General features: G+C 41.9%; 49 protein-coding genes, 2 tRNA genes, 1 rRNA gene and 1 riboswitch (1 of these 53 running past the window's edge). Of the genes, 4 read left to right on the plus strand and 48 right to left on the minus strand.

The annotated features are described in order from the left end of the window. The 9 genes from G587_RS0106270 to tsaE all read right to left on the minus strand — a co-directional run. Positions 1-174, minus strand: a 16S ribosomal RNA gene (locus tag G587_RS0106270); the annotation flags it as partial. Between the two features lie 184 nt (positions 175-358). After that, positions 359-447 (minus strand) — tRNA-Ser (locus tag G587_RS0106275). A gap of 38 nt (positions 448-485) precedes the next feature. Next, a tRNA-Ser gene (locus G587_RS0106280) sits at positions 486-571 on the minus strand. Positions 572-670: 99 nt separating this feature from the next. Then, on the minus strand, positions 671-1,381 hold the full coding sequence (gene ispD, locus G587_RS0106285) for a 2-C-methyl-D-erythritol 4-phosphate cytidylyltransferase (protein WP_026491528.1): 711 nt from the start codon (positions 1,379-1,381) through the stop codon (positions 671-673). A 1-nt stretch (position 1,382) separates the two neighbouring features. Beyond that, entirely contained in the window at positions 1,383-2,468 is a 1,086-nt protein-coding gene (tsaD, locus tag G587_RS0106290; RefSeq protein ID WP_051200854.1) for a tRNA (adenosine(37)-N6)-threonylcarbamoyltransferase complex transferase subunit TsaD, read from the minus strand. Between the two features lie 64 nt (positions 2,469-2,532). Further along, positions 2,533-3,123 (minus strand): DUF6715 family protein, encoded by a 591-nt coding sequence (locus tag G587_RS0106295; protein ID WP_026491530.1) that lies wholly within the window; start codon positions 3,121-3,123, stop codon positions 2,533-2,535. Between the two features lie 29 nt (positions 3,124-3,152). Continuing rightward, positions 3,153-4,079, minus strand: a complete 927-nt coding sequence (locus G587_RS0106300) for a ribonuclease Z (RefSeq protein ID WP_026491531.1) — start codon at positions 4,077-4,079, stop codon at positions 3,153-3,155. Further along, entirely contained in the window at positions 4,072-5,319 is a 1,248-nt protein-coding gene (tsaB, locus tag G587_RS25025; protein WP_026491532.1) for a tRNA (adenosine(37)-N6)-threonylcarbamoyltransferase complex dimerization subunit type 1 TsaB, read from the minus strand. The genes G587_RS0106300 and tsaB overlap by 8 nt, the downstream gene beginning before the upstream one ends. Positions 5,320-5,322: 3 nt before the next feature. Next, the gene (gene tsaE, locus G587_RS0106310) at positions 5,323-5,763 is read right to left on the minus strand and encodes a tRNA (adenosine(37)-N6)-threonylcarbamoyltransferase complex ATPase subunit type 1 TsaE (RefSeq protein ID WP_026491533.1); all 441 of its coding nucleotides are present in this window, start codon (positions 5,761-5,763) and stop codon (positions 5,323-5,325) included. A 93-nt stretch (positions 5,764-5,856) separates the two neighbouring features. Then, a riboswitch (FMN riboswitch) is annotated at positions 5,857-5,985 on the plus strand. Between the two features lie 109 nt (positions 5,986-6,094). Here tsaE and G587_RS21660 point away from each other — a divergent pair. Together G587_RS21660 and G587_RS0106320 are read left to right on the plus strand one after the other, a co-directional pair. Further along, positions 6,095-6,862 carry an ECF transporter S component gene (locus G587_RS21660; RefSeq protein ID WP_051200822.1) on the plus strand — a complete coding sequence of 256 codons (768 nt, stop codon included), beginning with the start codon at positions 6,095-6,097 and terminating at the stop codon, positions 6,860-6,862. Positions 6,863-6,998: 136 nt separating this feature from the next. Beyond that, a complete protein-coding gene (locus G587_RS0106320; protein WP_026491534.1) occupies positions 6,999-8,075 on the plus strand; it encodes an HD-GYP domain-containing protein in 1,077 nt (358 codons plus the stop codon). A 52-nt stretch (positions 8,076-8,127) separates the two neighbouring features. Here G587_RS0106320 and G587_RS0106325 read toward each other — a convergent pair whose 3' ends face one another. The 34 genes from G587_RS0106325 to G587_RS0106490 all read right to left on the minus strand — a co-directional run bounded on the left by G587_RS0106325 (position 8,128) and on the right by G587_RS0106490 (position 48,359). Beyond that, the gene (locus G587_RS0106325) at positions 8,128-9,420 is read right to left on the minus strand and encodes a UDP-N-acetylglucosamine 1-carboxyvinyltransferase (RefSeq protein ID WP_026491535.1); all 1,293 of its coding nucleotides are present in this window, start codon (positions 9,418-9,420) and stop codon (positions 8,128-8,130) included. Positions 9,421-9,533: 113 nt separating this feature from the next. Then, positions 9,534-11,072, minus strand: coding sequence for a peptidoglycan DD-metalloendopeptidase family protein (locus tag G587_RS0106330; protein ID WP_242830043.1), 1,539 nt, complete (start codon positions 11,070-11,072; stop codon positions 9,534-9,536). 38 nt (positions 11,073-11,110) lie between these two features. Further along, positions 11,111-11,686 carry a hypothetical protein gene (locus G587_RS0106335; RefSeq protein WP_026491537.1) on the minus strand — a complete coding sequence of 192 codons (576 nt, stop codon included), beginning with the start codon at positions 11,684-11,686 and terminating at the stop codon, positions 11,111-11,113. A 321-nt stretch (positions 11,687-12,007) separates the two neighbouring features. Continuing rightward, on the minus strand, positions 12,008-12,646 hold the full coding sequence (locus G587_RS0106340) for a GTP pyrophosphokinase (RefSeq protein ID WP_026491538.1): 639 nt from the start codon (positions 12,644-12,646) through the stop codon (positions 12,008-12,010). A 24-nt stretch (positions 12,647-12,670) separates the two neighbouring features. Then, complete coding sequence (locus G587_RS0106345) at positions 12,671-13,600, minus strand: glycosyltransferase family 2 protein (protein ID WP_026491539.1); 930 nt, start codon at positions 13,598-13,600, stop codon at positions 12,671-12,673. A gap of 89 nt (positions 13,601-13,689) precedes the next feature. After that, the gene (locus G587_RS21665) at positions 13,690-14,781 is read right to left on the minus strand and encodes an LCP family protein (protein WP_035786021.1); all 1,092 of its coding nucleotides are present in this window, start codon (positions 14,779-14,781) and stop codon (positions 13,690-13,692) included. Between the two features lie 78 nt (positions 14,782-14,859). After that, positions 14,860-16,263 carry an undecaprenyl-phosphate glucose phosphotransferase gene (locus tag G587_RS0106355; protein ID WP_026491540.1) on the minus strand — a complete coding sequence of 468 codons (1,404 nt, stop codon included), beginning with the start codon at positions 16,261-16,263 and terminating at the stop codon, positions 14,860-14,862. 27 nt (positions 16,264-16,290) lie between these two features. Next, positions 16,291-17,274, minus strand: a complete 984-nt coding sequence (locus tag G587_RS0106360) for a glycosyltransferase family 2 protein (protein WP_026491541.1) — start codon at positions 17,272-17,274, stop codon at positions 16,291-16,293. Between the two features lie 18 nt (positions 17,275-17,292). Continuing rightward, entirely contained in the window at positions 17,293-18,678 is a 1,386-nt protein-coding gene (locus tag G587_RS21670; protein WP_196812524.1) for a glycosyltransferase family 2 protein, read from the minus strand. 55 nt (positions 18,679-18,733) lie between these two features. After that, positions 18,734-20,476: a phospho-sugar mutase gene (locus G587_RS0106370; protein ID WP_035785989.1), complete on the minus strand. Its 1,743-nt coding sequence runs from the start codon at positions 20,474-20,476 to the stop codon at positions 18,734-18,736. A gap of 93 nt (positions 20,477-20,569) precedes the next feature. Continuing rightward, on the minus strand, positions 20,570-22,633 hold the full coding sequence (locus G587_RS0106375; protein ID WP_026491543.1) for a glycosyltransferase family 2 protein: 2,064 nt from the start codon (positions 22,631-22,633) through the stop codon (positions 20,570-20,572). Positions 22,634-22,637: 4 nt separating this feature from the next. After that, on the minus strand, positions 22,638-24,722 hold the full coding sequence (locus G587_RS0106380) for a glycosyltransferase family 2 protein (RefSeq protein WP_026491544.1): 2,085 nt from the start codon (positions 24,720-24,722) through the stop codon (positions 22,638-22,640). 12 nt (positions 24,723-24,734) lie between these two features. Beyond that, positions 24,735-26,861 (minus strand): class I SAM-dependent methyltransferase, encoded by a 2,127-nt coding sequence (locus G587_RS25030; RefSeq protein ID WP_081673338.1) that lies wholly within the window; start codon positions 26,859-26,861, stop codon positions 24,735-24,737. 3 nt (positions 26,862-26,864) lie between these two features. Continuing rightward, positions 26,865-28,199, minus strand: a complete 1,335-nt coding sequence (locus G587_RS0106390; RefSeq protein ID WP_026491545.1) for an ABC transporter ATP-binding protein — start codon at positions 28,197-28,199, stop codon at positions 26,865-26,867. Between the two features lie 27 nt (positions 28,200-28,226). After that, on the minus strand, positions 28,227-29,252 hold the full coding sequence (locus G587_RS0106395) for an ABC transporter permease (protein ID WP_026491546.1): 1,026 nt from the start codon (positions 29,250-29,252) through the stop codon (positions 28,227-28,229). Beyond that, positions 29,252-29,818, minus strand: coding sequence for a dTDP-4-dehydrorhamnose 3,5-epimerase (gene rfbC, locus G587_RS0106400; protein ID WP_026491547.1), 567 nt, complete (start codon positions 29,816-29,818; stop codon positions 29,252-29,254). Before rfbC ends, G587_RS0106395 begins: the two co-directional genes overlap by 1 nt. A gap of 20 nt (positions 29,819-29,838) precedes the next feature. Continuing rightward, complete coding sequence (locus tag G587_RS0106405; protein ID WP_026491548.1) at positions 29,839-30,258, minus strand: hypothetical protein; 420 nt, start codon at positions 30,256-30,258, stop codon at positions 29,839-29,841. Beyond that, a complete protein-coding gene (gene rfbA, locus G587_RS0106410) occupies positions 30,248-31,117 on the minus strand; it encodes a glucose-1-phosphate thymidylyltransferase RfbA (protein WP_026491549.1) in 870 nt (289 codons plus the stop codon). The genes G587_RS0106405 and rfbA overlap by 11 nt, the downstream gene beginning before the upstream one ends. Before the next feature lie 118 nt (positions 31,118-31,235). Then, a complete protein-coding gene (locus G587_RS0106415; RefSeq protein WP_026491550.1) occupies positions 31,236-32,162 on the minus strand; it encodes a glycosyltransferase family 2 protein in 927 nt (308 codons plus the stop codon). 112 nt (positions 32,163-32,274) lie between these two features. Then, positions 32,275-33,363, minus strand: coding sequence for a dTDP-glucose 4,6-dehydratase (gene rfbB, locus G587_RS0106420; RefSeq protein ID WP_026491551.1), 1,089 nt, complete (start codon positions 33,361-33,363; stop codon positions 32,275-32,277). A gap of 87 nt (positions 33,364-33,450) precedes the next feature. Further along, a complete protein-coding gene (locus G587_RS0106425) occupies positions 33,451-33,789 on the minus strand; it encodes a multidrug ABC transporter (RefSeq protein ID WP_026491552.1) in 339 nt (112 codons plus the stop codon). Then, positions 33,786-34,172: an EamA family transporter gene (locus G587_RS0106430; protein ID WP_026664294.1), complete on the minus strand. Its 387-nt coding sequence runs from the start codon at positions 34,170-34,172 to the stop codon at positions 33,786-33,788. The genes G587_RS0106425 and G587_RS0106430 overlap by 4 nt, the downstream gene beginning before the upstream one ends. A 2-nt stretch (positions 34,173-34,174) precedes the next feature. Beyond that, a complete protein-coding gene (locus G587_RS0106435; protein WP_026491554.1) occupies positions 34,175-35,152 on the minus strand; it encodes an SGNH/GDSL hydrolase family protein in 978 nt (325 codons plus the stop codon). Between the two features lie 12 nt (positions 35,153-35,164). Then, positions 35,165-36,250, minus strand: a complete 1,086-nt coding sequence (locus G587_RS0106440; RefSeq protein ID WP_035785999.1) for a hypothetical protein — start codon at positions 36,248-36,250, stop codon at positions 35,165-35,167. Between the two features lie 14 nt (positions 36,251-36,264). Next, positions 36,265-37,644 carry an MBOAT family O-acyltransferase gene (locus tag G587_RS21680; RefSeq protein ID WP_196812525.1) on the minus strand — a complete coding sequence of 460 codons (1,380 nt, stop codon included), beginning with the start codon at positions 37,642-37,644 and terminating at the stop codon, positions 36,265-36,267. A 133-nt stretch (positions 37,645-37,777) separates the two neighbouring features. After that, positions 37,778-38,539, minus strand: a complete 762-nt coding sequence (locus G587_RS0106450) for a hypothetical protein (RefSeq protein ID WP_026491557.1) — start codon at positions 38,537-38,539, stop codon at positions 37,778-37,780. A 22-nt stretch (positions 38,540-38,561) separates the two neighbouring features. Then, the gene (locus G587_RS0106455) at positions 38,562-39,740 is read right to left on the minus strand and encodes a DUF6077 domain-containing protein (protein WP_026491558.1); all 1,179 of its coding nucleotides are present in this window, start codon (positions 39,738-39,740) and stop codon (positions 38,562-38,564) included. 2 nt (positions 39,741-39,742) lie between these two features. Next, positions 39,743-40,369 (minus strand): uridine kinase, encoded by a 627-nt coding sequence (udk, locus tag G587_RS0106460; protein ID WP_026491559.1) that lies wholly within the window; start codon positions 40,367-40,369, stop codon positions 39,743-39,745. Positions 40,370-40,390: 21 nt separating this feature from the next. Continuing rightward, complete coding sequence (locus G587_RS0106465) at positions 40,391-41,896, minus strand: hypothetical protein (RefSeq protein ID WP_026491560.1); 1,506 nt, start codon at positions 41,894-41,896, stop codon at positions 40,391-40,393. A gap of 11 nt (positions 41,897-41,907) precedes the next feature. Next, positions 41,908-43,122, minus strand: coding sequence for an MBOAT family O-acyltransferase (locus G587_RS0106470; protein WP_196812526.1), 1,215 nt, complete (start codon positions 43,120-43,122; stop codon positions 41,908-41,910). 311 nt (positions 43,123-43,433) lie between these two features. Next, positions 43,434-44,606 (minus strand): SGNH/GDSL hydrolase family protein, encoded by a 1,173-nt coding sequence (locus G587_RS0106475; RefSeq protein ID WP_026491562.1) that lies wholly within the window; start codon positions 44,604-44,606, stop codon positions 43,434-43,436. Between the two features lie 28 nt (positions 44,607-44,634). After that, positions 44,635-45,570: a glycosyltransferase family 2 protein gene (locus tag G587_RS0106480; RefSeq protein WP_026491563.1), complete on the minus strand. Its 936-nt coding sequence runs from the start codon at positions 45,568-45,570 to the stop codon at positions 44,635-44,637. A 2-nt stretch (positions 45,571-45,572) separates the two neighbouring features. Beyond that, positions 45,573-47,345, minus strand: coding sequence for a DUF6044 family protein (locus G587_RS0106485; RefSeq protein WP_026491564.1), 1,773 nt, complete (start codon positions 47,343-47,345; stop codon positions 45,573-45,575). 18 nt (positions 47,346-47,363) lie between these two features. Next, on the minus strand, positions 47,364-48,359 hold the full coding sequence (locus G587_RS0106490) for a radical SAM/SPASM domain-containing protein (protein ID WP_026491565.1): 996 nt from the start codon (positions 48,357-48,359) through the stop codon (positions 47,364-47,366). Between the two features lie 147 nt (positions 48,360-48,506). Here G587_RS0106490 and G587_RS0106495 point away from each other — a divergent pair, with 147 nt between their 5' ends. Next, positions 48,507-50,414, plus strand: a complete 1,908-nt coding sequence (locus G587_RS0106495) for a hypothetical protein (RefSeq protein WP_026491566.1) — start codon at positions 48,507-48,509, stop codon at positions 50,412-50,414. Here G587_RS0106495 and G587_RS0106500 read toward each other — a convergent pair. From G587_RS0106500 to G587_RS0106520, 5 genes are read right to left on the minus strand one after another with little or no spacing between them, the layout of a single operon-like run. Then, positions 50,411-51,949 carry a glycosyltransferase family 39 protein gene (locus G587_RS0106500; RefSeq protein ID WP_026491567.1) on the minus strand — a complete coding sequence of 513 codons (1,539 nt, stop codon included), beginning with the start codon at positions 51,947-51,949 and terminating at the stop codon, positions 50,411-50,413. The genes G587_RS0106495 and G587_RS0106500 overlap by 4 nt on opposite strands. Beyond that, entirely contained in the window at positions 51,942-53,195 is a 1,254-nt protein-coding gene (locus G587_RS0106505; RefSeq protein WP_026491568.1) for a hypothetical protein, read from the minus strand. Before G587_RS0106505 ends, G587_RS0106500 begins: the two co-directional genes overlap by 8 nt. Before the next feature lie 21 nt (positions 53,196-53,216). Then, the gene (locus G587_RS0106510; protein ID WP_026491569.1) at positions 53,217-54,809 is read right to left on the minus strand and encodes a DUF6056 family protein; all 1,593 of its coding nucleotides are present in this window, start codon (positions 54,807-54,809) and stop codon (positions 53,217-53,219) included. Between the two features lie 18 nt (positions 54,810-54,827). Further along, positions 54,828-55,928, minus strand: coding sequence for a DegT/DnrJ/EryC1/StrS family aminotransferase (locus G587_RS0106515; protein WP_026491570.1), 1,101 nt, complete (start codon positions 55,926-55,928; stop codon positions 54,828-54,830). An 11-nt stretch (positions 55,929-55,939) separates the two neighbouring features. Continuing rightward, positions 55,940-56,995 (minus strand): NAD-dependent epimerase/dehydratase family protein, encoded by a 1,056-nt coding sequence (locus G587_RS0106520; RefSeq protein ID WP_026491571.1) that lies wholly within the window; start codon positions 56,993-56,995, stop codon positions 55,940-55,942. A gap of 65 nt (positions 56,996-57,060) precedes the next feature. Between G587_RS0106520 and G587_RS0106525 the strand changes: the two genes are divergently transcribed. Then, positions 57,061-57,671, plus strand: partial view of a lipopolysaccharide biosynthesis protein gene (locus tag G587_RS0106525; RefSeq protein WP_026491572.1) — the start only. Its footprint extends 925 nt past the window's final position; the window shows 611 of its 1,536 coding nt (coding positions 1-611); its start codon is at positions 57,061-57,063; its stop codon lies off the right edge, out of view.

Consider the following 57,671-nt stretch of genomic DNA (forward strand, 5'->3'; position numbering starts at 1 on the left):
TCCAACTGTTATCCCCCAGTACGAGGCAGGTTGCCCACGCGTTACTCACCCGTCCGCCACTAAGATTTAACAAGATTCCGCCGAAGCCTCATCAGCGTTAAATCTCCGTTCGACTTGCATGTGTTAGGCACGCCGCCAGCGTTCATCCTGAGCCAGGATCGAACTCTCACGTTTAAATGTATCTCATCACCGAAGTGACTTGATCGTTCGTCTGACCAGAACTTAAGCTTGGCTTTTGTTCTGTCCGTTTTACCTTTAGTTAGGTTGTTTTGTTCTCTGAAATTTCTTTTTGGAATTTTCAGGGTTGCATTACTATTTTATTGTCAAAGTGCATCTCATCGATGTTACTGATGAGGAACGCAGAAGGAGGGATTTGAACCCTCGCGCCGCTGTTAACGACCTGCACCCTTTCCAGGGGTGTCTCTTCAACCTCTTGAGTACTTCTGCAAAAGTGTTGACTTATCTCTTCACTCTTCAATTTCGAGCGGAGCGAGAGGGATTCGAACCCTCGTGGCGTTGCCGCCAAACGGTTTTCAAGACCGCCTCGTTATGACCGCTTCGATATCGCTCCATATTTCTTATTGTCGCTGCTGTGAGGTGTTTTCCTCAGCAGCGAAATTTATTATATCCATAGGAATATATAATGTCAATATTAATTTTATTATTTTTTTTATTTTTTTCTGAGCAGTATAGATTCAGCTAATGTAATGTCTTCCGGAGTGGTGATTTTGATATTGTCATAGGAGCCTTCAACGAGCTTAACTCTGCGCTTTCCGAGGGTTTCCATCACCATGGCATCGTCAGTAATATTTACATTATTATCGAGTAGCTCCTGCTCTTTTCTTGCAAGCTCTTCATACAGATCAAGAATTTCAGGATACAGGAACACCTGTGGAGTCTGTATGAGCCAGGTCTTATCTCTGTCAGGTGTCATCTTTGCAAAGCCATCTTCGTCGGATATTTTGATAGTGTCCTTTACAGGCATGCCAACCACGCATGCTCCATACTCCTTTACCGCGTCATATGCTCTTTTCAACATTGAGTCATCGACAAAGGGTCTGGCACCGTCGTGAATAAAAACAGCCTCCGTATCTGCGGAAGCTGCCTCAATGCCAAGTCTTACGCTGTGATATCTGGTACTGCCACCCGGTACGATAGCTTTTATCTTTTTATAATTCTCCGGATTGATGATGTTATCAGTTACATAATCTATATCTTCCGAAGGAAGTACAATTACTATATCGTCAATAAAGCTGTTTTCAAAAGCATCAATTGCATAGAGAAGAAGGGGACGTCCCTTTATCTCCATGTATTGCTTTTTTACGCTGCTCTGCATTCTGCTGCCGCTTCCGGCTGCCAATATTATCGCTGTTGTCTTCATATTATGATTTTCCATGGTATCTTCTTTCCCTGTTACCTAGTGGCAAATTGGGCACTGCATTCAAATCCATTCCGCTGCGGGAGCCCTTAAGATATTCATAATAGCCTGCAGCACCAATCATTGCTGCATTATCTGTGCATAATACAGGTGAAGGTCTGTAGAATGTATAGCCTCTATTGTTACATTCCTGCTCAAGCCTTTCCCTGAGCGCTGTGTTTGAAGCCACTCCGCCGGCTATAGCTATCTTCTTACATCCATATTCTGCTGCAGCCTCCATAGTATGCTCTGTAAGCACATCAACCACTGCTTTCTGGAAGGATGCCGCAACATCATTTTTATTCACTTCTTCGCCCTTCATCTCTGCCTGATTCAGATAGTTAAGAACTGCCGATTTCAAGCCACTAAAGCTAAAGTCATAGGATTTCTCCGTGGTCTTAGCCCTGGGAAAATGAATGGCATCAGGATTACCTTCTCTTGCGGCAGCGTCCACCTTGGGCCCGCCGGGATAACCAAGGCCTATAGCTCTTGCCACTTTATCAAAGGCTTCTCCCGCTGCATCGTCACGAGTCTGTCCGATAATATCGTATTCACCGTAATCCTTAACATATACAAGGTGAGAATGTCCTCCCGATGCGACAAGACACATGAAAGGCGGTTCAAGACTTTTATCTTCTATAAAATTCGCACAGATGTGACCTTCAATATGATGCACTCCAACCAGTGGTTTTCCTGTTACAAAGCTAAGAGCCTTCGCTTCGGAAACGCCGACAAGAAGTGCTCCCACCAGACCGGGGCCATAGGTTACAGCTATTGCATCTATGTCCTCAAGCTTTAGACCAGCTTCTGAAAGTGCAGCTCTGACGCACCCATTGATTTTTTCAACGTGCTTTCTTGATGCAATTTCAGGAACGACTCCTCCGTATATTGTGTGAAGCGCAATCTGAGAGGATATTATATTGGACAATACCTCTCTCCCGTTTCGCACAACTGCGGCAGCCGTCTCATCACAGCTGCTTTCTATTGCAAGGATTGTAATATCCTTGTCAGTAGAAACGCTTTCCTTCTCTTCTTCATTTTTAATCGACATAAAGATTACGCCGTCCTCTTCGGTACGGCGCTCAATCTTTTCAACATTCTTTTCATTCATAGTTTTATTCTTCCGTGCCTGTTGCTTCAGTTACTGTCCATCCCATTATTTTCCAAAGACCCTCTGCGTCTTTACGAAGTACAAATAAGTAATTATAAGATACGGTGTGTGTACCATGTCTTAAATTGATCTTGGCAACAACATTGGCTATTTCCTCGCCATTGTCGCGCTTCTCCTGAAGGTCTGAAGTAAGTACTTCGTATTTGGTAATGGAGTAATCTTCTTTCTTTTTCTGCTTAACCTCATCCTTAAGACCGGTGGGCCAGTTATTTTGTGCTGCAAGAAATTCCGAATCAAAAATACCCGCCAATACTTGCGCCATTTTATCGAATTCCTCATCAGTGTATTGCTGCTTGTACATAACCTTCATGGTACGAGCATAAAGATCCACCACTGTCGGAGGTGTCTTGGGGTAATTCTTTGTAAGGTCTATTGTGGTAATTTTCTGAACCTCTGTAAGCTCTGTTTCTTCTGTAGTTGTATTGGTATTACTGCCTCTCCTTGTAAATATCAAAAAGACGCCTAGTACAACAACTGCAGCCAGAACCATCAGTATGACAGATCTAATAATACCGCCCTTCGTAGACTCGTTCATTGTGCCTCCTCATAAAAAAGTACAATAATTTATGAATCTTCCTCAAACCTTAACGTCACAGCCTTGCCATCTTTTGCTGCAACTGTATTACTAAAAATCTTTTTTGCCTCAGGCAGATATTCCTTGGGATTAACAAGGGACGGGCTGTAATGTGTAAGCCACATTTCCTTTACCCCTGCTTTCTTCGCAAGTTCCGCTGCCTCATATATTGTCATATGCCTGTTTTCTTTAGCCTTCTGCAATTTTTCAGGCTCGCCGTACATTCCTTCACATATGAAAAGATCTGACCCTTCAGCATTTTTTATAATTCCGTCTGTAGGTCTTGAATCTGTAACATATGTAAGATGCAGTCCTTTTCTGGCTTCACCCAATACCATGTCAGGGGTGAAGGTTCTTCCGTCATCAGTATGGATGATCTCCCCCTTCTGGAGAGGATTCCAGTATTTCTGTTCTATTCCATTGGCTCTTGCAGCTTCAACATTGAATTTACCTGTTCTTGCAAGCTGCATTGAATAGCCGTAGCATGTGATATTGTGATTTACCTTAAAGGCTTTGATCTTAAATTCAGGCATTCCCGGCAGTGTGAGTTCATCCTCATCTCCGGAAATTTCGTGGAACTCGATCGGAAAAGGAAGCTCTGGCGCAATGGTCCGGAGTGCCTTCACTACCCTCTCAAGTCCTTTGGGGCCTACCATTAAAAGCGGCTCTGTTCTCTCAGCATTTCCCATGGTCAAAAGCATTCCGGGAAGTCCTGAAATGTGATCCGCATGGTAGTGGGTAAAGCATATCATGTCGATGGGCTTGGGACTCCATCCCCTTTTTTTCATGGCGATCTGCGTGCCCTCACCACAATCTATAAGCATGCTTTTACCGTTATAACGCACCATAAGTGCCGTAAGATATCTGTTCGGAAGCGGCATCATGCCACCCGTTCCAAGTAGACATACATCAATCATTCGTACTATTTCTCTTCCAATATATTATTGCATCTTCCTTTGGACCATCGTAAAATCCGGGTCTTGCACCCTCATTTACAAATCCAAGTTTCTCATATAATCCTCTTGCTGCAACATTTCCGGCTCTTACTTCGAGCGTGAAATCGCCGCATCCGATTGCCCTTCCTCTAAGAAGGAGCTTTTCAAGCATATCGTAGGCTATGCCTCTTCCTCTGCACTCTGAAGCTACGGATACATTGGTAATTTCGCCTTCTCCTGAAATATTGCGAACACCGCATAATCCTACTACATTTCCTGCTTTTTCCGCAACAAGATAAACAGTATCGTCAAGAACGCTGGCTTCAAGGAGCTGTTTCTCGCTCCAGGCCTCGCTTCCAAGACTGACTGCTTCAAGCTGTGCAGCTGCAGTTATATCCTCAGCCTTGAGGTCTCTTATATAAATAGAATCATTTCCTTTTTTATTTTTCTTATCTGTCTTATTCTCAGATGCCTTCTGCGCATCCCCGCCGGCCTTCTTCTCAGCGGCCTCTCGCTCTGCCTGTGATGCCCTTAAGTATTCGGGTGAAAAGCTGTCTGCATCCACAGTTTTTCCGTCACGTAAATATATCTGTGCAAGAGCAGCAAGTGCTGAAGCCCTTTGCCTGTTCATGTGAGCAGGCGCTACTATATAGTTCACCTTCAAAAGCTTCTCAAGCTTATCTCTGTATACCGGTATTCCATCGCCAAGAAGGACAACCGTTTTTCCTATATTATTGAGCTCCTCTGCAATATCCTCTACAGCCATCGCTGCCTGAGCCTTGATTGTCTTCATTGAAAAGTATGTTTCAAAATGTTTCTCATCTTCCTTTTCCGGAACAAAGGTGTAGATTCCTGTATAAACCTGGTTTCTTCTGGCGTCCATCATGGGGCATATCACATTTTCACTTCCATAAAACTGATACGCCATGGCATCAAGAGTCGGCACCGCTACAAGAGGCTTGTCCATTGCAAGACAGAGTCCCTTGGCAGTTGCACAGCCTATGCGAAGGCCTGTGAAAGACCCCGGGCCTGCTGAAACAGCAACAGCATCTATTGTGTTAAGGTCAAGTGCTATTCTCTTCTTAATCTCCTCCATCATAGGAAGAAGAAGCTCTGAATGTGTAATCTTGTGCTGGATTGAAAACTCGGAGAGAAGTCTGTCGTCCTCCATAACGGCGACGCTGCATACAAGACCGGATGTATCAAGTGCAAGAATTTTCATATTTTATCTATTATCTATCGTCTTAAGTGTGATGCGGCGATAGTCTGTTCCTTTCTTCAGATCTTTCTCAATGCATATCTCCGTGTATTTTTCAGGGAGAATATCTTCTATAAGATTGGCCCATTCAATAAAGCACAGTCCCTGTCCATAGAAATAGTCCTCATATCCTATTTCATCCATCTCACTGACATCACCAATTCTGTAAACGTCAAAGTGATAAAAAGGGATTCGTCCCTCATCATAAACCTGAAGTATTGTAAAGGTAGGGCTGTTGACAGGTCCCTCTATTCCAAGTCCTGCAGCTACTCCCTGTGTCAGGACGGTTTTGCCCACGCCAAGATCTCCTATCAGTGTATAAACTGATCCGGGCGCAGCGGTCTCTCCTATTCTTTTTCCGAACTCGAAGGTTTCCTCCGATGAATTTGTTTCTAATATTGTACTCATATAATCAGAATATTCCAGCGTCTGAAAAAAAGCAAGTCGGACAGGAAAAGGTATTGACGCCGACTACATCTGTTATATAATGGGACTAGTAAAAATAATCTTCGGGGCAGGGTGTAATTCCCTACCGGCGGTGACTGTTATCAGAAGTCCGCGAACCGCTTCGGCGGCCGATTTGGTGAAATTCCAAAACCGACAGTATAGTCTGGATGATAGAAGATGCGTTTTATTTCTATTCCCGAATCAGCATCTATGTTGGTTCGTTTTTTATTTCAAGATAGAGCGCGCGTAGTCTAGTCATTATCCTCCCCGACATAATCAGGAGGAAAACACCATGAAAAACAATTTATTAGCTTCAATTGCAGAAAATACCGTTCTCGTATCGATTTTCATTCTGTTAATTGTCACTATGTTCGTAGCAGCAAGACTGGCAGAGAACTATGTTGCCAAAAAGACCGGTGAGGAAAATCCAGGATTGAGCACCAGAAAAATGGTTATCATCGGTATCTTCTCTGCTATATCTGCAGTGCTGATGCTCTTTGAAATTCCGATGCCCTTTGCTCCAAGCTTTTACAAGCTTGACCTCTCAGATCTCCCTGCAGTGATCGGTGGTTTCGCATTCGGCCCTATGACAGGCGTTATGATCGAGTTTATCAAGATCCTTTTAAACCTTATCATTAACGGAACACAGACAGCATTTATCGGAGAGCTTGCAAACTTTGTAGTAGGCTGCAGCTATGTACTTCCCGCTTCAATCATTTATATCTTCAAAAAGAACCGCCAGACAGCATTTATTTCATGTCTTACAGCAACAATGATAATCACAATCGTAGGAAGCTCACTTAATGCATTCTATCTTCTTCCTGCATTTGCAAAGCTCTATGGCATGCCACTTGATGCTTTGATCGGTATGGGAACAGCTATCAATCCTGCAATCAGCAACATGTTTACATTTGTTCTTTTCGCAGTTGCTCCCATAAACCTCTTAAAGGGCGGCGTATTAAGTACTATCACAATTCTCGTATACAAAAAGATCAGTCCTATTCTTAAAAACACAACAATCGTATCAACCAGAAAAGCAGAGACTGAATCTGAAGCATGATTTTATAGCCGTTTATAATTTGTTTATCGTTTTTTTATAGCATGAAAATGGCGCCTTTCTTGACTTTTACATTAGTGAACCATAAGATTAATTTGTATCTATATTCACTGATGACTGTCAAAGAGGCGCCTTCTTTATGAAAAGATTGATTACTAAAAAACTGGTTCCTGGCATGATCTTGTCTGACAATGTGTATGCGCATGATAATAATCAGCTTATATTGCCCAAGGGTTGCGTGCTGGATAACCAGGCCATTACTAAATTATCTTTTTATTCCGTATTGAATGTTCTTGTTGAAGACCCTCCGGAAGAGATGGTCTCCCCACAGGACAACAGCCGTTCTTATGCAGCAAGACTGCGTCAAACCGAAGAATTCAAAGAATTTAAAAAGGACTTCGAAGACTGCGCCTCAAAATTCAAGGCAGGTATCGGAGATCTCATAAACGACAAGGAGCATTTTGATATCGATTCTATCATATCTCCTATTTATGATCTGGTTCGCAAGGGGAACAGTTCATCAAATCTGTTTGATATGCTCCACAGCCTGAGAACTTATGATGACGCCACCTATGTTCATTGTATAAGCGTTGCCATGATATGCAATATTCTGGGCCAGTGGCTAAAAATGAGTGACGATGATATTATGATTCTCACAGAGGCAGGTCTCCTTCACGATATCGGAAAACTGCTTATTCCAAATGAGATCATTACAAAACCGTCAGGGCTTAGTTCCGATGAATACTCAGTAGTTCAGACTCATCCCGCTCAGGGGTATATGATCCTTACAGACCTTGATCTTAGTGATCACGTAAAAAACGCTGCGCTTATGCACCACGAGCGCTGCGATGGTACTGGATATCCCGCACACCTGAAAGGCCCTCAGATAGATTTCTTTGCAAAGTGCGTATCTATTGCGGATGTATATGATGCCATGACCTCAGCAAGAGTGTACAGAGATCCTCTTTGTCCGTTTATTGCAATTGAGATGTTTGAATCTGAGGGATTGCAGAAGTACGACACAAATGCCATCATGACCTTCCTTCAGAATATTGTTAATACGTATCTGCTCAACAGGGTAAGATTAAATGACGGCAGGGAAGGCGAGATTATTTTCATAAACAGGGATCATCTGTCCAAACCTACGATTAAGATCGACAACGATTATCTGGATCTGTCTCAGCACTCGAATCTGTATATCGAGGAAATTTTGTAATAAAAATAGTATTATAGTATAGAAAAAACGCCGCAACTCTGCGGCGTTTTAATTATGCAAATCTAAGCTTGAACTTCTGAAGCTCTTTATCTGTATCAACCTTCTGGATCTGAGCACCAAGCTCACGAAGCTTCATATCGAGATCCTCGTAACCTCTCTCGATGTATCTGATGTCCTCTACAGTAGTAAAGCCCTCAGCTGTAAGTCCGGCAATAACAAGTGCAGCTCCGGCACGAAGATCAGGTGCAGCAACCTCTGCTCCGGTATACTGATCAACGCCTTCAATAATAGCTGTACTTCCTTCAACCTTGATATTGGCTCCCATTCTGGTAAGCTCATCAACGTATTTAAAACGATTCTCGAAAAGAGACTCTGTAACAAGACTGATTCCACTTGCAAGTCCCAGAACAACTGTAATCTGAGGCTGCATATCCGTAGGATATCCGGGATATGGCAGTGTCTTAACGTGAACACTCTTAGTACGCTTGGTAGCTACTACTCTTACCGCATCATCAGATTCAAGAACCTGACATCCCATCTCGATAAGCTTAGCACTAATAGACTCTAAGTGCTTAGGGATGACATTCTTGATTGTAACATCACCCTTAGTAGCTGCTGCAGCCATCATGAATGTTCCGGCCTCAATCTGGTCAGGGATAATTGTGTACTCTGTACCATGAAGCTTCTCAACACCCTTAATTCTGATAATATCAGTACCGGCACCCTTGATATCAGCACCCATACTGTTAAGGAAGTTGGCAAGATCAACTACATGAGGCTCCTTAGCGGCATTCTCGATAATAGTCTTACCTTCTGCCATTGATGCAGCCATCATAATATTGATAGTCGCACCAACACTGGCTATATCAAGATAAATATGATTAGCTACAAGCTTATCAGCATGCGCATTTATCATGCCGTGCTCGATAGCTACGTTAGCTCCAAGTGCAGTGAAGCCCTTGATATGCTGATCGATAGGTCTAAGACCTATATTACAGCCACCAGGCAACACAACCTGAGCATTCTTGTATTTTCCAAGAAATGCTCCAAGCATATAGTATGATGCCCTTATTTTCTTAATGAATTCATTTTCAATTCTAAAAGAACTAACCTGAGATGCATTGATTGTAACAGAATGACGCCCTGTTCTCTTAATGAGGACTCCAATGCTCTCCATGGCCTGAAGCATTACATTAGTGTCTGCTTCATCAGGCATATTATCAATATATACAGTCTCATCAGTCATGGAAGCTGCTGCCAGAATAGCAAGTGCAGCATTCTTCGCACCACCGATCTCGACCTCTCCTACAAGTGGTGTTCCACCTTTAATAACGTATTTTTCCATAATTTCCTAATATTCACGCCTTTGTGAATTTACTAGTTGATAAACTTTCTCCCCTATTTTTATTAACGGCTTATGTTATACCACAAATAAACGCATTTGTAAAATCGGAAGGGTTAATTCAGGTAATTAAGCGGGTTAACCTGCGAGCCATTTATCAATATCTCGAAGTGGAGATGCGCTCCGGTACTGACACCAGTGTTACCACTAAGTGCTATCTTCTGGCCCTGAGATACTGACTGTCCGGGCTTAACAAGAATCTTGGACAGATGTCCGTATCTGGTCTCTCTTCCATCAGAATGGCTGATATAGACAACATATCCATATCCTCTACCCCAACCGGCTCTTGTAACAACGCCCGCATTGGATGCCATAACCGCTGTACCTACAGGTGTAGCCCAGTCTATACCCTTGTGGAATGTGCTTGCTCCCTTGGTAGGCGCACTTCTTCTTCCAAATCCTGATGACTGTCTTCCTCCGGAAATAGGCTTGATATATGTAGGAGGCACTATAGTTCCTCTCTCAATGATTTTTGGAACTGCCTCATAGGTCACCTCTTCCTTCTGAATATCGCGGCCTGTCTCACTGTTATTTACATAAGAAAGCTTAGCTACTACCTTTCTATGACCTGCTGAAGGCTCCTGTACAACTTCCTGTCTTGTCGTATACCAGGAATCATTATCCTTATAAATTATATCAGCCTCATAGTCCTCTTCGTAGTACTGCTGGGTAGTGTAGACCACTGAAAGCTCCGGTTCGGGAACTGTTACTATGATCTCGTCTCCTACTCTGATTGTGGAATTCTCATTCTCTATGGTCTCATTCATGGCAATAAGCTGATCCAGCGGAATTCCATAGTCTTCCGCTATAGTTCCAAGCGTATCACCTGACTTAATTTCGTAAATCTGATTTGTCTCCTGATCCTTTGTTACTTCATCTATAGCTGTAGCTATATCAGTAATCTCAGATGCAGGAAGATAGCTTTCAACTACCTCGACCTTGTCTCCAAAATCAATGGATAAAAGGCCCAGCTCGTAATCATCAAAATCCTTTTCCTCGATTAGAGGCTTGATCTGACTAAATACATCAGAAATAGCCTGGTCCAATCCAGCTTCAGGAAGCTTGATCTCCTCATCCTTGGTAGCTTCCTCCACTGACAGGACCTGAGATGTCAGAACATTGACCTCTCGGGTAGGGTCAGTCACCAGATCAACCTTGTATTTGTGCTCAGTGTCATATCTGTTCAGCGCTTCATCAAGCAGGGTAAAAACATCATCCTTACTGGACAAATTCACTGAATACTTCTTTATCTTTACTGTATATGAACGCTCCAGGGTCGACGAAATGTTATTCTGCAACACCTCGAGCATCTTTTCTCTAACTGCCTTCTTAGAATCTACCTGTCCAAATAATACTTCCCTGCCCTCAAGGCTTAAATCTGCCTTTGCAAGAACCAATTCCTCGCTTCCCTCTGCAAGCTTTCTTCTGGCGTCCCTGAGGCATTTCTCAGCCGCCTGTCTTGATGCGAGCGTTCCTACCTCAACTCCGTTCAGGGATACTGTGAAGATATTATCCCCAGTGTTTTTTACCGGTGAAAATACGGGTAATATCAATATTATCCATGTGGCAATAGCCGCTGCAGCGCCTTTTATCAAGCCGATTCTAACTTTTTTATGTCGTAAAAAACTCATTCTTAAACCAAACCTATAATTCTTAAAATCATCAGTACAAGATCAGCAGCAGCTACCAGGAATATCAAAACCGTCAGGGGCATAATTCCACGATTCTTAGCTCTGTTTGCTCTTTGCATGGAATCAAGCTGTCTTACGAGCACTGTGAACTCGCTTCTGATAGCCTCCATCTGCTTATTAAGATCTTCTTTTATCGAATCAAGCTGCTTCTTCTGTTCATCAATAACAGAAGCCTGTACATTTCTGTAAATGCGCACACCAACATCATGGGTTGCTTCGTCACTTTTATTAAGACGATCGCTTAAGTTCTCCTTAAGCTCCTTTATTGCCTTGTCCAACTCCTGGGCACTTACCTCTGACTCAGCCTTCTCAGCCTTTAGATCTTTGAGCACATCTTCTATGGCATTCAATCTGTCTTCCATGTTTTTGGCATTTTGACGAAGAACGCCCATCTCTTCTTCATACTGCTTGTTCTGATTCTCAATCTGCTCCCTGTGAGCAGCCTCAGCAGCTGTATTAGCCTTGATCATTTCCTGTGCACTGATCTTTCCTGCAATTTTACCCATTATGTTTTCCATAGCTCCTCCTCTATAAACATGAGTATACACGTAGTTAGTGCTTTTTCATTTTACAGTCAAATACTAGATTACATCATTTATGCATTTCATACAATAAAACATTTGAAACGGTACTTCTTTTGTTCATATTAACCTCTAGTTTAAACTTTGTTAATATTTTATTCATATTTCATTGTTATAATTAGACAGAACCAAGGAAAACAAGGTTCATTTGCGAAGCTCTAACAGTAGCTCCGAAAGATAGATAAATTTTTTCATAATAGCCCGGGTGCCGAGAGGTGCCTGGGCACTCCTCATTAATAGGCAAATTACAGGATGATTTTACTCATCCTGAGGTGTAATTGCCTGTATTTCTTCATTAAGCGACAACATTCTGTCATCAAGCTCCGCTACCATTCTTGCACATTCAAAAAGCTGCGCTTTTATATTGGCAGGCGCTTTTGTTTCGAATTTGTACTGTATTTTATGCTCAAGGCTTGCCCAGAAATCCATGGCTACTGTACGGATCTGAACCTCAACCTTAACCTCCGCTGTATGGTCTGATAAATATACAGGAACTGCCACTATCATATGGTAGCTGCGGTATCCGCTGGTCTTGGGATTCATGATATAGTCCTTTATGGTAAGGACCTTGATATCCTTCTGATTGCTTATCATATCAGCTATTCTGTATATATCTGATGTAAAGGAACAGATAATCCTTATTCCGGCGATATCATTAATGTATTTCATCATATTTTCAAGCGTAGACTCATAGCCATGGCGTCTAAGCTTCTTAACGATACTCTCCGGAGTCTTTATTCTTGATTTTATGTGCTCTATAGGATTATATCTGTGTACTTCCTGAAATTCATCATTCAGTATCTCTATTTTTGTGTTAATCTGCTTCAAAGCAGAATTATATAATAGACTGACTTCTTCCCAGCTTTTTATATCTCCATCTGAAAATCTGGATTCCATAATGATTCCCCCAATAAACTTTGTTTAATGTTCCCAATACGCTTTGTTTAGAGAGCAGGCCTTCACAAGTCCCTTAGGAAGTCTTTTATACCTTCTTCCCATTCTATAGCCTGCAAATCTAAAGGTGCACATAATTATATAGTGCGGAATAAGATATGCTTTACCAATATGTCTGAAGTGCTCGATAGTATCCCTGACCATTTTCTTTCCTTCAGATTCTGACTTGATTCCGGAAAAGATCTCAGGATGATCAGTCTGTGATACTCCAAGGTCAAAATTCCTGTGGAACTGCTGTGCACAGGAATAATTGTGGGAATGAATCACTCCCGCATCCGGCACATAGCAGATAGCATAGCCTTTATACATAGCATTACCTGCATAGACCATGTCCTCGTTAAAAATAGCTCTGTGCAAAAAGCCGCCAATCTTATCGAATACATCCCTTCTATACATGGCACAGACGTTAGAGCAGAAGAAGGTCTTTATACCAAGCTTGGGAAGGTCTTTGATAGTCTTCCTCATGGGCTCAGTAGGATAATTGAACTTTCTGGAATATCTCTCAGCCAGATTACAGTCTGACTTGGGATACTGTCTTGCGTAAGCTGCCGCAACCTGCGGATCCTCAACAGCCTTAACCAGATTGGATATCAGCTGGTAATCCCTCGGAACGGCATCCTGAGTGATCATCAAAAAGAAATCTGCGTTAGACAGACTTACTCCAAGATTCCTTGTCTCGCCATGATCAAATTCCTTCTTGGAAATGTGATGAACTACTATGTTGTCATACTTATTTATAGCGTCCATCGCATCCTTTTTCTCAACCAGATAGCGCTTCTCTGTATTAACTATTATTATTTTTTCAGGTCTGTATGCCTGCTTCTCGAGTTCATCGATGAGCATTGAAAGCTCTGAACCCGGCTTATATGTTGGTATTATTACATCTACTGTATACATAGTTATCCTCTATGATGGATTCCAAATAGAATTTCACTATAAGGTTGAAAAAAGCCCCGGCTGATACCGGGGCCAAGTGTCAATCTTTATTACCTGTCAATATACTCATCCGTATCAGCAGCAATCTTCTGACTATACTTTTCTACACTGGAAGATACCTGATATTCCGTGTCCTCAAAGAGGAACTCGTGGAGCCACTTAACATTGGAAGCAAGATCAACAGGAATTACGCAACTTCCTTTCTTACCAACTGTTCCGGTAGCTCTCATATCCGCATGCGGGAAGCCATCATTTGCCACTACATTATAATTTGTTATATTGCCTAAAAGCTTAATAATATCTTCAAGTCCAAGAGATGTATAAGTCTCTCCGAACACCTTATTTGCTACATTCTCAAGCTCAGAAATATTAACAGTCTTTGCCTTTTCCAAAATAGCCATAAGGACAGTTCTCTGTCTCTCTGCTCTCTTGAAATCATCTCCGGCTGTGTATCTGATACGGCAGTAAGCTGTAGCCTGAAGTCCGTCAAGTGTCTGCATACCTGTCTGAGTTACAGGAGTATACTTCATTCCCAGCTCCTCAGCCATTGTTGACTGATAATTGTTCAAATGAGTGATCTCATTCTCTTCAATATTGATATCAACTCCGCCGAGTTCGTTTACTACATCTGTAAGACCGCCAAAGCCAATGGTTACAAAATCAGTGATATCCATATCAAGGTTCATGTTCAGCATGGATATAGCCTGCTGGGGTCCGCCAGCCTTGTAAGCTGCATTACATTTTGTATATGTATCGTTACTAAGATTAAGATATGTATCACGATATACAGATACAAGCTTGATATCGCCTGTTGCATTATTAATTGAAGCAATCATTATGGTATCACTTCTGGTGTTCTTATCAAGATCACCTTCTCGGGAGTCTACACCGAAGAGAGCAATGTTAGTATATCCTGTCATCTGCTCATTTTCTTCGACACCTGTGTTAACACTCTCTGCAATCTTTTTCTCATCAAGGTTAACCTTGCCAACCTTATCAACCTTAATTCTTCCAAATAAAGTCCATACTATAAAAAGAAGTATAAGGAGAACAACAATCTCAACACCGAATATTATAAGTGCTCTCTTTGTGTTCTTCTTTCTGCCTCTTCTGCCTGAGTTTCCACTCCTGCGATTCGACATATCATAAATCTCCTTTGAATTTTTAGTCTTCACTGCCCTATTTTGCCACAAAAATAATAATTATACAAGCAAAAGTCATTAATAGGCGTTTTTGTTGATAATGCCATGGAATATAGTTCCAATCATAATTCTGATGTCAAATTCCATAGACCAGTTTTCAATATAATAAATATCAAATTCAATTCTCTTCCTTATGGAAGTATCACCTCTGTAGCCATTTATCTGAGCCCAACCGGTAAGACCGGGTCTTACCTGATGCTTAACCATGTATCTCGGTATTTCCTGTCTGAACTTCTCTACAAACTGAGGCCTTTCAGGTCTCGGCCCTACAAGGGACATATCTCCAATAAGGATGTTGAACAATTGCGGAAGCTCATCAATACTATGTGATCTCAAAAATCTTCCTACACCTGTTACTCGCGGATCATCCTTTGTGGTCCAGCCCTTTTTCTCAGCCTTTTCAGACTGGAGCTGCATGGTACGGAATTTGTACATCATAAAGCTCTGACCATGAAGACCAACCCTCTCCTGTTTGAAAATAATAGGACCGGGACTGGACAGTTTAACCGCTATTGCAGCTATCAGCATTATAGGCGAAGAAATAATTATTCCAATAATTGATCCGATAATGTCAACTATACGCTTCAGCAATACGTTAAAGCCATTAGTCAACGGAACATATCTTATATTAATAACAGGAAGTCCCAATATCTCCTCGGTATAAGGATTACTCGGGAAAAGACTGGTGTAATCCGGAATGAACTTCGTATGTATTCCTGACTTTTCACAATCATCTACCAGTTCCTCAAGTCTGTCGTATCTATCCAGAGGCAGTGTGATGGTAATCTCATCATATTCGTTGCTCTCAAGAAGTTCAGGGAGCTTACTTATAGTTGATATTACCTTAACTCCATGATAAGTAGTTCCAAGCGGAACTGTATCATCAAGTATTCCGCTAACCACATATCCCCACTGAGGATTGTTGTTAATTCTGCTGATGTATCCTTCCGCACTTCTGGAATAACCTACAAGAAGTATGTGCTTCAGGTTATAGCCCTTACGTCTGATATATCTAAGGAACCTTCTGAGTAATATCCTGGATAAGCTCATCAGGATCACATTGATAACAGCAAACATGATTATCATCGTACGTGAGAAGTCAATCTGCTTGATCATGTACAATGCAACGAAGAATCCTATAAGTCCTATTACATTCGCACGAAGGATATTATACAGTTCATATCTCATCCTCGTGGCACGCCTGGGTGTGTAGAGATTGAGCATATTGTAAAGAACCATATATGCGGGCACCAAAAAATAGAGGGCAGTAAAATATGTCCCCATTGAAAGGTAGCCTCCCTCCGGCCCTGAAAAAGGTGATTCAAATTTCAGATAAAAAGCCAGCATATAGGAACAGGCCACAATTATGCCGTCCCCAGCGACGTGCAGCATGTTCAGGTTTTTCTGATTATCCTTAATCATATCTATTTCATTCTATAACATTTTATTTTATCCAACAAGCCTGCGAACACAGTTAACAAGTAGCTCCAGCTCAATGCAGAGGTAGTTTTTCAGGTGTCCCTTTTTATAAGGAACCTTCTTGTCACTGTTCTTAATGATCTTCTTCACCCCTCCTGCAAGCCCGTGGAGATAAGCAATGCCAAGTCCTTTTTTTATAAAGTATATTTGCTTTATTACAATCCCCAGAATTATAAGGGGAAGGTTTATCAAAATCTGTAAAAATGGCATGTTCTTATATATCAGATATAAGTTGTTACCAGCCGTCAGTTCTTCCTTAAAAACGTTATATCTTGATCCGCTTGTGCCGCTTCCTGCGTGATAAACAACTGCAGAAGGCTCATAGAGATTTTTGTATCCGTAAATCCTGGCTCTGTAGCCCACATCCACGTCCTCTAAGTAGCAAAAGTGCGCCTCATCAAAGCCACCGATCTGGACCAGAGCATCCTTTTTATATATGGCAGCTCCGGCACAGGCAGATGTTATGGATGCCTTCTTATCATAGCTCTTGTTGTCCTTATCTCTTCCCGGTGAAAATGCCCAGCCAAGAGCGCAGTATAAATCGCCGGAATCATCAATGTTATGAGGCTCCTTCATCTGGAGCATCTTGGCTCCGACAGAAAACACATTTCGTTTTCCATCAATGGCCTTAAGCAGATTTTCTGTCATTTTCTCATCTGAGACAGTGTCGTTATTTAAGAGCAGAACATACTCGGTTTTAGCGAGATTTATGCCAATATTTACGGCATTGGCAAATCCAGTATTACTTGTAAGCTCATTGATAAGTACCTTGGGATAACGATCTTCATGTTTGGCAAGATTGTTTCTCAAAGTCTCTATTCCGCTGTCAGTTGATCCATTATCTATAATTATAACTTCTGAACTTACGCTCTGCTTCCTAAGACTTCTTAGACACTCATCAAGAAACTTCGCTCCGTTATAATTAGGGATAACTATTGTTACTTTATCACTCACAATAAATAACCCTCTTTATCAAATCATTGTCTCATATCTGGGATCCCATAACACCTTGTATCCTAGCTGTCTGACAGCCTGTCCGAATCGTATACTTTTCTCCCTGATCTCGGCATCAGTACCTATCGATTCAGCTTTGATGCTCTTTCCCTCAGTTGTATTCTTATATGAAACGCCGAATATCTCCTTGTAGAGATCTGTCAGCTCCTGTCTGATTTTCATACACCTTATATCTACAGCGTCTGTATTCTGCTCAAGAACTGCAAGATGCTGAAAACCGCCACTAAAGCCCTTGGGAAGTCCATCAAATCTCACCTTGCCATCAGCTCGGTAATTGCCGCCAATCATAGTTCCGTTTTTATCTACGATCTTGCCACCGACCACGCCAATATCCTTTCTAGCCGTAAAGATATTATCAGTATAGTCAACACGATAAAATCCCACATGCTTTAAATGACTTACAGAAGCATTGATACCATTTGCTTTCAAAAAATCCTGTATCGCACGTTTACCAGCATCATAAGCATACATCTTACTTCTGGGATTAGCAGAGGTTGAGCTGTCATGACTACGCCAATGGTACAGCACTTTTGGAATATGTATAATCTGCTTCTCATAGTCTGTTGTCCACATAATTCTTCCAACAGCCCTTAGGAAAAGATCATAATCCTGAGCGCCATCATACTCACCCCTGAATCTGCAGGTATGAATAACATCCGATCTTATTGTAGTAAAATGACAGATGTAATTATTCGACAAGAAGAGATCGGGATTAAACTTCTTTTTCCTGTGGTACTCAAAGAACCTGTCACCTTCTGCATTGCACTTATCCTCGTCAGAATAGATTAGTCTCGGATAATTCTTGATTGCAGCGATAGCAACCTCACACAGTGCATCAGGTGTGAGAACGTCATCATGATCAAGAAGCGCCATGTAATCACCACGGGAAGCATCTAGCGCAGCATTTGTATTTTCAGAAATACCGGCATTGTTTTTAAGACGAATGTGCCTTATCCTTCCGTCCGCTGCAGAATACCCTTTTATTATCTCTGTCAGAGGATAGATAGCTCTGCCCTTTGATACTATCGGAGCCTCAGCCAAAATGAGCTCCCATTTACCATAAGTCTGATTCTGGACAGATTCTATCATCATCTTTAGAAATTCTCTGTCAGTATTGTAGCAGGGCACAAGGATACTGATCAGTGGAAGCATCTTGGATTTAGCTGCATTATTAAGGAGCGACCTATACCACTTCCTCTGCTTTTCAAGTTCTTCTTCAGTAGGAGGTACATAAGTATAGTTATCGCTTCTCTGATCCCGCAGCCTCTCCATAACAGCAACCGCTGTGTTACCTATGCCGTTTCTTCTGGCGTATGCAATTGTCTTTTTAATACTATTAATCATATTTATAAAAAGAGGGCTGTCAGGCAAACCGACAGCCCTGCTAAAAGGATCTTTATTATTTTTCTATAAGAGCTTTAACAGCAGCAGTAAGTTCATCCTGCTTCTTAGCAGCATCCTCAAGGCTTGTACCCTTTACACCCATGTAGAACTTGATCTTGGGCTCGGTTCCTGAAGGACGTGCACAGCACCATGAATCATTATCAAGAGCAAAGTAAAGAACATTTGACTCCGGAAGTCCTGTCTTACCCTTCTCACCTGTCTGAGGATTGATGGTCTCGCCTGTCTTATAATCGCGGAACTCTTCTACAGTCCACTGACCAAATGTCTTAGGCGGATTGTTTCTGAGCTTATCCATAAGTGCAGCGATTTCCTTTGCACCCTCCATACCCTTCATAGTGATGGAGTACTGACCTTCCTTATAGTAGCCATAGTCTTCATACATATCAACCATAGCATCCCAAAGTGTCATGTTGTTCTTCTTGCAGTATGCAGCTACTTCGCAAAGCATCATAACAGCTACGATCGCATCCTTATCACGGGCATGTGTACCTGCAAGGCATCCATAACTCTCCTCAAGACCGAATACATAATTGTATTCCTGATTGTTCTCTTCGAAAAGTCTGATCTGCTCACCGATATACTTAAAGCCTGTAAGAACTTCGATATAGTGAAGACCATATTTCTCAGCAACTCTTCTAGCCATGTTTGTTGTAACAATAGTAGTTACGAACGCAGGTCTCTCAGGCATTGTGCCTGTAGCCTTTCTCTCACGAAGAATGTACTCGCCGATAAGCATTCCTGACATGTTTCCTGTGAAAGGTACATACTCGCCAGTCTTAGTATCCTTAGCATATACACCAAGACGGTCAGCATCGGGATCTGTAGCAAGAACGATATCTGCGTCCTTTTCCTTTGCAAGCTCAAGAGCAAGCTTGAACGCCTTAGGATCCTCGGGATTAGGATAATCAAGAGTTGTAAACTCAGGATCCGGAAGCTCCTGCTCAGGAACAATATATACATTCTTAAATCCAAGCTCTGCAAGAACTCTCTTTACAGGAACAAGACCTGTTCCGTGGAAAGGAGTATAAACAACTGTAAGCTTCTCAGCCATTTCCTTGATAACATCAAGATGGATGATCTGCTTCTTGAGCTCAACCATGTATGCGTCATCAATGTCTTTGCCAATGATCTCATAGAGACCAGCCTTCATGGCATCTTCCTTAGACATTGTCTTAACATCGTTGTAATCTGTGATAGCCTTAACTTCTGTTATGATACCTGTATCGTGAGGCGGTGTAACCTGAGCGCCATCCTCCCAATAAGCCTTGTATCCGTTATATTCCGGCGGATTGTGGCTGGCTGTGATCATAACTCCGGCAATACATCCAAGCTTTCTTAAAGCAAATGAAAGCTCAGGAGTAGGTCTGAGTTCATCAAAGACATAAGCCTTGATTCCGTTAGCTGCAAGGCATCTTGCTGTCTCGTCTGCAAACTCAGGTGAGAATCTACGGCAGTCATAAGAAATAGCTACACCTCTCTTTGCACCGTCTGCTCCACCATTTTTCTTGATGTAATTAGCAAGACCCTGTGTTGCCTTACGTACAACATACTTATTCATTCTGTTGGTTCCGGCACCGATGACACCACGCAGTCCGCCTGTACCAAATTCAAGCTCCTGGTAGAATCTGTCCTGAACCTCATCCCCATTATTACGAATAGCTGTCAGCTCTTTCTTTGTATCCTCATCAAAATATGGATCATTTAACCAATACTCAAGCTGTTTCATTGCGTCACTCATCATCTTCCTCCTTATAAGTGAGGTTTATCCTCAATTATATCTAGTAAATCATTACTACTGTTAAAAGTCAATTCATGCGTTGCAAAGAACTGCTCATGAATTGCGCAAACTACTGTACCCTTCGATATTGAGTGAAAAGTCACTTCTATCAAGTGAGAAATTCGGATTATAGTACGGATCCCCCTTATCCAGTACTTCCTTCCACTTATTCTTAAAGTGCTCTGACTCCTCATCATATCTTTTAGCATTCTCACCCTCGAGGTCAAGTCCTCTGGATGCTGACTCATAATGATACATCTCAGCAAAAGGAGTGAAAATGTTCAGGTATCCTTTTTCACGTAATTTCAAACAAAAATCAACATCATTGAGTGAAACCCGGAAGCCCTCATCAAATCCGCCAACCTCATCATACTTGGCTCTTGATACCATCAGACATGCCCCTGTCACTGCAGACATGTTCTGTGCATAGCAAAGTCTTCCCATATATCCCAGGTTCATACCCTCCTGTCCGTAATGACAATGCCCTGCTGTTCTGTGGGCTCCAAGTCTTAAAACAACGCCTGCATGCTGAATCTTACGATTGGGGAAATAGAGCTTTCCGCCAACAGCACCGACATCACTTCTCTGAGCATACATGAGCAGCTCTTCCAGCCAGTTTACAGTAATAACCTCAGTATCATTGTTAAGAAGAAGAATATAATCTCCTGTTGAATGCTTTACACCGTAATTAACTACTGCAGAAAAGTTAAAGGCAGGCTTTGATCCATCAGGATTGAGATTGCTCTTATCCTCATAAAAATCAACTATCTTAAGGACGCAGCTCATAGCTCCGTTTCTGAGCTCATCATAATAAGCTCTTATTTCTTTAGAAGTACTGCCATTTTCAACAACAATAATCTCATAATTATCATAGGTTGACTTCTGATATATAGAAGTGAGGCAGCGCTTTAAGTCCTCCAGATGCTCACATGTGGGAATTATTATTGAAATCTTGGGTAATCCCTCAACTTCATAAGCGATCTTGAAAATAGTCTCAAATGCTCTGGTACTTGTTATCTTAAAATGATCGTAGCCATGTCTTCTGAGGTGATCGGCTACAGCTCCCCTTGCAGCATCTATTGCATAGCTCTTGGCACTTATGTCAGATGCAACGCTTCCTGCATGGGATCTCCAGTAATATAAAAGTCTGGGAATATGAACTATATGCTCTGCCGCGTCAGTAAGTCTCAAGATCATATCGTGATCCTGACTTCCGTCAAACTTGGACCTGAACAGCTCTGTACCGTCAAGAAGTGTCCTCTTGAATACACTAAAATGGCAGATATAGTTGTTAGCTCTAAGGTTATCCGGCGCATAATCAGGCTTAAAATGCATCGTTATCATATGATCAATACTCTTACCGGAGAAGGTAGCCTCATCGCAGTAGAGGTAGTCTGCATTTTCTTCATTAATGGCCTTTACGTAATAGTAAAGAACCTCCGGATGAAGAATATCATCATGATCAAGGAGTCCTATATACTCACCCGAAGCAAGCTTTAAACACTCGTTGGTATTACCTGAGATACCGGTATTTTTCTCCAGTCTGTGATAGAGAATTCCGGATTTGTCGGATTTACCACCTCCTGCTCTCGCATCCTTCTGATACTCCTTAACGATGTTCTCCACATAATCATGCTCTGCATCAGAACCATCAGCCAGGCAAAGCTGCCAGTTTGTATAAGTCTGATCAAGAACAGACTCTATCATATCCCTCAGGAAATTCTCGGGAGTATTGTAAAGTGGCACCAAAATACTGATAAGAGGCATCTTTTCAAAGTGCTCGGCTCTCTCAGCTGCAATAGTCTCCTCTGAAGGAAAACTCTCTGTGCCATAATGAACCTTGGCTCTTCTCTCTATCTGCTTGTATTTAAGCTTAGCAATAACGCCGCTTACTGAACCTGCATTCTTCACACGATCTTTCTGACGGATCACAAAATGCATTGCATTTCTTGCAGGTGTGCTTGCTTTCCAGATCGGGTTATTTTTTATGCGGTTAAGCTTAAATTCCAGTTCCTGGTTCTTATCCTCAAGATCAGCTATTCTCTGTGCCAGATCAGCACTCTTAAGCTTCTCTTTTTCATATGCTGTTTTATAATCAAATTCTGTATTATCAGTCATTAACTTATTTCACCTTAAGTAAATTTGCTACCCAGTTTATCAGTTTGAGGCTGCCCGTCTGATCGAGCGCCGCCATTCCCACCTGATAATATCCGGGTGCCAGCTTCCCTGCAGCAATCCTTACCTTATATCCGGTAAGGTCAACATCTATCTGGTCCTGAAGCCTTAACTTTATGTCCGGTCTGTACCATGTATAAACCGGCATACTGTATACCACCGAAGAAGCGGGTCTTGATCCATCATCTGAGCGTTCAACCTGTCGAAGGACCAGTCGTCTCTCAAAAAATGCATTGTCTGAACCTATAACAAAGCTGTAGCCCTTTACAAAGTAGCCATCAACCACATCTCCGTCACGGACGCCATACATCCAGTTTTCCATGGTACCCGCATACTCGACACCGATTCTAAGACATGCATCTTCCCTTGCTTCAGCAAAGCCGTCCTCATGTACCTTAATGCTGTGATAAGGAATATCAAGCACCGGAGTGAAGTCTTCACAGGGAATGATAGCACTTATGGTCTCATCATCTGTAAGGTACTTACTATAGAAAGGATCCTTGTTATAGAATCCCGGATGTCTCTTCATCAAAACCTCGTACTCACTGGCAAGGCGCTCCATCTTCTTCATATCAAGAGTATCAAGTCCTCTGCTGAGTGATTCGTGATGATAAAGGCTGATATGGTTACAGCAGACATTGTAATAGCCCTTCTGATACACGCTGTAACACAGGTCAACATCATTAAATGCAACCGGAAGCTCCTCAGGGAAGCCGCCAACCTCATTAAATTTCTCGCGGCTGAGCATCAGGCATGCACCTGTAGCGCCTATGAGATTATGTATTCCTCTGTTATATCCAAAATAATGTGACTTCTGGTCATGCATTCTCTGAAGCTTGTGCACAGGGCCAAGTCTCACGTTAGTGATTCCAGCATGCTGTATAAGGTCAGAATCCGGGTAAAGGAGCTTAGCGCCAACCACACCAACGTGCCTGAGCTGCGCCTGTGAGAGCATCTCTCTGAGCCAGCCATCCTGCGTAGCTTCTATATCGTCATTTAAAAACAGCAGATACTCACCGCCCGAACGAGTAGCACCACGGTTACACATGTGTGAAAAATTGAACTCTTCCACCTTGTACAGATAAGATATATTGGTAAGTCCGCCTGTCTTATCTATCTGATTTATATAAGAGCCATATCTTACTCTGTTATAAGCACTGCTGCCGTTATCCACAACAACAATCTCATATTTTATATTCTTTTCGTGAGTAGTATTAACTATAGATTTTAGGCACTGGAAAAGGATATCCGGATGATCCTTGGTAGGGATGATTATGCTAAGGGTCGCAGGCTTCATAAGCATATGTCTTGAATTATGAAAACCTCTTCCATAAAACACATCTGTCTCAGGATCTCTGTGGAACAGGATCTCACCTATATGTCCAATAGGAAACTCCATATCCGCTCTTTTTGCAAAGGCTCTCTCCTCGATTGCGAGCATACAGAACAAAACGTCAGCTGAGAGCATGCTTGCTTCACGGCCAACAGCCTCAGGGGAATTCTTCTTAACTCCTGTAGTTCCCCCCAGCATCTTGAGAGCATTATCGTATTCAGCAGCTGCTGCCTCGTAGGTATTAGCCCTGCATGCAAATACGCTGCCAATATAAAAAGCATTCAGATAAGTATCCGGTGACCAGTCAGGCTTAAAATACGGATGTCCGTACTTTCCTCTGCCGATCATCTCATCCTCATCACCGTAAACGACATTTATCTCCGGATGAGCTTCAAAATATCTTTTGATATTCTCGACCGCATGTCCGGCAAGTCTTCCCTTAGGGCTCACAAAAATCAGGATCTTCTCAGCTGTAGCAGTAGGATCCGCATCCATCCACACCTTGGTGTAGGATACAACCTCTGTGTAAAGCTGAAGTCTCCCCGTGACTTTGGAAGCAGCCCCGCCTGATACCATTATGGGGTGCTTTTCCTGTCTGTGCTCCCAGATATTATAGGCATTCTTACATTCCTTAACCTTTTTCTGGTAGCCCCTTTTTCTGTTGTTAATAAGAATATTCTTAGCGACTTCTTTTAACATTTTTCACTGCCCTTAGCCGGGAAGCAGTTTCCTCTTTATCTTGCGAAGGAACTCTCCCTTCTCCTCCGTAGTCTCTTCCTGCCCTACTCTGAGTGAATCCTCAAGTGTTGTGGCAGTTTCTTTCGGAATAAGCGTTGTCATCATTGTTATTTTAAGATGATTTTCGCGCTTTTTCTCTATTCTGTCATCAGCGAAACCAAATTCAATATTGGGATCGTCTGTACCGAATACAATACTATCCTCTGAAATCCAGGATCCGTTGGGGTGTATTGAAATATAAGTCTCACCATCCTCTACGGACACATCATTCCAGATTACCTGCTTGATAGTTACTATACATGTAGCAAATGCAGGATCAATACGGATATTCTGCACGCTGTCATTGCACTCTACATCCAAAGTAACCATATTATGATCATCGTATGTATCATCAGGGAAAATGGAATCATCTTCACTGTATCCATCGCCCTCATCAACATATATCTGAATCTCTTCAGCGCTTCTTGCAGTCTCGGTTGAGCCGGCAAGCTCCTTAGGAACAATTGCCGTTCTTCCTATCATCTTCCAGAGCTCGACGAAGGATTTTCTTCTACCTGTAACGTACTTCTGGAAGTCAGCTTCCTCACTGAGAAGTGACTTGATATCATCATCTGAGATACCGATCTGCTCATAGAGTGCTTTGACGTCAAGCTTGTCTCTGCTTCTGTCCTCCAGCATGTAGCTGTAAAGAGCTCTGAACGCTATCTCCTTCGGCGGTATGCATTTTCCGTAGGTCCACTCGTAATCAATGATTGTCCATATAGGACCATTAACCAGAATATTAGGGAAAATAAGATCATAATCCGTCACAGGATAATCCGGTCTGTATCCCATCCTTCGCATGTACTCTCTGAAAAGAGCGTTGAAGGAATCCATATCATCAGATTCAAGGCACGCATCAAAAAGAGCTGTAAGCGGTATACCATTTACAAATGAGAACATCGCACATCTTGATTTCTCATCAAGCTGACAATCATTGACCTCAAGATCTCCGCCTCTGTATCTCTCGCGCAGTGCGTAGTAAGCGTCCTGCATACTGAAAATGTGATCCTCAGCAGCCTCGGTAAGAGGATACTTCTTGATCAGCTTTCTTCCAAGCTTATCGACCACGATATCTGTTCTTATCTTGAACTCATCCGCGCGGTCGTTTGAATATTTGCAGTAAACAGTGTCAAACCCAGGTCCAATAATGACCTCAAAGGAATTGGCAAAATCTGCATACATTCCATCGTTTATAAGACATTCGTATGCCCTTTTCTCATTAAAAAGAAGAAGTCTGTCTCTGTCGTAATTACGTACATTATCCTGCAACTCTCCGTATGCCGGAAGATATTTATCTGAGTGAAGCGCAGTCATAAGCTTGTAGTCAGGATAAGGGTAGTAAAAATGATAATCATTCATACCACACTTCTTAAATATCCTGATAAGACCGCTTCTTGTGAAGGTTCTTGCAACTGAATCCTTGGAATAGCCCTCTATTCCATCAAAATAACCACCAAGATGATCTTCAGCAGCACCGGCGAAGTATTTAAGTCCGATCCTGTTCTCAATGGCGATAACGATTCGTCCGTCCTTCTTCAGGTGCTTCTTAAGCATGATAAGGAAATTCTCATAGGGATTCTCTGTTCCGATATATCCCTGTCCATACTCAAATACACCAATAAGGAAAATGAAATCAAAATCAGTCGGAAGATCAGGCTCGATATCCCTGAAATTACCAACATGAATGGTTACATTGTCACAATCTGAATTTCTTGTGGCATTTATCTCACTTCTGCGTCTTGAAAGATCACAGGCAATTACCTCGCCTGCCTTTTCAGAGAGCATACCTGTAATAGCACCGCAGCCGGCACCAACCTCAAGAACCTTCTCCTTGCCGGTCATGGGTATCCACTCGACAATGTTACTTCTGAGCTCTGAAAGATGATAAAGAATCGGCCAGCTTGCCTTCTTCTCGATAATCTCAGGATACTCTTCCTTCTTATGCTTTCTAACAATGTCGAATATTTCCTGCTCAACAGGACCATCACTGTACAGGTCAAGTCCTGCATAGTGCTTGAAATTCAGTTTTACATTCCCAATAAATACTTCTTCCTGCATGTCTTAATCCTTTTTAGCATCACTTACGTTAACTGTCGATTCCATATCGACATATCCAACGGTGTTCTTATCAGAAACCACCGTAATATTCAGTGCATCATAAAGACGGTGATATACAACAAAGTCGTCCTGTTCAAATCCTGTTACACCAAAGGAAACAAGATATTCGCCTCCCTGCAAAAGCATCCTCTGCGTGAATGTAATATCCTTCTCATCCCCCGCATGTACAGGCTCCAGGAACGCTTTTTCAACCATCGAATTGGTTCCTGTAATCTCTATTCCCATTACATTTTTAATTGTAAAAGCAAAAATCGGAGCATTTATATCTTTAAGGAACTTCACCTTCATGTGAATAGTGAACTCTGTTCCCTTAATAACCGAATTAGTCTTAAGTCCCTTGGAATCTGTGGCATAGAATTCCGTAATCTTCGCCGCATTATTACCATATTCAAGAAGATCCGAATTCTCAGTGGTGTTTGCAGCCTCCTGCTCTTTTTTCTCAGCTGTGGCTTCTTTATTACCATCTGCCTTCTTACCGGCAGCCTCTCTGATATCCTCATCCTCAAGCAACGACTTAAAGTCATTCTCCGGAAGCGGGTACTGACCGACAAGAACCTGTTTATAGATGTCGATCATCTTCTTAGGAGTTCCCTCGCCAAGGATAACACCCTGATTGAGAAGAACTGCCCTGTCACAGTATCTGCTTATCGTAGAAAGATCGTGGGATACGAAAAGTATCGTCTTACCCTGCTTCTTAAACTCCTCAAACTTGTGATAGCACTTAGCCTGGAAGAATACGTCTCCTACTGAAAGCGCCTCGTCTACAATAAGTATCTCAGGATCAATGTTTATTGCAACCGCAAAGGCCAGTCGCACAAACATACCGCTTGAATAGGTCTTAACAGGCTGATAAACATAGTCTCCTATATCAGCAAATTCAAGGATTGAATCCATTCTGGCTTTGATCTCTTCCTCTGAGAAGCCGATCATCATACCATTTAAGAAAATGTTATCAATTCCATTGTACTCCATATTAAAGCCGGCACCCAGCTCAAGAAGTGCTGAAATATGTCCATCAACCTCAACAGATCCGGAGGTCGGTGACAATACACCGGTAATAATCTTAAGAATTGTTGATTTTCCTGAACCGTTAGTTCCGATAATTCCAATGGTCTCACCTTTTTTAATAGTGAGATTGACGTGGTTTAGTGCAAGGTGCTCTGTGTAGCCATTTCCCTTAAGGAGACCAAGGGCATCCTTTAACCTGTCGGAATTCTTGTTATAAAGTTTATACATTTTAGTCAGATCAGAGACCTGAATCGCTATATCTTTATCCATAAAGTAGTCTTTCCGTGCCAGAAATTATCAAAGTACATCTGCAAATTGCGGTTTTGTCTTTTTGAAAATTACAGAGCCTATGCAGAACAAAGCTACAACCACTATCCAGAAATAAGTACTTGAATAGAAATGCTCAAAGAACCACTCATCGCCATAAACAGCATTCCTGTAGCCTTCAACAATATAGGTCATTGGATTAAGCTTAATAATCCACTTATACTTATCAAATCTCTCAGCATTTATATTCCACAATACAGGAGTAGCCCACTGCCCTACCTGAAGAACGATAGCAAGAATCTGGGTAAGATCTCTGAAAAACACCACAACTGCGCAGGTTGTATAGCTTAGTGATAATACCAGAATAAACTCACAAATAGCATAATAGAAAATCTGAATAGAATAAATTGTCGGATAATAACCATACATGCAGGCTACTATAAGCATTACTCCTGCAAAAAATACATGAATAAAAAGTGCTGCAATAATCTTTATCAACGGAAGGATGCTTATCTTAAAGAGCACCTTTTTAACAAGATAATTGTACTCAAGAAGAGAAGTAGTACCATTCATCCATGCTTCAGTAAAGAAAAACCAGGGCACAAGACCTGTTGTCAAAAACAGGACAAAAGGAACTTCCGTACCGCCACCGGCAAGCTGACCCTTCTGAGGTAAAAACACACTAAAAACAAACCAATACATCAAAACAGTGACCACTGGCTGAGCCAGTGCCCACACAACGCCCATATAAGAGCCGGCATATCTCTTTTTAAAATCGTTTATCGCCAATCTTTTGATGAGCTTTCTTGAATTAAAAAGCTCCACCGGAAGAACCATGAGCTTATCATACCAGGCAGTAAACAGTATCATCGACATTACGATGAGTATACATGCGCATATCTTCTTCAGCATCTCTGTATGCTGGTCTGCAAGAGGATTGGAATGCAGAACGATTATCAGCATAAGAACAAGTGCAAGAGCATAGAATATGCCAAGTCCAACCTGCTTGGGAAGCTCACTTATGATTGGCAGTTTCTCAGCTTTTCCTTTAGCCATTACTTAACTCCACGATCCTTTTTATAATCAGAAAGTGTTCCCCACTTTGTATCCTTCTCTGAAAGAGTAAGATCTGCCTCGTTCTCATAAGGCCATTCAACACCGATCTCGGGATCCTTAAAGAGGATTCCGCCTTCATCATCTGGATGATAAAAATCAGTACACTTATAAGCAAATTCAGCATAATCGGAAAGGACAAGGAAGCCATGTGCAAATCCCTTAGGAATGAAAAACTGCTTCTTATTCTCTGCTGAAAGGACAACGCCGAACCACTTACCGAAAGTAGCTGAGCCCTCGCGAAGATCTACTGCAACATCAAAAACCTCGCCCTTGATAGCTCTTACAAGCTTATCCTGAGGGAAGTTTTTCTGGAAATGAAGTCCTCTTAATACTCCCTTTTTGGATGCGGACTGATTATCCTGAACAAATTCCATGTCGATACCTATCTTCTCAAAATCTCTCTTTGAGTAGGTCTCCATGAAATAGCCTCTCTCATCTCCAAAGACCTGAGGTGTTATTACCTTAAGTCCTTCAATCTCGCATGTCTCAACATTTAACTGACCCATTTTAATTTATTCCTCCAAAATCAATTAGCATTTCCTTCTAATACGCCCGGAGCTTCATGAAGCATTCCGTGCTCATCAGGTACGAGCTCAGCATTACCTGAAGATATGCCACCTTCAGTAGGCCTGTTCTTTTCTACAGGCTCATCCGCATTTGCAGGTACCGGAACATTATCCACTACCACGACAACTGACGGTCTCTGCTCGCTCTTATCAAAAAAATCACTGGCGGTAAGAAATCCCTTGAGATTATCTCCGATCTGCTCTCCATAGGCTGTTTCCATAGTATCACCCTCGGAAACAGCAACCTCGGTCTCAGGAGCCTTTCCACTGCCTATCATGGAATTAATCTTATCTCTGTTTGCAGCATAAACTACCACTGCAATAAGAACCATAGTGGTAATTACAGCCAATATAGACAATCTGAATGTCTTAGAGTCCATTTGCTACCTCAACAAGATATTTGCCGTAGTCGGTCTTCATAAGAGGCTCAGCAAGCTTAAGAAGCTGCTCCTTGCTGATAAATCCTCTCTTGTAAGCAATCTCCTCAATACATGAAACATAAAGTCCCTGTCTCTTCTGGAATGCGCAGACGAAATCAGCAGCATCAAGAAGAGAATCATGATTTCCTGTATCAAGCCATGCAAAGCCTCGGCCCATGGTCTCAACACGGAGCTCACCTCTGCGAAGATACTCATTATTAACACTTGTTATCTCGATCTCGCCTCTGGCTGAGGGCTTTACGTTTTTAGCTATATCAATAACATCGTTGTCGTAGAAATATAATCCGGGAACCGCATAATTGCTCTTGGGATGCTCAGGCTTCTCCTCGATGGAAATAGCCTTACCATTTTCGTCAAACTCTACAACACCGTACTCTCTGGGATCACGAACATAGTATCCAAAGATTGTTGCACCCTTATCTCTGGAAGCAACCTCCTTAAGGAGCTTACTAAAGCTCTGACCATAGAAGATATTGTCACCAAGAACAAGTGCCACGCTGTCATTACCGATAAAGTCAGCACCGATAATAAATGCATCAGCAAGTCCTCTGGGCTCCTCCTGGATTGCATATGAAAATGACATTCCAAGCTGCTCACCGGTTCCGAAAAGATCCTCGAATATAGGAAGATCTCTGGGGGTAGAGATTATAAGTACCTCTCTGATCCCTGCAAGCATCAGGGTTGAAAGAGGATAATAGATCATAGGCTTGTCATATACAGGCATGATCTGTTTTGAAATCGCTCTTGTAAGCGGATAAAGTCTTGTTCCGGAACCTCCGGCAAGTATAATTCCCTTCATGGATAATACCTCCAAAATCAACAATATTAATTCAATTTATCTATATCATTGATAAACTTACACCATCTTATACTATAACATAAACGGCGTTATCTATCATTTGTTTGTGCTTAAATTCTTACTCGCTTTTACGAACTTCATCTATGATGAATGGCGGACGGGATCTGGATGCGTCAAGCGCGCGCCACACATATTCACCAAGGATTCCCAAAGTCAACATAATAAGTCCCGTTGCAAAGAGGACTACGCACATAAGTGATGCATATCCGGCTATCGGAGTTCCTACAGTAAGCTTCTCGTATATTGCGCCAATTATTCCCGCAAAGGCAGCCAACGCTACAAGAGTACCTATCATGCTTATAGCCCTGATGGGGAAGTAGGAAAAGCTCATCATGGAATCCACCACAAGCTTATACTTTTTGGCAAAGGTCCAGCGGGATTTACCTACTGTCCTGTCCTTTCTGTGGAAATAAACCCTGGCTGACTTAAAGCCAATCCACATAACCTGAAGTGTAAGGGATGAATTTTTTTCATCCATAAGCTGTATAACCTTTATAGCCTGTCTGTCCAGAAGGTAGCAGTCACAGCCACCCTGGGGCATATCTTTATTTATAGTCTTTCTTACAAGCCAGTAGTACATACCTGCAAAGAACTTCTTTACAGCACCCTCGTCTCTGTCAGCTCTTATCGCAAGAACAACCTTATTGCCTTCCTTCCATTTCTCGTAGAGATCCAGAATAAGTGTGGAATCCTCCTGAAGATCTGCCTGCTTGGTAACTGCACAGTCACCGGTGCACACAGAAAGACCTGCAAGGATCGCAGCATGCTCACCAAAGTTTCTTGAGAGTCTTGTGCAGACCACATTCTTATCCTTCGCAGCTATTTTGTTCATGATCTCCCAGGAGTTATCCCCTGATCCATCATCAACAAAAACTATCTCATAATCTCCAAGCTTCCCGAGAATTTTTTCCTTCATATCCTCGTAGAGCATCTCGAGTGTATCTGAATTGTAATACACCGGAACAACTATTGATATTTTACTCATTTTTTCTCCATGCCCGGTGAGGGCTCTATAACGCAACAATAGAGAGCCCGGTAAAATAGCCTTACCAAAGCTCTCCTGTTATATCTATATTACTGCCTAACCAATTAAATTATCAAAACTTACTGCTGTACATGTCATCGTAGTACTTCTGATAGTCTCCGCTTGTCACATGCTCCATCCAGTCCTCATGAGCAAAGAACCACTTGATTGTCTTTCTGATGCCTTCCTTGAACATTGTCTCAGGCTCCCATCCAATCTCAGCCTTAATCTTATCAGGAGCGATAGCATAACGACGATCATGTCCCTTTCTATCCTCAACATAAGTTATAAGGTCATAAGTAAGCTTCTCTTTTCTGGGATCAGAATCATCAAGGGACTCACGAAGCACGTCGATGATTGTCTGAACGATCTCAATGTTCTGCTTCTCATTGTGTCCGCCGATGTTATAGGTCTCAAAAAGTCTGCCCTTTTCCTGAACCATGTCGATCGCCTTAGCGTGATCCTCAACATAGAGCCAGTCACGAACGTTTTTACCATCACCGTAAACGGGAAGTGCCTTGCCCTCAAGTGCATTGTGGATCATAAGAGGTATAAGCTTCTCCGGGAACTGGAACGGTCCGTAATTATTGGAGCAGTTAGTAATATTTGCAGGGAACTTATATGTATCCATATAAGCCTTAACAAGCATGTCTGAGCTTGCCTTACTAGCTGAGTACGGGCTGTGGGGATCGTAAGGTGTTGTCTCATAAAAATATGCGTCAGGATCCTCAGGAAGTGAACCATAAACCTCATCTGTACTTACATGAAGGAATTTCTTACCTTCCTTATATGAGCCATCGGGAAGCTCCCATGCCTTCTTAGCTGCATTCAGCATTGTAGCTGTACCAAGAACGTTAGTCTCAACGAAAATCTCGGGATTAACGATTGATCTGTCAACATGGCTCTCAGCCGCGAAATGTACAACGCGGTCGATGTCGTTCTCCTCAAAAATCTTGTTAATAGCCTCTCTGTCGCAGATATTAGCCTTAACAAATGTATAGTTATCTCTGCCCTCTACGTCCTTGAGGTTCTCAAGGTTACCTGCATAGGTAAGGACATCCACATTGATAATGCGAATCTCATTGTCATACTTTTTAAACATGTAATGAATGTAATTGGAACCGATAAATCCGGCACCGCCTGTTACAAGATATGTTCTCATAAACCCTCCGTAATTATATACGATGAAAAATCTCTAATGTATTCTAACTGTTTAAAGAAATAAATGCAAATCCTTTAAATCATGATGTTACATCAGGTAAAAAATCAGAATTCCGCTTAAAATCAGCACCATTCCTGCAAGCTTGGATTTCGTGATCTTTTCCTTAAACACAAATCTGCTAAGAAACATAACAAGTATGTATCCCACGGGCTCAATGATCACCACATACATATATGGCATGTGTCCGTAGCAGATAATTGCCACAAGCATGGAAATGACCAGAAGTCCATAGCCACCTATAACAAGGACGTTAAGGTACTGCCTTATAAAATTAGGGTATTCCTTCCCTGAGCTTTTCTTAAGTAGTATCTGGGAAACAGATGCAAGGAGCTGCCCAAACAGCGCAAGTATTATGAAAGGAATCATTTTGCTCCTCCCTTCATCTCTTCGCTAGCATCAGCTTCTTCCGAAGGTCTGTTAAGAATAATAGTTCCTGCTATAACCAGTGCCACGCCTACTATCTTAGGCACAGTCACCTTTTCATGAAATAGCCATACACTCCAAAGAAGTGACCACAGAAGGGTCATCGCCTTATTGGCATAGGCTATTGAAAGCTCGAAGCGCTTTAAAAGCTGCTGCCACATAACGGCATAAATTCCAAGCACCGCAAAATCCAACAGATAAAGCAGTATAAATTCTTTTGATAAAATTCTGTAATTCGATACAAGCTTACTGATAACAGTAGTAAGTGAATATATCAGTACAGCTCCCTGAAGTACCAGAATTGCAGTAAGTCCGTTCTTTTTCATAATTATCCGTAGATCACCTCTGCAAAATGAGTGGCGATAACCTTATTGGCATCCTTGTTTACATGAATGTTATCTAGAAGATAATCCGCACTGTTACCCTCATCAATTGTTCCATAGTAGTTATCCACAAAGGAAACACCGGTCTCACCGCAGGTATCTATCATATGCTGAAGATATGTTGTAAGCTTACCGTTACCAAAGTCTACTCTGTCGCCATTTTTCAGAACTCCGTCTGAGTCATAGGCATAGCAGAAGGTAAAGGACATGCAGACGATTCTGATAAAAGGATATTTTTCCTGAATCATTTTTATTCCTGAATCAAGGGCGCCCATATATGTCATGGGATCCATCGGATTACCGGGATTCATTCCGGGGCGAAGCTTTATATAATCAGTTGCATCGTAGTAGATTACAAGCGTATCCACAGTATTCATATCCAGAGTGGCAAGCTTCTCGGCTTGTTCCTGCATGGTATTATCACCAAGTCCCCATGTGGAGTCGACGATGCTCTGTACATTACCCTCCGTAAGTCCCTTGGCAATACTGTAAAAGCTGAGGCCATCATAGTAATCTCCCTCGCCCTCAGGGCTTGCAAGAGCCATGGTACTGCCTGAAAAACCGGCATTTATAACCTCAGCACCTGTCTTATCAGCTATCTGAGCACAGACACCGTCCTCTGACATGTCATAGGTAATCGCATCATTACCGAGCACAAGGATTGTCTCCTTGCCATCATCCTCGTGGCCTTCCCTTTTTTCAGAAGGAAGTAAAAAGATCTGATCGAGACGCTCAACCTCATACTCGGAAGCATCTACCTCAACCTGCTCCAGCTCTCTTCCCTTGTTCCACTTAACCAGCTTGATCGCTCCAAAAGCAATAAGTGCGACTATCAGTCCCAGTACAACAAGGTGGACCCATCCGGATATTCCGCCTTCACTGTTCTCTTTTTTCCTTCTCTTATCTGATCTGAAATCCGCCATAAAAACCTCTCTTTAATACTCCTCCGAAAAGAGCGCCTCGAAATCAAACTCCTCCACAATGCGTCTCATTTCATTAAGCTCATTTTCAAATTCCTCGATATTCTTAACCTCATGCGTTCCATCTGCGAAGCATTCAGTCATATATCGGTTGATCCTTGGATTATAGTGCGTATAATCCGCATAATTGTTTAAGTCTGTCACTACTTCTTCCATATTCTGAAAATAGAACAGATGCACATTATCATACTGCAAAAGCTCATTTGCCGCAAATTTGTACTGATTCATTGTGGCTTCCATATGGTTTTCCGTAAGCACATTATTCCAGTAAAGAATGCTATAGGGCGGGAAAAAGATATAAAAATCAGTATCCGGATTATCTCTTATGAAGGGAAGAATATTCACATCGATATTCTCCTTCGTCTTTGGAAGTAAAAGTTCCGGATCCATCTCCTCACTCACAGGCTCAGGAGCCTCATAGCCATGCATTACATATTGGATATTGTAGTAATCCTCTGTCCACCAGCTGGCATAGACCTCCGATAAGTTCGTTCCCTTCTTCTGGATGATCGGCTTCAAAATATATTCAAGCAAAACATCCTTATTCCACAGGTACTTAACATCATTTATCGGATTCTTATCGTAGAGGTACATGGGAAGCTCATACTTGATCTCATCCACCTCTGCTGTGAGAGTAGGAATATCCAGCCCCAGGAAAACCGCCTTAACCTTATTATTCTTCCTGGCAGGAGTCTTCTCATCAAATACAATGCTGAGAATATTGTAATCATCCCTCGGATAAGCACCGCTATAGGAAAGCTTAAGCGTATTTAGCCCCATAAGCTCATTAAAATCATCTGTATGAAAATTAACTGTCATGGATGACCCTATGATACAGCTGTCATAATCCATCCGCTCTGCCATCCCGGGATTCTGAGAGAGCTGGTTATCAACAATATACGGAAATCCCGGGAGAGGTGCATGATAATGGAAAAACGGATCTATATAAATAACAAGAGCCGAAACCATTATTAAAATCAACAGCACCACACATATAAAACGTCTTATGAAGTTTTTTCCACCTTTGCTTTTTAAGCTCATATATGATCACCAAATTAAAAATTCACATAAAGGAAGGTACTTACTCCGCCAAGACTAAGCACGCACCAGACAAACAGTATACCGTACGCTACGGATACTGCCCACTTTTTCATCTTGTTTTTATCATCTTCAGAGGTTATTACATTCGCGCTTCCTGCAGCAATCTTCTTCGCGGTTTTGCCCCAGAACACTAAAAGCGCAGACACACAGAGAATTATCCACATGCAGATGTAATTACTCTTGTTCCAGTTAGGAATGGGCGTAACCTTAAAGACATACCATATCTCATCCACCATGAAGCATTCAGCAAATTTAATGGATATATGGAGCCCGCTCCAGGCATCAGGGTTAACTATTTTGCAAAGAAGAGTCATGGCATCTGAAAGTGAAGGTGCTCTGAAGAACACCCACGCAGCCGTCACATACATAAAGGTAAGGAGCACCTTCAAAGGATTTTTCCTTCCACTGCCTTTCTCTTTTCCACATATTCTTGTAAGGACCATCAGAACACCGTGCATCATTCCCCATACAATAAAGGTCAGCCCTGTTCCGTGCCAGATACCGCTTATAAAGAACACTATCAGAATATTTAAATAGGTTCTGACTACTCCCTTCCTGCTTCCGCCAAGGGGGATATAGATATATCTTGTAAAAAACTTAGTAAGCGAAATATGCCATCTGTCCCAGAATTCTGCGATATTCCCGGAGGTATAGGGAGCATCGAAGTTCATCTGAAGCTCCATTCCAAGCATTCTGCATATTCCCTCCGCCATATCACAATAGCCGCTAAAATCAAAGTAAAGCTGAAAGGAATAAGAAACCGCAAGAATAACTGCATCCAGCGCTGTCATCCCTGCGAGGCCCGCGTAGCCAAAATCCACAGCCTCACCAAGGACCTGCGCCAGGATTACCTTTTTGAAAAGTCCCAGCGTAAAGAGCATTATTCCTGCTGATATATCATCCGAATTAATTCTTCCGGAAGGTAACTTTTCAAGCCCCTCCTTTATGCTCTTATGGTCCGCGATAGGTCCCTGAAGGATTTTGGGGAAGAAGGTGATATAGCTAAGGTAATCCAATGCATCAAAGCTATCCTCTTTTCCCAGGTCAGCCACATACATTATCTGTGAGAAGGTATAAAAGCTTATGGCTACAGGCATAACTCCTGTTCCAAAGTATTTAAAGAAACAAAGAAGGATAACATTTAAGATAATTGCAGAAATCTTATAGAGTCTTATGAGCCAGTCATCTGTATTTCCGTTGCATTTTTTAAGTCTCCTGGAAATTCTGAATGAAAACAGGAAGTTACCAAGTATACTGCTGCCGAAAATCAGCACGCTAAACTGTCCGTACCCCACGAAAAAAAAGGCTGACATCGCTATCAGCCAAATTTTCATAAGCTTCTCCTTAAAACCATTCTCAGGATAAAAGCTCTGAATCACCCATACTCCGGCCAAAAACACCGGCAAAAATATGAAGATAAAAGAATATGAATTAAATGTCATATTTACCTGCTACCACGGGCGCTCATTACTGAACGTACTCCGCATCCTCGTAAATGTTATAGCCCTCAACATTATCAACAAGTGTAAGTCCCATTTCCTCAAGGGGTACATCTATTTTCTTACTCTCATGCATAACTATATATCTGCATTGCGCCTGCCTTGTTGCCTCAAGAAGCTCCTCGGCATTTATGACCTCAGTGTTTTCAAAGGCCTCATGAACCGCATTGTAATAGTTCCAGTGAATAATATCACGGCCATAGGGCATGAGAATATTTGTATCATACTGTCTTACATACTGTAAAAGCTCTGATGGGAAAACCGCTCTGACCCTGGGTTCTGTCTCCTCAGGTCTTATCACATCACATATTTTCACAACAAGCTGCGGAATATGATAGGCATTTTCTGCCTTGAACATATTCTCATTTTTATAAACAAGACTTCCGCACAGAATAATCGCCGCACTGACAGCAACAAGTCCAATGCGTTTATGATTCATGAAAAGCTTGCAGCCGGCATACGCTATACATGCCCCGATGGGAATCAGCCACATAAGTCTGTAGTAGGTGTCCCCGCCATCGCTCAAAACCCTCACGTACACCTTTCTGGTGAGCGGAATAAAAAATCCCACAAGCACCATAAGCGGAGCAACGGCTATAACAAGTCTTTTCCTATTATCCTTTTCAGCGATCAGAAGATAGATCAGTGATGCAACAAAAAGTGCCAGAAGATACCCGTTACCACCGTATTGTTTAAAGATATCCCAGCACTCCATAAAAATTCCGTACATAAAATGTCTCCCCTGGATATTTTTAAAGAGAAGTATAAATTAGCAGATATACTCCCGTCGGAATTACTGACAGCAAAGCTTTGGGAATAATCCTAAAGTCTCTGGTGTAAATGAGAAGCAAAAATGAAAAAAGTCCTGCCAGAGCTGTTCCAAATATGATTCCCATGGAGCTCATTATTCCTGCTGCCATGTTAAGGAAAAACAGTAGCAGCCAGGTGCTGTTTCTTACAATTCTAAGTCCTCCCGCTGTCTCTTCCTTCCACAAAAATCCGGGCTTTCTGCAGTCGTCAAACATCCACAAAAAGAGCCAGATAACAAAAGGAATGACAAAGTTCGCAACCATGGCCTTTCCCTGCCAGGTTCTCATCATGAGGAATGTCTCAGGTGTATAGATTGAAGTATTTCCAAACATTGTAAACACCGAGATAAAGATCATATATACAGGAATCATGTCCTGTCTGACACCGAGCAGGATGCGTCCCATCTCAAGATAGATCAGATAAACCATGGGAATTATGAGAAGCGGCATAATAGTATGAGATACTATAGTCGCATGAATTCCACTCATTTTAGCTATAAAGGCTATCCAAAGAGGAAATACCGCCATGGCATGTCTGATATCAAGCGCGGTGGAGCTTCCTGTATAGGGAAGAATGGTGTTCATAACATCCGCCTGCTGAGCCAGAAGTGATTCCACAACGTAGTAGGAATCGTCTCCATCAAAGGGTGCCATTGTCACTGCCTTATACAGCTGGAAAAGTACTATTAGGAAAAATATCCCCCAATACAACAAGCTTTCTCTTGTGTACTGAAATTTCATAACCCTCACGTCAGTCCTTGGACTCATGAGGGCTTCGGGCTTTGATCTCTCATCTCCCGGAAAAAACAGATAGAACAGATTGCTGTTTTTATCATATTCTCTCTGGATTTCCCAAATCTTAGAGGCATAGCCTGCTATCGCAAGAATACCCTCTATACTTGCAAACACGATGGTGCACTTATGAAAAGCCCCATATTGTATCCTGATCATGCACCAGATGGCGATGACCTCGAATACAGCAAAGGACAAAAGATATCCGCATAAAAAATTTATCCCGATGGTCTTTTTGGTGGTGGGCAATATTTTCTGAATTAAAAGTCCCATCCCCATCGGAACTATAAAAAGCCATAATATTAGAGCAAGAGCGGATAATACCACCATACTCAGTTGACCTCCTCGCGCAACATTGCCTTCAAGTGCTCTGTAAAGATATTGATACCTGTGAGGTTCTCTCCACCTCTGGGAATAATAAGATCTGCGTACTTTTTACTGGGCTCTACAAACTGCTCATGCATAGGCTTAACTGTTTCTGAATACTGAGTCAGAACTGAAGCCACGCTTCTTGCACGCTCTATGGTATCTCTTCTGATACGGCGCATAAGTCTCTCGTCTGCATCAGTGTCAACGAATACCTTTACATCCATAAGATCTCTTAACTGCTTATTTTCAAGAATAAGAATACCCTCAAGAAGTATAACCGGCTTGGGAATTACATGTACGGTCTGCTCGGATCTGTTGTGAATAGCGTAATCATAAACCGGGATATCAACTTCCTCACCATTTTTCAGCCTCATTACATCACGAATCAGAAGCTCTGTATCAAAAGATGACGGATGATCGTAGTTAAGTCTTGATCTCTCATCATAAGAAAGATCGTTGTGAGCCTTATAGTATGAGTCATGGCTTATTACCACGATATCATCACCAAACTGTTCTCTGATTCTGTTTACGATGGTGGTCTTTCCGGAAGCAGAACCTCCAGCTATTCCTACGATACAAATTTTATTCATAAAACCTCTCTCTTTCACGGATCATTCCTCTATCTCATAGTTGTGAGAAGACTCACAGTATATATGAGAGAGCACTTCACCGCTTTCATTATCATAAGTTATAAGTTGAACATCCTCACTTAAATGATCATCATCATATAAGAAATTATTGTTCTCATCTGATGTAAGATACAACAAACGGAATCTTTTCTCAATAGGAATATATGTCATTTCTCCCATTGAGGTGGTCATATTTTCGATTGGCTCATAGTCCACAGCCTCATAAATATTGCCTGAAGCCCTGTCTACAAGCAGGAAATACTGCTGATGATTATTGGCAGCCTGTTCTATTTTATCCGTTCCCGACAAATTTGAAACAATATGTCTAAACCACGGATCCTGTAATGCAGGTGAATCCTCTGTAAGATACAGGATAGCACTGGCCTTGTTAAGCGAAAGCATGTTGAGCTGTGTGGAAAGCTGTCTGTATCTTACTGACTTATCCTTAAGCTCGTCATTATAATCCGCAAGGAGCTGATCCCACTTTGAATACTCTGCATCTCCTCTGTGATCAGGAAGATCGGCATTCTCAGAAAGCCATGCCCCGATATAATCAGTAACCTTCTTAGCTCCTGTAGTTGACAGATGACCGGGGTCACTAAGATCAACCTTGGGATCGATTATGTCTCCCATCTGAAGCATGTTGATATAAGGCACTCCATAGGCCTCCGCTATGTCTGCTGCTGAATTGGCGGACTGAAAATCCTGAGGCTCTCCAGCAAAGGGAAGGAAAGTTAAAACAATTCCTATGCCGTCTCTCTGGCACTCATCTATGATCTTCATAAGGTACTCCTCGCACACAGTGTGCTCCGGAAGTCTTGCCTCATTATCATATTCATAGTCGTAGGTAATATCATCCTCAAGCTCGTGCTTCATCTCAGCACCCATGAGCATGTTGTACTCGGATTTTCCTGTAAGCTTCTGGAAATCCTTCTGCTCCAGTTCATTCCATCTGTTGTGATAAACGATAAAATCAAACAGATACTGCTTCTGTATCTCCGGATCATGTACAAGATCCTTAACTGCTGCCATTTTGAGCTTACTAAGCGGATATGCGTCCATATTGAGGTGGAGCTGACTTATGGCTGCCTGTCTGAACTCCTCGGGAGTCTCCTCGTACATCTCATCAATGTACTCATAGTTTCTGTCCATCATAAAGCAGTCAACAACCACATAATCGGGCTTGCAGTAATCAAGCGCTCTTATTAGCTGCCAGTAGCTCTCCTTTAGCAGGCTTCCGTGACCTCCAAGATTGTAGGATGTTATTCCATATTCCTCATAAAGATCCAGCGGATTTATACCGTTTATAACATGCGACGATCCGATGAAAAGTACATCAAGATGGTCTTGTTTTGCTTCTTCAAAGAAGTCCTTGTTTTTCATGTAACTGGTCTTGCGCTCAGTCACAAGCATTACCGTTACAAGTACGCCTGCAAGCAGCACAAGAAATATAAATGTTTTTATAATAAGAATCAGTTTTCTCTTCATGACGTAATTCCTTAAAAGTTCTGATAAATAAAGCCGGCAGCATCATATCCGGGTCCCCATATTCCACAGGTTACGATAAGAACCACAGCTGCAATATATATAAGCCACCTGAGCCATATGCCCTGGTTTTTGATCTTCTCTGCTATGCTAATTCCATATTTATTGGCTATATCCACACCTATAAGAAGCCCAATGGATGCCATAAGTAGAAGCACGTTAGGTCTGTCCAGGCCAAGCTCATAAATTGTGCCCTTTGAAATAAACCACGGTGCAGGCTTCCAGATATTAAGAACCATGTACACAGCAGCCTTGATATCCTGAACCCTGAAGAATATCCATGCAATATTTACCAGCATGAAGGTGATGATAATCTTTATAAGCCTGTGTGAAAAGCTGTTCTTTTGTACCTTGAATACTTCACAAAGCTTCTCTCTTGCCGGTGCAAGCATATGACCTGCAACCTGGTAAACTCCGTGAAGAAGTCCCCATATTGCAAAGGTATAATTAGCGCCATGCCAGATTCCACTCAATATAAACACTATCAAAATGTTGATATATTTTCTTGTTTTACCCTTCCTGTTTCCCCCAAGAGGAATATATACGTAATCTTTAAACCATGATGAGAGGGAGATATGCCATCTTCTCCAGAATTCCTGCACGTTGGCCGAAAGATAAGGAGCATTAAAGTTCTTCATAAGATCAAAGCCCAGAACCTTGGCACATCCAATGGCAATATTACTGTATCCGCCAAAGTCACAGTAAATTTCAAAGGTATAGAGAATTGAAGCAATAAGTGTGGCCGTTCCTGCATATTTAACAGGATCACCATATATTGTTCCAACGATAATAGCGCATCTGTCTGCTATCACCATTTTCATGAAATAGCCCCACATCATCTGAAGCAGGCCGTCTCTCATTCTCTCATATGAAAAGTCGTGAGGCTCCCTGAACTGTCTGAGCATGTGTCCTGCACGCTCTATGGGACCTGATGTAATCTGAGGGAAAAAGGAAATAAACAGCGCCAGAATAAAGAAATTCTTCTCTGCATAAAGGTCTCCCCTGTAAACATCAACCATATAGCCTATGGCCATGAACATGAAGAATGACATTCCCACAGCTGAGAGGAAGGTCAGGCCACTATATTTGGAAAGACCAAGTATTATCAGGTTTGAAATGATCACAACAGCAAGAACAGCCTTCCGCTTTGCATCTTCAAACTTTTCCATGATCCTTGCGCCAAAGTATACAGAAAGCGATGTAAATAAAAGAATCGGAAATCCTCGTAAATCCAGTGAAAGATAAAATCCCCAGCTAATCAAAAAAAGCCAGATATGTCGAAACTTAGCGGGAATCAAAAAATAGATGAGCGCCATAGCCGGCAAAAAGATTAAAAACTCGAAAGAAATCAACTGCATTGTTCGACCTCATAGTATAAAAATGTGCGGATATAATTCCGCCTAAATTACATAACAGTATACCAAAATTATGTAAATAAAAGAAGTGTCGGCTTTATAAACCGACACTTCTTAAAATATCATTATTTTTTCAGGCTATCTTTATATGCCCAGAAGTCAAAGCTGTTAATTTCAAGATAAGGCATCTCGCTGTCATCCTTGCCTCTAAGCTTCTGAATAGTGTGTGCAAGAACCGCTGCGTAGATCTGTCTTCCCTTTTCATTGTAATGCAGACCGTCAACAAGGTAATCCTCTGCTGTCTCGATCTTTAAATCAAACTGAGAAGCATACATTGAATCAAAGTATGTGATTCCCATTGAGTTTGCAAGATTGCTGGCAGTATTGGCATATTCTGTAAGAGGTCCGATGCCCTTACTTACAGAAAAGCTGTCACCGATAAATGTGCCCTCACCGTTGTACCACATGCAATATGAAGGGCCGCAGAGAATATACTCTGCATCTGGGCTTATAGCCTTTAACTCGCCTATACCTGCTGTAAGTGCTCCGCTATAGGTGTGAGGGTCAAGACCTGCTGAGGAATTATAAAGATCTTTTCCGTTAATATAGTCATTAGCGCCATACTCTATGATATAAAGATCCACATTCTTGGGCTTTACCTTCTTAAGCTCTGCTCCGGCAGGATACTGGTCAAGGAAATCTGTTTTGATCTTTCCTGCAAGCGCATAGCAGATTCCAATGAAGCTTGAATCATCAAAGGTCTCTAAATCTGTGGACATCTCCCTTCCAAGTGAAGCTGCTGTTCCACCGATCGCAAGGTTGTAAAATTTCACCTTTTTACCAAGAAGTGAGCAGGTATATGCAGGAATATCAGAACCTGTTCCTCTTGCATTATCAAACTGACTGTCTCCGATGAAGACTATATCATAGTATTTATCCTCTTCATCTTCCTTGGTCTCTTCTACCTCTGTAGTCTCAACAGGCTGCTGAACCTCTTCAGTAGGAATCTCAGGCTCAACGATCTCTTCCTCTGTAACCGAAACACCTTCTGTACTTGCTGAACCATCAGTTACTGCGCTATCACCGCTCTGGCTCTCAGCATTCTGTTCCTGAGTGATTTCTTCAGAAGAAGCAGCATCTGCTGCGCTTGCCGCATTACTGGAATCAGCAACGCTTTCCTGCTCCTGACTAACTGTAGTGTCATTCTTTTTGGATGTGAGCTTTGAAGGATCTCCGCATCCAAAAACTGTAGCTGCCATTACTATAGCTAAAATACTTGTAGCAAATCTTTTTTTCATAAATTACCTCCTTACGCAAAAGGCCGGATTACAACAGCCTTTTCTTCTCGGAATGGAGACTGATAAGTCGCATTTCGAATTCACGCCTGTGGTTAATTGTCATGTTGTGCAATATCATACCTGCAAACAATGACAAAATCGCAGCAAGCATTACAAATCCGCATACGATGAGAGTAGGGAACCTCGCAACCAATCCCGTCTCAAGATATGCCGCAAAGATCGGAACAAAGAACCCCACGGAAATAAGTGCCAAAATCAGAGCAACAATAGAGAAAAATCCCATTGGCTTGTAGTCTCTGTAAAGTCTGGCAATTGTCATAAGCACTCTCATGCCATCCGAATATGTGTTGAGCTTTGATTCAGATCCGGCAGGTCTGTCACGGAATTCGATGATATAATTCTCAATCTGCATATGGTTGTTGACTGCATGAATAGTCATCTCGGTCTCAATCTCAAATCCGGTAGACAAAACAGGGAATGTCTTGGCAAATTCATAGCTGAAAGCGCGGAATCCTGTCATGACATCTCTGATATCGCAGTCAAAAAGATGGTTGATACTTCCTCTTACAAGGCTGTTTCCAAAATTGTGAAAGGGTCTCTTATTCTCCGTAAAATATGTAGATGAAAGTCTGTCACCTACAACCATATCTGCATTTTTCTTAAGAACCAGTTCACACATTCCGGGAGCAGAATCCATAGGATATGTATCGTCGCCGTCAACCATGATGTAGCATTCAGCATCTATCTCTCTGAACATCCTCCTAATAACATTTCCTTTTCCCTGCATGTACTCATGACGAACAACTGCGCCATTAGCTTCAGCGATCTCTGCTGTGCGGTCTGACGAATTATTATCATATACATAAATCACCGCATCAGGAAGAGCCTCCCTTGAATCCTTAATAACCTTTTCAATTGTCTGCTCTTCATTGTAGCAGGGAACAAGAACTGCTATCTTATCCATCTCTAACCTCTCGTTTTAAAATTTTTTAGTTCATAAACATATATTTTATACGGCGATGAGCTATCCTCATATTCTCCCCTGAGAGTCAGATTCTTCTCATCCGCATTTTCAAGCTCAATTCTGGAAAAGATGTATCTGCATCCAAGATCAGAAAGAGCTTTATCCTCAATATAAATGTTGTTATCCGTTACCCCGGTCATACTCCTTGTTGCCATAACAATGGAATCATCTGTTCCGGAATAAAGGTAACACCTTGCACCCCAGTCATCAAAATAGATTCTGGTGTTCTCTTTTCTCTCAAGAGCGGGGGCAATGACCCTCCTGAACTTCTCCTTGTACTCCTGAGAATAAAATCCAAGATACCCATCAAGGGTTGAAATGCCGTTGTACTCCAGCACTGCGGGATGCATTCCGTATGCAACGGCCCAGTCGGACTCATTATAGCCGACATCGTTCTTTATTGTATCAAATAGCTCCGAAGAATAAAACTCCGAATAATTAAGTCTGTCCACTTCATGTCCGGTTCGTATTTTGTAAAGAGTTCCATAAGCCGTGTCATAGAGGTCATTGTAATGCTTTGATCCAAGCAGAATTACAAAAACTGCTGCCACGGGAAGCATCCTCGCAAGGAGCCTCAGAATTACATTTTCCCTCTTCGCCATTCTGATACATATTATGAAAAGCGAAGCATACCATAGGAACGGACTAAAAAATATAGTCCTGTTAAACTGCCATCCGGTAAGCGGCGGAAGAACAAGCGCAACAAAATCTCTCATTCCTTCGCTGTAGTATATGCCGTAGACAAAGCTGTTAAATACGAGAAGAACAGCAAACAAATTATATATATCATGCACCATTCCCTTAAAATCTTTCCTGATGATATAGCGGATATTAAGGAAGAAAAAGTAAAAGGTGCATACAGGCAAAACAAGATATGAATGAGCATCATCAGCGTGCATCATTCCATTTTTAAATACATCAGCGCACTGTGCAAAAATCGCTGAGAAGCTCATGGATGCATCCTTCATGGTGCTTCTTATTGTCACCTCATCAGAAAAAAGCATCGCTCCAAAGAGTCTGTATTCAAAGATCACAAAACCCGCTGAGAGAATTACAAGTGCAACGCAAAGCGGAAGTGAAAGCTTTTTATCCGCTATAAGTCTCCATATTATAGCCAGTACCAGATATCCCAGAATAAACATTCCAAAATAAGAAAAATAGGAAACTACCGGGTATAGGAACAATAAAACATAGTACTTTATGGCAGGCTTTGAAAATCCCAGTCTGTAGATTTTCCTCAAAAAGTAAATTACCAGCGGAATAGATGCAAAGCATATTCCAAATGCCGGAAACAGGTTGAGGATTCCATAGGCAAACGCACAGATCCATGCAATATCTCCGGGCTTCTCATCAGGAAGGAAATCCCTGCAAAGAAGGAGGCATGAAACCAGCGCTATTATTATTTTCAGGATATACCCCGCAATATACGCTATATATGTAGGGAATATCATGTAAAGTATGCTGTATAAATAGAATTCACCCGGGAGGTTGTCCCTGCTGATTCCATTAAGAAACGGGACATCCACGGCATGTGCCCAGAATGTCCCTGTGTTTTTCATCATTTTATACTGGGCCACAAATAGGTCCAGATTATCGGGTATTGCAATATAGCTGTTTTCACCGACTATCAGATACATCAAAGAAGCAGCTATAATAAACATTCCTACGAGGATGTAGTGCCATCTCGTTGCGATTCTTCCTGCTATTGTTTTCACAATCCCTCCGATTGCCTATCAGTCTTCCTTCTTAAACAGTCCCATTCTCTCGTGACCACCAAGCTTATTGGGATCTCTTCCTTCAAGAATAGCCTTAACTATTGTCATACGGAAGCCTGCATCTATGAAATCACAGTGCTTGCAGAAGGGCTCATTCTGTCTGCCAGATGCGATTTTCCTTCTAACAGCCATGAACTCCTCTGATGCCCATCCGTCCTTAAGACTTGTGGTAGCAAGGTCTGCATAATTAGTAACCTCAAAGTTATCACAGCAGCACAATCCAAGCTTTCCGTTAGGCATGATCCACATATCTGTGAAGGGAAGAAGACAGGTCTCCTTTATTACCTTCTCTGTAGCCTGCTTATTAGGTGCTGATCCTGCTCTGTTAGTAAGAACCTCCTGGAGATATCTCATCTGAATCTCGATATCCAGATCCTTGAACTCATCGGGATTAGCCTTAACATACTCATAAATTTCCTGGATGTTTTTATGAAGCTTAAACTCCATGCTGTAGTTATTAATAATAAGCTGATTGATATAGGGCTTAATCTGCTTAACCTTATCGATATCAAGAATAAGTCCGTTAGTACTCATGAAAATAAAACTGTCCGGAAGCTTCTCCCTTGCGTACTTATGACGCTCAACAATCTTGGTATCAAGCCAGGGCTCATTATTTCCATAGAGTGTAAGGTGTCCCTTATATCCCCAGTCTGCAAGTTGGTCGATAATGCTCTTATAAAGATCATCATCAATTTTGCAAAGAGGTCTCTTCTCAGCATGTACATTAGCTGTACAGAATGCGCAGGTGGAATTACATCTGTTTATAGTCTCGATGTTTACCACGTTTGGCATCGGAACTTCCTTAGCATTCATGAAATAATCTATATAATCCTGTTGCTGCTTATGACGAGTAGCAAACTGAAGCTTAAGATATGCCTCACTTGCAAGCATAGGAAAATGCTTCCTAGCGAACCATCCAAATTTACCCAAAAAGCTGTTTACCTTGATTGGCATTTTATTTCCTCCAAATAAATATCTATAACAGCGCTTATTATATCATAGGTAATTATTTTTTCAACTTAGCGTTTGACTGCCACCTCACAGTTACCTATAATTAAAGAACTACCGCTATATAACGCATGTTTTACCATGGAGAAAGTTATGCAGACTATTAACCCGGTATTCCTTATCAGCTATTTGGGCATTATCATAATTTCGCTTTTTCTCTACTCAAAAAGAGATAAGTCATCCTTTTCACAGATAAATCTGTCAGGCATTACCTACAATAAGATATATACGATCATTCTACCGGTGGCAATCATAGTGATTGGTACCGCTCTTAGATTATATAGGCTTGCAAAAATCCCGGAGGGACTCCATCAGGATGAAGCTTCTATTGGATATGAGGCATATATTCTCTCAGTCTTTGGAATAGACCGTGACGGCAACAGATACCCTGTTTATCCAATCACCTATGGTTCAGGCGGCGGAAGCCCTCTGATGATATACCTTAACGCTGTTACTACCTTTCTTTTTGGAAGTAACGCATTAACTCTGCGTGCTCTTCCGGCTTTTCTTGGATGTCTTACACTTGTAATAGCATTTCTTCTGATAAAAAAACTCAGTCTGGAATCCGTGCTGGAAAGCGAGAGTGCAACATCCCTTCAGTATGTCACGGGGGAATATTTGTGGATACCACTTGTAAGCCTTTGTGTCATTGCTCTTTGCCCCTGGCACATCATGCTCTCAAGATGGAGTCTTGACAGTAACACCACACCCTTCTGGGTTCTTACAGCCCTTCTGGTATTTGTCATCGCATCCACAAAGCAGAAGGATTCCTCAGCCTTTGAGAATATCGGTATTTTATTTAAATACAGAGATAGAAAAAAGAGCAGATCCCTTAGTGCATCTAATACTGCTGCCACACTGCTCTACGCACTTTCCGCATTTCTGTATGCTCTTTCGCTTTACAGCTACGGCGCATCCACCTTCGTAATACCGGCACATCTCATTCTGATGTGCATAATATTTAAGAAAAACAAGCGGATGACAACCTTTCAGATAATAGTCGGAGTGCTGGTATTTGCCTTATTTACAACACCGCTCTTTACTTTTTATATAATAAATGCCTTAGACCTTCCCGCAATAGTTACTCCGTTTTTCACTATAACGAAGTTTACTGCCAAAAGGTCCGTATTCGCTTCAGGTTCAGGCATTCTTCTTTCTGTAGGCAAAAACCTCTTTACTATAATCAAAAACCTGACACTTGGCGACTCATCCGAGCAGATACTAAATTACATACCTGGCTTTCCGCCATTTTATGCCTTTACCTTCCCTATGACATTACTGGGAATCGTAATAAGTATTATCCGCTCAAGGAGAGGTGAACTGATTGACCTTGTTATTCATACACTCTTCTTCCCCTCTCTGATTTTCGGACTTTTTGTGGAAGAGGATATCACAAGAATGGTGCTGATATTCATCCCTGTGATTTACTATCTTGCAAGGGGCTTCATATTTGTAGTTGGCGAATTTGTCACGATCGAAAAGAATTCCGCCTCAGCTGTAAAGAAATACGCTGCCATACTTGCAAAGGCAGTAGTACCACTTCTTTTTGTAGTAGCATCTATATTATTTTCAAATACATACATTACTGAGTTCAACAGCCTGAGCGCAGAGAGCTATATGCCTGGTTACGGAGAAGCCTGCGCCTATGCTGACAAGCTCGCAGGTGACAGCTCTACGATATACTCCACCTATGAGCATGTCTCTGCACCTTTTATGATCGCGCTTTATTACACAAAAACACCGCCCAAAGATTTCCTTCAGACGGTTCATTATAAGGATCCGGATGCTGAGTTTCGCATCGCTGATTCCTTTACGCATTTTAAATTTGGTCTTCCCGAAGATATAGCCGACAGTGCAGGTGAGCATCTTGGGGCTGGAGATATTTTCATACTCCACGTCTCACAGCTTGGCCTTGTAGGCGCTGATAAGGAAGATGCTTCCGAGCTTATGAATGTCAGAACCTTCGGGAACTTCGTTGTTATTTCAGGAAACGGGTCTTAACTCTTCCTGAAAAGCTTTGAAGAAACAAAATCAACTGCAGTATTTATTCCATAGGCTGCAAAGGGAAGCAGCATCAGATAATATCTGATTATATATCTGGAAGAGCCCTCCCAGATTTCATGAAACAGCATACCTCCAAACACAAAGAGTATCGGAAGAGCCTGAGTAAGATCAAGGCTCTTTTTCTTTATGGTAACCACGCAGTAGATGAAAACTCCAAGATAAACAAGGAAATGTGCTATATCCATTATTCCCTGAAAAACATTGGACCAGAAGCCACTCACAAGCGACCTGGCAAAGCCTGACTGAGAATCAGAATGTCGCATGGACAGCTCATAATTCCTCATGGATACAAATGTTGGATCAGCCCACTGAGTAAGAAACTTTCTCACATAAAATCTAACTGCATGAAGGGGCCTGTCCTTAAACTCGGAAAGCCTTGCCGAAATCGCTTCCTTAGCTGCCTTATCCGTCATATTTCTGTCGTAATCATTTTCATCAAAGGTATTCCTGTTAAATCCGTTATACCATCCCCATTCGCCTTCGCCCTCCTGCATCGCCATGGCAAAATAGGTTGAGCTTGGAACACCGGCCGGGTATTCGCTAAGGCCTGCTGCCTTGGCATAGCCTGCACCAAGAATTTTCAAGGGGCAAAGAGCACAGACAGCTAAAAGAATCACAAAGGCAATATTTATTACGCTCTTTTTTCCTGCTTCGTCAGACTTTACTAACACTCCGTCAATGCAGTCAACAGCCAGCAATATCGCCATAGCTATAAGTGCTATATAGAGATTTGTTTTTAAAAGGCACCCTACACCCAGAAATAGTGCCGCCAGAAGCTCATCCTTTATCTTATGCCTTTTGAGGTAGCAGATTTCATAGCAGATTGCCATGATTCCGGGAGCAACTGACCATACATCGTTATAAACATAGGTCACATACGCAAACAAAAAGAACATCATAAATGACAAAAGTGCGAATATGCTGCATACTTTTTCATTTTCAAAGAGCTCTTTTGTGGTCCTATTCAAATACACAAAGGAGATTAAAATAGCAGCAAGGTTTATCCCCTGAAAAACCGGATAATTGCTTGGTCCAAACACTCTGCCGATTATCTGACCTATAGCCACATATCCAATCTGAAAAGGATATACGAACATGTAACCGCCTTTATTCAAACTGCTATAATCACCTGCGTTAAATGCATTTATAATCTCATCCAGGGTAAGTCCGTCAGTAACCGCCACCGCTTTTGACGTAAAAATAATAAAAAGACAGACTACTGCTTCAAGTAAAAGCGCTACAGGAAGAACCTTCCCGGGCTTAACTCTGCCTACAAAATATGCAGCCAGTAGGAACAATAAGACTCCTACCAAAAGAAGCAGATATTTTTCCGACCCGAATCTTGGAAGATCCGCTCCCTGATCTATGTCGTAGTAGATAGTTGTAAAAAAGCTTGCTCCAAGAATCAGCAAGCTTAATACAGTAAACGGTATAAAAAAGATCATTGAAAGCTTTTGAAGAATTTTATGCACGTTCTCCTCCAATCCTCTTTACAAGATCAAATGCGACAAACGCGTAGATGGCTATCTGTATCGCTGATATCACTGTGATCGGAACCACCATCTCCTTGAATAGAACAGCAATATACACAAGCATTGAATTAACATTCATAAATGCTGCCACCCACAGCTTGTCTCTGCGTATAGCAAGACAATATGCAGTCATCAGAAGAACTATTGCATAGTCATATCTTTCGTGCATTCCAGGCAGGAACATACAGCAGGTCCATGCCATAAAAAGTCCAAAGTAAAGAGTATTCTCTTTGTTTTCAAGAAATTGTCTGTGATAGATCACATAAACCGCAAACACGCCCAAAACCGCTGCAGCAAGTAAAATAGCAGGCTTCGTGAGTATCTCATCATAGTTATCCAGACCAAAGTTATAGAAATTGGGATAATAGGATACCATTCCATAGCCTTCCGTAGACACCTCCTGGGTCTGCAGGAAGTATGCAAGATAGGTTGCGCGAAGTCCTCGTCTGCATAGCACACAGGGGAGTCCCATTATAAGATACATAGCAGGAATCCATAAAAACTCCAGTATACTGTATTTCTTTCTTGCAAAATAAAGTACCAGGAAAAGCGGCACAAAGAAAATCGCCTGAAGCTTAAAGCTAAAGGAAACAGCAAGGAAAATAAATGCTCCCCTGTAATTGTCCTTTAAAAGGTAATAAACAGAAATCACAAGAAATACAACATAAATGGCATCACACTGCTTCCAAAGTGCTCCATTCCAGATAACAAAGGGCAAAAGTAATGTGATAGCAGCGGCAAAAGAAGCGATAAGACCAGCCCTCTTCTCATCAACACCCTTTTCATTTAAAAGGAGCAGAAGAATCTTTCTTACAAACCATGCGCTCACAAACTCAGCTGCCATGGAAAACAAAGCAATAGGTATGTAGGGCTCGCAGGGAAACAGCGAGCAAATAGCATACATCACATTGTAGGGAACATAATAATCTCCAATATCCTTGGAAAGTCCGCCTAAGAAGCCATAGTCCCTATAAGCAAGGGTCCAGGGCAGATAATAGCTGTTATAGTCAGGTGACAGCTCTGTTTCCGGAATAAGAAAAATACGCACCAGAACTCCTATAAGCACCAAAGCAGCCAGCGCGATCTTATCAATATTGGAATTTACGAAGCCTGTAAGAGCTCTGTCAAATCCCGTTACTCCGCCAACAGCCTCTGTATTTTTGTTGTTTTTACTATCTCTTCCCAAGAAAGTCCCCACCTTTTTGATTTAGTCATTCTGTAAAACCACTTTGTCCTTATGATAATATTCAGCCATGGCTTTGTTAAGCCAGTCCCCTTCATCCTTTGTGATATCTGAAAAGAACAAAAGCTGCGGATGCACAGAAAAAGCACCAAATTCTGCTTCCTTTACATTATCATCCTTAAGAACCTTAAGTCTTTCATCAAATTCCTTCATATAGTAATACGCATCACCACTGAAAATATCCTCAAGCGCTGCAGTACCTGTATACAGGTCAGGCTCAGGCTTTACTGCCAGAAGTGAGCCTGCGATAAAGGCTGCTGAAACCGCAAAGACCACTCTGGTGGCATGCTGTCCAAGATAAGCGTCCTCCAGAAAATCCTTTGGCTTTCTTTTAGCAAGTACATCTCCGTCAATAAGCTTGGCAGGTTTAATGACATAGCGTATCCAGCCGCACATGTAGCCTATTATCAAAGAAAGGAGAATCATTCCCTGCATGTAGAACAAAGCCTGGATCCTTCCTGCCTCAATGCTTCCTGTTGCATAGATCGGCGGAGTTATAGACGCTGCTGAAAGCAAAAAGCAAAAGGCTGTAAAAAGAGCCGGATGCTCAAAGCCATAAAAGCGTTTGATGCGGCCTGTTGCCTTCCACAAAAAAGGAATCAAAAATACAAGCAAAATAATCGTCGGCCAGGTCAACCACTTTCCAAGCATGGCATCCATAGTATAGTAAACAGCCATTAGAATAGCTTTGATCGGATTAAAGGCTGCCGAGTCAGATCTTACCTTATTTCCGGGTGCAATTGCCGATAAAGCAAAACCTACAAGCATGCAGATAGCAGGAATATATGCCCTCTTAAGGCCATCAAACCTCTCTGCAATTTTAAATATCTCATGTTTTCTTAATTCGATCTGTTTTTCAAGAGGAGCTTTTCCAGAAACGCTTGCTATTATTGAAATGATTAAAATACACACCGATATTATTGCAAGACTGAGAGATGTCATATAATTGGCACCTCCAAGGAGAAATCCCATAACCGACAATATCGGAACAAGATATCCCTTCACAGACTCAAGGCTGGCAAGGTGCAAAATCATTCCAAGCCAAAGAAGCGCAAAACCAAACATAAAGAGATAATTGATTGCTCCGCTATACCAGAAAAAGCCTTCCACTCTTGAAGCTCCGACAGGCATACATTGAACAAGAAGAAAAAACATAATGTTTGTTATGCATCCTGCCAGATGCTTCTCCACACGGAGTGTTTCGCATAAAAGCTGCTTGAAAAAATACCACAGTCCCAAAGCAAACATAAAAAGAACCACCCAGGTTCCGATAAAATAAAAATGTTCACCAAAAACACTGGGCGCCAGCGCTGTAAGCGTATTGCTAAAGTAAACTCCGGTCCAGTTAAAGTAATACCAGATTCCCATGTATATAGCCTTTATTATCGCGCTAAAAAAGCCTCCCGATACATAAGACTCATGTACTTCATACGCCATGCTGAAATCATCAGCCGAAGGCACATTATAAAAAGCCAGAATAAGTATGGGAAGAACTACTATTACATTTACCAGAAACAGAGTTATCCTTAATGCTTTGAGCTTAATATTCCTTTTCATGGTTTGCTCCGGATGGGATTATTTAAATGAATTGATGCAATCGATAACATACGATTGTTCTTCATCAGTCATTCCTGCATATATGGGTAGCGAAAGAACTTCGTTCGCATAGCACTCAGTAACGGGAAGTGTTCCCTCACTAAGGCCAAGATAATTATATGCCTCTGAAAGATGAGGCGGAATAGGATAATGAATTATGGTTGTTATGTTATTCTGAGCAAGGTAGTCCATAAATTCATCCCTGCAATCCTTCACTCTTACGACATACTGATGCCATACACTTGTAGCGCCATCTCTTACCCGGGGCTTAATAACAAGCGGATTGGTAATACCTTCAGCATACTTTTTAGCTATTTCAGAACGCTCGGTATTTATTTCATCAATATATTTAAGGCGAACTCTTAACAGCCCTGCCTGCATCTCATCAAGTCTGGAGTTAGCCCCTACAACCATGTTATGGTAGCGCTTCTCACTGCCATAATTGCGGTATATTTTCATAAGTCGAGCCAGCTCCGGATCGTTAGTGGTTATAGCTCCCGCGTCTCCGAAGGCTCCCATATTCTTTGAGGGATAAAAGGAAAAGCATCCGATATCTCCAAAGCTTCCTGTCATCTTACCATCAAAGCATGCTCCGTGAGACTGAGCACAGTCCTCAACAAGCTTAAGATTGTATTTTTTACAGAGCTCCTGAACCCTGTCCATTTTTGCGGACTGTCCATAGAGGTGAACAACAAGTATTGCCTTGGTCTTATCGGTTATCTTCTCTTCAATCTTATCTACATCGATCTGAAAGTATTCGTCAGGCTCAACAAAAACAGGTGTTGCGTCATTAATAGTAATACCCATAACACTTGCTATGTATGTATTTCCCTGAACGATTACTTCATCACCTTTCCCTATGCCAAGAACCTTGAAGGCAAGCCAGAGGGCATCAAGTCCACTGGCAAGACCCACACTGTATTTGGTTCCTACATAAGCGGCAAACTCCTCCTCGAAGTTCTCCACCTCTTTGCCAAGGATATACCAGCCTGAGCGAAGTACCTCGAGGGCTTTTGCCTCATATTCATCCTGATGTCTGAAAAAGCCGCGGTCCATACGGCTTTGCATAATTTTGTCCATAGTCCCCCGATTTATGCGTCTCTGCGCTTTACATATCCTGCATACCAGTCAACAAAACGGTGAATACCTTCCTTAAGAGGCATATCCGGCTTGAAGTCGAAATCATTCATAAGGTCGTCAACATCTGCAAATGTAGCCTCTACATCACCGGGCTGCATGGGAAGAAGCTCTCTGTGAGCCTCGAAATCAAAGTCCTGAGGAAGCACTCCGTGAGCAACAAGCTCCTGCTGGAGATAATCAACGAAGTCCATAAGATTCTCAGGATTGTGGTTACCGATGTTGTAAACCTTATATCTGTTGCCCTTTTCATCCTCATCGGGTGTGCTCTGCATAACATTGACAACTCCGGTTACGATATCATCCACATAGGTAAAGTCTCTCTTACAATTACCATAGTTGAATATCTGGATAGTCTCTCCCTTAAGAAGCTTGTCTGCAAAGAGGAAAAGCGCCATATCCGGGCGTCCCATAGGTCCGTAAACAGTAAAGAAACGAAGACCTGTTGTAGCCATGCCATAGAGATTACTGTATGAATAAGCGAAAAGCTCATTGGATTTCTTGGTAGCAGCATAGAGTGAAAGCGGATGATCCACCTGATCCTTTGTTGAGAAAGGAAGCTTTGTGTTTCCGCCATATACACTTGAGCTGGAAGCATAAACAAGATGCTCTACCTTGGGCTCTGAATGTCTGCATGCCTCAAGGATATTGTAGAATCCGATCACGTTTGCTTCGATATAAGCGCCGGGATTCTCGATTGAATAGCGGACACCTGCCTGAGCTGCAAGATTTACAACAACTGCGGGCTTGTACTCAGCAAAAACCTTATCAACAGCTGCTTTATCCGCAATATCTCCCTTCACAAAAATGAAGTTCTCATACTTTGAAAGATTCTCAAGTCTCTCTTCCTTAAGTCTTACATCGTAATAGTCGTTTACATTGTCATAGCCGACAACTTTTATATCTTCAAACTCATCAAGCAGCCTTACCGCAAGGTGTGATCCGATAAAGCCTGCAGCACCTGTGATAAGAACGGTTTTACCATTAAGTTTTACATTTTTTTCTTTCATTGCTAAAATTTCTCCTTAAAATGATATAATAACATGATAGTTAAAAAAGTCCTGGAGGTCAATTTATGGGCAGAACAAAGCTTGCTGCCAAAAATATAACATTCGGATATGTAGGACAGTTGGCAACAGCGCTGATGTCCTTTATCCTGCGTACCATCTTCATCGCACGCCTGTCCAGGAACCTTCTTGGTGTCAATGATCTCTATAGCAATATCCTATCACTTCTGTCAATGGCAGAGCTCGGAATAGGAACTGCTCTTAATTTCAGTCTATATGCACCTGTAGCCAGAAAGGACACCGAAAAGGTCAAGTCCTACATGCAGATGTATCGCAAGGCATATCACACAATAGCCATTGTTGTAGCTGTTATCGGCCTTGCACTTACTCCGTTTCTTAAATACTTTGTCAAAAAGCCCGGCGAGATCACCGTCAGGGATATGACACTTTATTATCTCATTTTTCTGTTCAATACGGTAAGTACTTATTTTGTTTCTTATAAATACAGTCTCGTTAATGCTGAGCAGAAAAACTACATACAGACCAATATTAATACGATCACCAAGATTATCACGGTTTTTTTCCAAATCATAATCCTTCTGGTGATTCCCAACCTGTATCTGTATCTTCTTGCTGATGCAGCCGTTCAGCTCATTCAAAAGCTTTTTGTAAATAATTA

This window comes from Butyrivibrio sp. XPD2002 (assembly GCF_000423945.1).
Classification (GTDB): Bacteria; Bacillota; Clostridia; order Lachnospirales; family Lachnospiraceae; genus Butyrivibrio.

What these genes read in the sequence shown, in the direction of transcription:
- rfbC (WP_026491547.1), bottom strand. Translation starts at nt 29,818, where the DNA reads ATGGGTCAGTTAAATGTTGAGACATGCGAGATTGAAGGACTTAAGGTA.
- G587_RS0106380 (WP_026491544.1), bottom strand. Translation starts at nt 24,722, where the DNA reads ATGTTAAAAGAAGTCGCTAAGAATATTCTTATTAACAACAGAAAAAGG.
- tsaB (WP_026491532.1), bottom strand. Translation starts at nt 5,319, where the DNA reads ATGAAAATTCTTGCACTTGATACATCCGGTCTTGTATGCAGCGTCGCC.
- G587_RS0106455 (WP_026491558.1), bottom strand. Translation starts at nt 39,740, where the DNA reads ATGGTGGTATTATCCGCTCTTGCTCTAATATTATGGCTTTTTATAGTT.
- G587_RS0106295 (WP_026491530.1), bottom strand. Translation starts at nt 3,123, where the DNA reads ATGAACGAGTCTACGAAGGGCGGTATTATTAGATCTGTCATACTGATG.
- G587_RS0106320 (WP_026491534.1), top strand. Translation starts at nt 6,999, where the DNA reads ATGAAAAGATTGATTACTAAAAAACTGGTTCCTGGCATGATCTTGTCT.
- G587_RS0106415 (WP_026491550.1), bottom strand. Translation starts at nt 32,162, where the DNA reads ATGAGTAAAATATCAATAGTTGTTCCGGTGTATTACAATTCAGATACA.
- G587_RS0106345 (WP_026491539.1), bottom strand. Translation starts at nt 13,600, where the DNA reads ATGTATACAGTAGATGTAATAATACCAACATATAAGCCGGGTTCAGAG.
- G587_RS0106325 (WP_026491535.1), bottom strand. Translation starts at nt 9,420, where the DNA reads ATGGAAAAATACGTTATTAAAGGTGGAACACCACTTGTAGGAGAGGTC.
- G587_RS0106440 (WP_035785999.1), bottom strand. Translation starts at nt 36,250, where the DNA reads ATGAGCTTAAAAAGCAAAGGTGGAAAAAACTTCATAAGACGTTTTATA.
- G587_RS0106515 (WP_026491570.1), bottom strand. Translation starts at nt 55,928, where the DNA reads ATGGACAAAATTATGCAAAGCCGTATGGACCGCGGCTTTTTCAGACAT.
- G587_RS0106465 (WP_026491560.1), bottom strand. Translation starts at nt 41,896, where the DNA reads ATGAAGAGAAAACTGATTCTTATTATAAAAACATTTATATTTCTTGTG.
- G587_RS0106450 (WP_026491557.1), bottom strand. Translation starts at nt 38,539, where the DNA reads ATGTACGGAATTTTTATGGAGTGCTGGGATATCTTTAAACAATACGGT.
- rfbA (WP_026491549.1), bottom strand. Translation starts at nt 31,117, where the DNA reads ATGAAGGGAATTATACTTGCCGGAGGTTCCGGAACAAGACTTTATCCG.
- G587_RS0106375 (WP_026491543.1), bottom strand. Translation starts at nt 22,633, where the DNA reads ATGACTGATAATACAGAATTTGATTATAAAACAGCATATGAAAAAGAG.
- G587_RS0106520 (WP_026491571.1), bottom strand. Translation starts at nt 56,995, where the DNA reads ATGAAAGAAAAAAATGTAAAACTTAATGGTAAAACCGTTCTTATCACA.
- G587_RS21670 (WP_196812524.1), bottom strand. Translation starts at nt 18,678, where the DNA reads ATGATTAATAGTATTAAAAAGACAATTGCATACGCCAGAAGAAACGGC.
- G587_RS0106405 (WP_026491548.1), bottom strand. Translation starts at nt 30,258, where the DNA reads ATGGACTCTAAGACATTCAGATTGTCTATATTGGCTGTAATTACCACT.
- rfbB (WP_026491551.1), bottom strand. Translation starts at nt 33,363, where the DNA reads ATGAGAACATATCTTGTAACAGGCGGTGCCGGATTTATCGGTTCCAAT.
- G587_RS0106490 (WP_026491565.1), bottom strand. Translation starts at nt 48,359, where the DNA reads ATGCCAATCAAGGTAAACAGCTTTTTGGGTAAATTTGGATGGTTCGCT.
- G587_RS0106510 (WP_026491569.1), bottom strand. Translation starts at nt 54,809, where the DNA reads ATGAAAAGGAATATTAAGCTCAAAGCATTAAGGATAACTCTGTTTCTG.
- G587_RS21660 (WP_051200822.1), top strand. Translation starts at nt 6,095, where the DNA reads ATGAAAAACAATTTATTAGCTTCAATTGCAGAAAATACCGTTCTCGTA.
- G587_RS0106335 (WP_026491537.1), bottom strand. Translation starts at nt 11,686, where the DNA reads ATGGAAAACATAATGGGTAAAATTGCAGGAAAGATCAGTGCACAGGAA.
- G587_RS0106300 (WP_026491531.1), bottom strand. Translation starts at nt 4,079, where the DNA reads ATGATTGATGTATGTCTACTTGGAACGGGTGGCATGATGCCGCTTCCG.
- udk (WP_026491559.1), bottom strand. Translation starts at nt 40,369, where the DNA reads ATGAATAAAATTTGTATCGTAGGAATAGCTGGAGGTTCTGCTTCCGGA.
- G587_RS25030 (WP_081673338.1), bottom strand. Translation starts at nt 26,861, where the DNA reads ATGCAGGAAGAAGTATTTATTGGGAATGTAAAACTGAATTTCAAGCAC.
- G587_RS0106475 (WP_026491562.1), bottom strand. Translation starts at nt 44,606, where the DNA reads ATGAAAAAAAGATTTGCTACAAGTATTTTAGCTATAGTAATGGCAGCT.
- G587_RS21665 (WP_035786021.1), bottom strand. Translation starts at nt 14,781, where the DNA reads ATGTCGAATCGCAGGAGTGGAAACTCAGGCAGAAGAGGCAGAAAGAAG.
- G587_RS0106435 (WP_026491554.1), bottom strand. Translation starts at nt 35,152, where the DNA reads ATGGCGGATTTCAGATCAGATAAGAGAAGGAAAAAAGAGAACAGTGAA.
- G587_RS0106495 (WP_026491566.1), top strand. Translation starts at nt 48,507, where the DNA reads ATGCAGACTATTAACCCGGTATTCCTTATCAGCTATTTGGGCATTATC.
- G587_RS0106480 (WP_026491563.1), bottom strand. Translation starts at nt 45,570, where the DNA reads ATGGATAAGATAGCAGTTCTTGTTCCCTGCTACAATGAAGAGCAGACA.
- G587_RS0106430 (WP_026664294.1), bottom strand. Translation starts at nt 34,172, where the DNA reads ATGAAAAAGAACGGACTTACTGCAATTCTGGTACTTCAGGGAGCTGTA.
- G587_RS0106470 (WP_196812526.1), bottom strand. Translation starts at nt 43,122, where the DNA reads ATGGAAAAGTTTGAAGATGCAAAGCGGAAGGCTGTTCTTGCTGTTGTG.
- G587_RS21680 (WP_196812525.1), bottom strand. Translation starts at nt 37,644, where the DNA reads ATGAAAATTTGGCTGATAGCGATGTCAGCCTTTTTTTTCGTGGGGTAC.
- ispD (WP_026491528.1), bottom strand. Translation starts at nt 1,381, where the DNA reads ATGAAGACAACAGCGATAATATTGGCAGCCGGAAGCGGCAGCAGAATG.
- tsaD (WP_051200854.1), bottom strand. Translation starts at nt 2,468, where the DNA reads ATGTCGATTAAAAATGAAGAAGAGAAGGAAAGCGTTTCTACTGACAAG.
- G587_RS0106355 (WP_026491540.1), bottom strand. Translation starts at nt 16,263, where the DNA reads ATGATTAAGGATAATCAGAAAAACCTGAACATGCTGCACGTCGCTGGG.
- G587_RS0106395 (WP_026491546.1), bottom strand. Translation starts at nt 29,252, where the DNA reads ATGGCTAAAGGAAAAGCTGAGAAACTGCCAATCATAAGTGAGCTTCCC.
- G587_RS0106340 (WP_026491538.1), bottom strand. Translation starts at nt 12,646, where the DNA reads ATGGAATCCAGATTTTCAGATGGAGATATAAAAAGCTGGGAAGAAGTC.
- G587_RS0106390 (WP_026491545.1), bottom strand. Translation starts at nt 28,199, where the DNA reads ATGGATAAAGATATAGCGATTCAGGTCTCTGATCTGACTAAAATGTAT.
- tsaE (WP_026491533.1), bottom strand. Translation starts at nt 5,763, where the DNA reads ATGAGTACAATATTAGAAACAAATTCATCGGAGGAAACCTTCGAGTTC.
- G587_RS0106370 (WP_035785989.1), bottom strand. Translation starts at nt 20,476, where the DNA reads ATGAGTGACGCAATGAAACAGCTTGAGTATTGGTTAAATGATCCATAT.
- G587_RS0106425 (WP_026491552.1), bottom strand. Translation starts at nt 33,789, where the DNA reads ATGATTCCTTTCATAATACTTGCGCTGTTTGGGCAGCTCCTTGCATCT.